Raw genomic sequence first — 57,671 nt, 5'->3', positions numbered from 1 at the left:
AATTTGTTGTATTTCTCGTGCTATTGGAAGCTGCCACAACAAGGAGAACCAGCGATTCATTCTGATGACTTAGCATTATTGGATGGGAATATAACGACTTTTGCAAGCAAGAATAGCGACGATGTCACTATTCTTGAGATAGTAGATGTTGAATGATGATTTTCTAGGCGGATTTAGCCTTATAGGTCGCTTGATACAATCAGCAGCAATTCAGCCCGACGATTACATGCCTTTCCACCACTGGTTAAATTTGAGCAAGTTGGGTTGTACTCACCGTAGCCACGAGTAAACACTGACTGTTTGCTCACGTTGTTACGGAGCAATTGCTGTTCGACAGCTTTAGCTCGTTTTTCAGATAAGCGGTCATTAAACCCAGCATTACCAGTACTATCTGTATGCCCATCGATAATCACATCAATATTTGGCTGAGAACGTAAGAATTGAGCCATTGTTTGTAGCCATTGAGCAGACTGCGCTGACACACTTGAAGAGCCAGTATGAAACTTCACGCTATCAGTCAGTTTAATCACTAAGTGATTTCCTGGCATTACTTCATAGCTCACGTTGTTTTGAACCAGAAAGTTCTGTAATACATCGTATTCTGTCACTGTTGTGCGCATTCGAGTGTTGCCTTGAACCTCGGTAGCGACAGGTGCTGGTCCATAACCCCATTCTGGATGAATTACATCGTGTGCATTTTTAGGGGCAACATCTAACAGATTATCTTGCAACAATGACGATGTTTCCATGCTGCTACAGCCAGCCATTAACAACAATATGGGCCATACTAAATATTTCATCATTTCACCACTCACTTCTACTATCTACTGTTGTTGCTATCGGCAACACGCCTTTGTTCTTTAACAGATAATAGAAAAAAATGGCGTGTTGCGCTCAAATTCTTCTCATAGTGCGATTTTAGAAACAATTAGCTATTTAAATTAATGCAACAGGAGTGTTTTTGTGACGCACATACAGGTAAAATCAACCGTAACAAATATGCAATTTCACGTTTTTTAGAGATCTCATTATGAAAAAACTCATCACTCTGTTCATCGTCGCTGTAACCACAGTGCTAGTTGGTTGTTCAGACAACAACGTTCCTAAAGAAGGTGAGCAATATCAGAAGCTCGCTGCAAACCTATCTACATTCAGACTGCCACAAGTTACAGAAGTCTTTTCGCTTAATTGTGGTCACTGTCGTCAAATGGAAAATGAATTACCAGAACTTGAAGAACTGACTGGTAAGAAGATTGGTAAAGTCCACGTTACCTTTAATGAAAGTGCACAAATTGGCGCAATGATTTACTACGCGGCTGAAATGCAAATTGGTACTGCACCAGATCACGCTATGATGAATGAGCTATTTGCAGCATCTCAAATGGGTGATGGCGCAACATTAGCACAGAAGAAACAAGCTATTGATGAGGCGTTTCAAAGCCGCGGCTTAACTAGTCCTTATAATTTTACTGAGAAGCAACAAAATCAACTTTTCCAAGCAATGAATCTTGCGGATGAAATCACCACTACTGGTAATATTTCTTCTGTACCAACATTCATTGTTAATGGTAAATACCTAGTGATTACCTCTGGCCATCAAGATGCACAAGGTATTGCTGACACGATTAATTTCTTGTTAAAAAAATAGATTCAATGGATAGATACTATGACTAAGTTTGTTTTCCCTATTATCATTTTTGTTCTCGCAGGTTTCTTTATTTACCGCACCTGGACAAACCACAAAGCTGCTGATGTAAATTTCAGCCAAGGCCAAGAGTTTTTACTTGAAAATGGTAAAAATGAAGGTGTGATTACTACCGAAAGTGGCCTGCAGTATCAATACCTTGAGAAAGGTGATGGTACAGTTCACCCTATCGCAAAGAGCCGCGTTAAGGTGCATTACCACGGTACATTAATCGATGGTAGTGTGTTTGATAGTTCAGTTGATCGCGGTGAGCCAATCAGTTTTGCTCTAAACCAAGTCATCAAAGGCTGGCAAGAGGGTCTAACTTACATGGTTGTCGGCGACAAGGTTCGTTTATTTATTCCAAGCAATCTTGCTTACGGCAAAGGCGGTTCTGGTCCGATTCCACCAGCATCTACATTGATCTTTGATGTTGAGCTTCTTGATATTCAATAAGCTATCAAATTTAGAATAGAAAAAACCCGCTCATTTGCGGGTTTATTTTTATATCAAACAAATGGCGCTATCTCCATTTTACAATTAGCCTAAGCATATTTGGGGATAGACTGAATGAATTTTATTCTTTGTGTTTATCTTGAATGTACTTTTGGCTGACATCTACGACGGCAACACCATTAACAAAACTACGCCCAAGCAAAATAGGGAAAGTAAGATGAGTTCTATCTGCTAAGGTAAATTCTGTTTGAGCTTTGTAATCGCCCATCTGTAACCAAGCAACAACCACAGCTCGTCGTTGCGTACCCTCTGCACTTGATTGACGAATTTTAACCCAGCGCTCTACTGGTAGTTCGATCTCATCACTGTTGATGCCATCATGCTCAATCTTGAACTTAACCCAATCTTCCCCGTCACGCTCAAATGGCTGAATATCTACTGCACTGACGGAAGATGTGGTTGCGCCCGTATCGACTCGGGCTTTAAAACTCTCTTTAAGGCCTGGGATATAAACCCACTCTTGTTCACCCAAAATTAGCTTACCATCTGATGTGGTTTTCGCTTTCATGACAACTTCGGCTTTCGTTGTCTCTACCTTTTCTTTTGTGACATTGTCACTGGAACTAGCCTCTGAAACTACTGCGGTTTGTGCAGTAGTGTTTGGATCCGTTTTCGGTGATGTATTTGTCGCTACATCACATGCCATTAAACCAAAAGACGACAATAACAATAACGCGATCTTTGTTCTATTTTTCATTCGCTTCCCCCATCAGCTGAATAAAATCTCGGACTTAAATACAAAAAGCCCGTCAATGACGGGCCTTCTATTTACGTTTAAGATACTTTTATAATGGCATCTGCAACGTACGGAATATCTTTTTCCGAGAGACCTGCAATATTAATTCGACCATCCCCCACTCCGTAAATGCCATATTGTTCACGAAGTTGCGTCATTTGGTCTTGACTAAAGCCTAGCACAGTAAACATGCCCTTGTGGCTTTCGATAAAATCGAATTGTGTCGTATTGTGGTTATTTCTCAACTCATTACATAAGGTTTGACGAAGGTTTAACAAACGTTGCTGCATTTCGCTCAACTCTTGTTTCCAAATTGACGTTAAGCCTTGATCTGAGAGGATAGTTTTAACCAAAGCTGCACCATGATCCGGTGGCATGGTATAGGTAGCGCGAGCAAGTGTGAGTAATTTGCCTTTCGCATTATCAACATCGCGCTGGGATTTACCTACGACAACCGCTGCACCTGTGCGCTCGCGATATAGGCCAAAGTTTTTAGAACATGACGTCGTGATCAACATTTCTTCTACACGTTCCGCCATGTAGCGTAAACCTTGCACATCTTGCTCAAGGCCATCACCAAAACCTTGATAAGCCACATCGACAAACGGCGTGAAACCGTTTTTTTGGGCGAGTTCAGTAATCGCTTGCCATGCAGAAAAATCGATATCCGCCCCCGTTGGATTATGACAACACCCATGAAGTAGCACCACATCGTTGGGCCCAGCTTGAGAAAGGTCAGATAACATTTTTTCCGCATCAACTTGCTTGGTGACGGGAGAAAAATAATGGTAATACCTAACTTTCAAGCCAGCCGCTTCCATCACTGGTTTATGGTTAACATAACTTGGATTTGAAATCCAAACCGTCGTATCCGGCTGAGCTACTTTCATTAAATCGCCGAGCATACGCAAAGCGCCACTTGCTCCGGGCGTTTGAATCGCAGCAACACGATCCGTTGCAGAGGTACCCTCAAGCAACAAATTGATCATGCACTGATTGAATTCTTCACAGCCAGCTAAGCCAACATATGATTTAGTTTTTTGCGTTGAAACCACAACATCTTGCGCCTGTTGTATTGCGCGCATAATCGGAGTTTCGCCTGCACTATTGCGGTATACGCCAATCCCAAGATCGACCTTTTCTTTGCGCATATCATTACGATATGCCACTGAAAGAGAGAGGATAGGATCTAAAACTGGTGTTGGTAGTTGAGAGAACATGAAAGTCACAACCCTTTGAAATTCAAGTATGACTTGTAACTTAACATTAACTTTCGAATTTAAAAAACAGTTTTTATACTCAAATTACGCTATGTCGGTAAAGCGATGAATAATTTGATTTGAACTGCCACGCCATTCTAAGTTGAGATCTCTCTTCTCTTGTACAAATTTACCATCTATTAGAACGTCGATTAGCTCAACTACTGCTTTTTGGTCAGCATCAAGTTCTGCTAAGGTGTAGCCTGTCCACATCCAAATATCTTTCCCCGGACACTCATTACGAACGCGCTTAACCAATCGAAGTATATCCGCTACATTCGCAGGATGCAGAGGATCACCACCAGATAGCGATAAGCCACGGCGTTTGATTCGAGTATCATTTAAATCTGAGATGATTTGGTCTTCAGCTTCCTGCGTAAAATAGACACCAGAATCCAAACGTTGAGTTGACTGGTTGTAGCAACCACGACACTGATGAATACACCCAGATACAAATAGGGTGCAGCGCGTGCCGGGTCCATTAACCACATCGATTGGATAATATTGGTGAAAATTCATAACATCTTGCCTATCTATTTTTTGACACTTTAAATGCAAATCAACCTGATAGAATCAGGTTGATTTGGTTATTCTCAATAAACGTTTGTTTTTACAGGTGCTTAACGCGACGTTTAACTTCTTCTTGTTTACCAAAGTTAAACGGACGTGCATCTGGGCTTCCAAGGTAGCCACACACACGACGTGTCACTGACACTTTAGTTGAGTCGTGGTTACCACAACTCGGGCAAGTAAAGCCTTTACTTGTACAATCAAACTCACCGTTGTAGCCACATTCGTAGCACTCATCAATCGGTGTATTAGTACCGTAGTAAGGCACTCGGGTATAGCTATAATCCCAAACGTTTTCTAGTGCTTCAATATTACGCTGCATATTCGGGAATTCACCGTAACAAATGAAACCACCACTTGAGATTTCAGGGTATGGCATCTCAAAATCAATCTTATCGTACGGGTTTACTTTCTTCTCTACATCAAGGTGGAAGCTGTTGGTGTAATAACCTTTGTCAGTTACACCTTCAATCACACCGAATTCTTTTGTATCGATACGGCAGAAACGGCTACATAAGTTTTCACTTGGCGTACCATATAAGCTGAAGCCATAACCGGTTTCATCAGTCCACTGATTAACAGTGTCTTTCATGTACTTGATAATGTTCAGTGCTTTTTCACGTAATTCAGAATCGTCATAAACGTGATTGTCTTTGCCGAAAAGTGCCATCATGGTTTCATGAACGCCGATGTAGCCTAAGGAAATCGACGCGCGACCATTTTTAAAGATGTCTGCAATAGAATCATCCGCTTTCAGGCGAACACCACATGCCCCTTCCATATACAGGATTGGTGCAACCCGTGCTTTCACATTTTCAAGACGAGAAATGCGTGTTTCTAATGCTTTACGAGCAAGCTTAAGTTTTTCATCAAGCAACTCATAGAATTTGGTTTCACTGCCTTGAGCACGAATCGCAATACGAGGTAGATTCAAGCTAACAACACCAAGGTTATTACGACCTTCATGGATCAGTTCGCCGTTCTCTTCGTAAGTGCCAAGGAAACTACGACAACCCATTGGCGTTTTAAATGAACCCGTGATTTCAACGACTTTGTCGTAGTTCAATACATCTGGGTACATACGCTTAGAAGCACACTCTAGAGCAAGCTTTTTAATATCGTAGTTTGGATCTTCCGCTTTATGGTTTAAACCATCTTTAATGCCAAACACCAATTTTGGGAATACCGCAGTTTTGCGATTCTTACCCAGGCCAGCAATACGATTTTTAAGGATAGATTGCTGAATCAAACGAGATGCCCAGCTAGTTCCTAAACCAAAACCAAAAGTAACAAACGGCGTTTGACCATTCGCGGTATGCAGAGTATTTACTTCATACTCTAACGATTGGAATGCGTCATAACACTCTTTCTCTGTACGTGAGATAGCGAATGCTTCAGGGTTAGGGATATCCCATTCTTTCGCAATTTCCATGTGCTTGTTATAGCTAGTCATAACATACGGCTCTAACACTTCATCAATACGGTTGATGGTCGTGCCGCCATAGATGTGGCTCGCTACTTGGGCAATAATCTGCGCTGTTACTGCGGTTGCTGTAGAAATTGACTTTGGTGTGTCGATTTCTGCATTACCCATTTTAAAACCATGCGTCAACATACCTTTTAAGTCGATAAGCATGCAGTTAAACATTGGGAAAAATGGTGCGTAGTCTAAATCGTGATAGTGAATGTCGCCAACATCATGTGCTTGAACAACGTCACGAGGCAAAATGTGCGTTTTTGCATAGTGCTTAGCGACGATACCAGCAAGAAGGTCACGTTGAGTTGGGATTACCTTGCCATCTTTGTTCGCATTTTCGTTAATCAGATCAAGGTTACTTTCTTCAATCAAACCTTCGATTTCACGTGTTAAAGCACTTTGTTTTTCACGTGCGATATCACGGTCATGACGGTACTCGATGTATGAACGTGCTAGTGCTTTATAAGGCCCTTGCATCAGTTCATTTTCGACGAGGTCTTGGATTTCGTGGATGTGAACTTCATCGTGATCTTTAAGCTGTAACTCTACCGCAAGAGCAACATTTAGCGCGTAAATAGCCGTGTCTGGATCTTTATGATCCATCGCCGCTTCTACTGCTGATTGAATGCGATCTCTATTAAACGGAGCTCTCGAGCCGTCGCGCTTGATTACGATTGGTTTCACTTTTTCTCCTTACCCAGACATACTCACAGACTTATCCACAAATACACTATATAGGGCTAATTGTTATTCGACTAACACAATATGTTGTGGCGTATTTAACGAGAAGCACCACTTAAAAACATTGATTTGGATCAATAAAAGCAAGCTACAGCACAAGAACAAGTCGATCTTATTGCTGCCGATCCCATATAAAAAGAAATCGATGCAAATTGCAAAATTGCATTAATTTTTCTTGCTTTTTGACGAGGTCTTGTAGGATAAAGGCTCGATATCATTGCAAGGAAAATTCGCTATGGAACGCAAAAAAATTCGCCTCATTTCTCTCTTTTCTTGCCTGCTTATTTCTCCAGCAGGTTTTGCCGACACATCGATTAAATTTTCCACATGGAACATTGAGTGGTTAACGAATGACCCAATAAAGTCGATCAAAAGCACCCAAAGAGAGGAAAAAGATTTTGCCGCTCTCGCTAACCATTTCTCTACAATGAAAAGTGATGTGCTCGCGTTTCAAGAAGTCGATAGTGAACAAGCGATTGAAAAGCTAGTAGGCAATGACTATCACATTTATTTGTCTGACCGCGCTAATCGAAGTTATCAACGCAATCAGTTTGACGATATTAATCAATATACGGGATTTGCTATCGACAAAAATATCCCTGTATTAGACAAGCCAGACATTAAACTCGACAAAAGTCCCGGGAGCAAACTTCGCTTTGGCACCTACGTTATCTTGTACCCTGACTCAGACTCCCCCATTCACGCCCTTTCTATCCACTTGAAAGCACGTTGCAGTGGCAAGTATAAAAACAATCGTCACTGCCAAACTTTAAAACAGCAAGGTATTCAACTTAACCAATGGATTTTGGAGCGAGAGCAACAACAGCAACCTTACATCATCTTGGGCGATTTCAATCACAACCTTGCCTATCGTAATGACTGGTTATGGAATGATGTGACCGAGGGAACTCAAGCGGTATTGTTAACTGAAAGCACCAACGCGAGCTGTAAAGTTCGTTCTAACAAGAATCCGAACAAAACCCACCAGTTTCGTTCATTGATCGACCACATTATTACTAGTGATTTGCTGCTTAGCCACAACACAGTCCAAAATAGCTTCAACACTGCTGATGTATTGAACTTTCAGATGAGTGACCATTGCCCGATTAGCACTGACATTGACACGTCTAATCTTTACGGTAAGTAAATAAAGAAATAATGAGGAGCGAGGAAATATATAGATGAGAGATTGGGATTGAGATTGGACTTACCCCAATGTAGATTATAGTGGTCGACTAAAAGACACGGTAATCTCTCATAATGACACTCCCGATAGGCTCACTATCACTAAAGATGACGTTCTAATCGTCAGCCAGTCGAATAGTGAGCCCTAAAGAGTAGAAGAGAACTTAAGAGGTAATATCTAAAGACGTTGGCTTTTTGTTTTGCAATACCGCCTTTGTAATTAATGATGTAGCGAGCATAGAAACAATAAATAATACAATGCCTATATTACCAAATGATAAGCTACTCACAGCCGGCCCTGGGCAAACACCAGCAATTCCCCACCCTAGACCAAAAATACTTGCGCCAAAAATTAACGAAGTATCAATATTCTGTTTCGATGGGATACAAAGTGCCTCACCGGTTATTGCATTATTCTTAGGACGGATAAGGAAAAAATAACTTGGCATAAACACAGCAAGTGCTCCGCCCATCACAAACGCTAAGCTTGGGTCCCATGCACCTGTTACATCCAAAAATCCGATTACTTTTTCGGGACTGATCATGCCTGAAACGGCCATACCTGTCCCAAACAACAAACCACTGGTTAAGGCGATAAGATAGAAACCGATACGATTCATTGAAACATCCTCCCTAAATAATGTGTTGGCGTACATAAACCGTCAAAACGGCTACGAACATAAAAACACACGTGGCAACAATAGAACGTTTTGATAAGCGCCCAATACCGCATATACCATGCCCGCTTGTACATCCATTACCTAAACGTGTACCTACGCCAACCAAGGCGCCTGCGGCTATGTAACCAATTAACGAAGTATTACTCATGTCAGGTAACGGAATATCAAACAGATTAACGCCTAATGCACCACCAGCAATCATCCCTATGACAAACAGCCAACGCCAAACATAGTCGCCTTTTTCTGAAGACAACAAACCGGTGAGGATACCGCTAATGCCCGCGATTTTTCCGTTAAACAAAAGTAATAACGTCGCTGATACACCCAGTAACATCCCGCCCAATAAAGACTCCCAAGGAATCATCCCTAACATATTCACCTCGTCGTTAATTTAGCTGCACACGTCATTCATGAAGTTACAGCATTGTGCTACGTTCGAGCCCTCTCTATCACATACTTTACTTGTGTTTCAGTATGCTCAGGGGCATTTGGGTTACCGCTTACCTGCGGATTTCTTAACTATCTACGATTGTTTATCGCAACAAAAAACACTGTGCAGACTACCAATTAAAACTTGGACGCGCGGATCCGCCAATGAATAAAACACTTGCTGTGATGCTTTGCGAGCAGCTATCAAGTTGTGCTTTCTCAACACGGTTAAATGCTGGGAAAATGCAGATTGGCTTAATGTCGACGCTTGCAAAAGCTCGCCGACACCCACTTCTCCCTGTGTTAATTGGCACAGCACCATTAACCTTTCTGGGTGGGCCATTACTTTAAGCAATTCAGCGGCTTCTATTGTTCTATCTTGCATTTCTGACATGCTTAGTGGCTGTGTACTCATGACTCACTCCGATATTAACTGTGACATAAATGTTACTAGAGAGATTAAATTAGTCAATACTAATTTAGGATTGTAAAAATTAGTAAAATTAATATTAGACTTTTCTAAATTACACCTTTATGATTTTGAAACTGGATCTTTCATCGATAGATTCGAATGGAACAATAGCTAGCAAGTGGGTCGACATCACTAACGAAAAAACATCAATATGAGATGCTCTGTTTTGTCTAGGGATAAACGAACAACAGAAGCTATATAGATATATCAATAATGGAGAAACCAATGACTAAGATAGTAATTATTGGCGGTGTTGCAGGTGGAGCGTCAGCTGCAGCTCGCGCGAGACGTTTAAGTGAAGATGCTGAAATTGTCATGTTTGAGCGAGGCCCGTTTGTCTCTTTTGCAAATTGCGGCTTGCCTTACCATATTGGTGGTGACATTCAAGATCGCGACAAACTTCTGCTGCAAACTCCAGAAAGCTTCTTAGCACGGTTTAATGTTGATGTTCGAGTCATGAGTGAAGTCGTTCAAATTAACCGCCAAGATAAGTCTGTTACAGTTAAAAACTTAATCGACGGCAGTAAATACACTGAACAATACGATTTTTTACTCCTTAGCCCGGGTGCAGCGCCCATTGTTCCTCCTATCGCAGGTATCAATAACCCTCTAACGCATTCTCTACGCAATATCCCTGACATGGATAACATTATCCAAACCATCAAAACTAACGATGTTAAACATGCAACGGTTGTAGGTGGGGGATTTATTGGTTTAGAAATGATGGAAGCGTTTCATCAATTAGGGATCAAAACCACACTGCTTGAATTAGCAGACCAAGTAATGACACCTGTTGATCGCGAAATGGCTGGATTTGCTCACGAAGAGATTCGCTCTCATGGTATTGATTTAAGACTCAACACAGCATTAAGCGCAGTCGAGTACTTACCAAATACAAACGCACTCACTCTGTCATTGAGCACTGGGGAATTGCTGCATACTGATCTATTGATCATGGCTATCGGTGTTCGCCCAGAAACCAAGCTTGCACAAGAAGCAGGACTACAAATTGGTCAATTAGGCGGCATTTACACCAACGAGTTTATGCAAACCAGTGACGAATCTATTTATGCAGTTGGTGACGCCATTGAAGAAGCTGACTTCCTAACAGGTAAGCCAACACTTGTACCACTAGCGGGTCCCGCAAACCGACAAGGTCGTATGGCAGCAGACAATATGTTTGGCCGTTCAGAACGTTACCAAGGTACTCAAGGTACCGCGATATGCAAAATTTTTGACCTCGCCATTGCATCGACAGGCAAAAACGAAAAACAGCTAAAGGCTGATGGCGTTAGCTACGAAAAAGTATACGTCCACACCGCTAGCCACGCGAGCTACTACCCAGGTGCAGAAACCGTTTCATTCAAAATGCTATTTGATCCGGTAACAGGTAAAATTTACGGCGCTCAAGCAGCCGGTAAAGACGGAATCGATAAACGTATCGACATCATGGCTGTGGCACAACGCGCTGGTATGACCGTGGAACAGCTGCAACATTTAGAGCTGACGTATGCTCCACCATTTGGTAGCGCTAAAGATGTAATCAACCAAGCGGCATTTGTTGCAAACAACATAATCAAAGGTGATTTAACTCCGATCCATTTCGATGACATCGATACACTGAATGACAACCAATTGCTCTTAGACGTGCGTAACCCTGGTGAGCTTGAAAATGGTGGTTTCATCGAGGGAACAATCAATATCCCAGTTGATCAACTTCGTCATCGAATGAATGAGCTACCAAAAGACAAAGAAATTGTTATTTACTGTCAAGTCGGGTTACGCGGTAACGTAGCGTACCGTCAATTGATCAACAATGGCTACAAAGCGAGAAACTTGATTGGCGGTTTTAGAACTTACACATTTGCCAAAGTTTAATCATTAACAGCAACTCAGGTAGTAACACTGGGTTGCAAATTCGGTTTATTCACTGCCTATGAATGTTGGGGACCGGTTGGTCCCCTTTTTTATAGCGTTAATTTCTTATGCCATCGCTTTGTTAGTTCGATATTGGTCAAACACAAACAACAAAATCACGATCATCACAAAAGGTAGCACGTAAATATTTAGCTTCTCCCAACCGATAGTCGCTTCTAACCAACCCGACAGTAACGCAGTGACCGTTACACAGCTAAATACAAAAAACTCGTTAAACGCTTGAGCCTTTGAACGATTATGCACCTGATAAGATTGACTAAATAATCCTGTTGCCGCAATGAACATGAAGTTCCACCCCACCCCCAGCAAAACTAATGCGATTGTGAAATGCCAAATCGACTGTCCATGGATATTAATGAGTACACACAAAACAAATAAACACCCACCGGCTAAGATCATTAAACGGGCACCAAACCTTTCAATCAACTTACCAGTAAAAAATGCGGGAACAAACATTCCGAGAACATGCCATTCAATAACACCAGCCGCTTTATCGAAATTAAACCCACATCCAATCATAGCAAGAGGCGTCGCTGTCATTAATATATTCATTACTGCATAAGCGACCATTGCAGCAAACACGGCTAACATAAAATTAGGTGCTTTGATGATATCTTTTAATGGATCAGATTTTGTTGCCACATTCCCAGCAACAACCGATGGAAACCGAATCGTTTGCAATAACAAAAGAGCGAGAGCATTCAATGCTATTAACGACATGAATGCACCAACATAAGAAGTGTCACCAAACCATTGTTGAGAGTAAATCGCTAGATTGGGTCCAAGCAACGCAGCCAGAACACCACCAGCCATTGAAATCGATATTGCTCGATGACGAGCACTTTCATCACAAAGCTCTATTGCCGCAAAGCGATATAAAGTGCCAAATCCAATACCAATTCCCAGCAGGAAAGTTCCAAAACAAAATAATTTGAAATCACCTTGGCTTAACGCATAGGTAGAAAGCGAAGCTCCCGAAATTCCGACAACATTGCCGATACTAAACCCTTTTTTCCTACCAATCTTTCCCATTATCATTGATGCTGGAATCGTTGCGCACATCAACCCAAGAAACTGCAAAGCCACCGGGAGCGTAATTAAGCTATCCCTTGGAGCAATATCTTCTCCAACTAACCCAATAACGGAAATCAATAAGATGTTTCCCGTCATGAGAAGCGCTTGGCAAAGGGATAGCAGCCAAACATTTATATTCAATTCAATGCCTCTTGAACCGCCGCTTGTGCATGAATTTCGGTGGTATCAAAAACAGGAACATCACAGTCTTCATTCTTAACTAACAAGCCAATCTCAGTACAACCTAGAATCACTCCCTCAACACCTTGTTCCGCGAGATCCGCGATGATGGTGCAATAATCATCTTTCGATTGAGAAGTGATGATACCTTGGACTAACTCTTTATAAATGATGTCGTGAACTAATTGACGTTGCACACCATTGGGTACCACGACTTCAATGCCAAACTTCTCCGTTAAACGACGCTTATAAAAGTCTTGCTCCATTGTAAATGCAGTACCTAAAAGGCCTACCTTAGAAATACCTTGGTCGACCAAACGTTGTCCGGTTGCATCTGCAATATGAACTAATGGAATGTCGACCGAGGCTTCAACTTGCTCAGCGACCTTATGCATAGTGTTAGTCGCGATAATCATAAAGTCAGCACCTGCACGTTGGAGTGATTGTGCAGCCTCAATTAAGATCACCGCTGTTTCGTCCCATTTCCCCTGATGCTGTAACTTTTCAATTTCAGCAAAATCGACACTGTTAAGAATAATCTTCGCTGAATGCAAACCACCAAGTTGGTGTTTTATACCGAGATTTAATAGCTGATAGTATGTCGTTGTCGATTCCCAACTCATTCCGCCGATAACACCAATTGTTTTCATAATCCGTCTCTTTAAAATTGCGTCCAATATGCTCTCGAGTGATATCGCTATAACCAGTTAACTTAATTTCCCAAAAGCCTGCTAGGTGCTTATCGTAAATACTAATGTCACGATTAACAGAGTGAGGATAACTTCGATCGCGAATACAACACTAAATCAAAACTACTTTATAAATACAAATATAATTTGATGAATCGACAAATTAAATTCAAAAAAAACCCTGAATTAACAGGGCTTTTTACGTTATGACTCTTTTACTTCTGCATCTTCTATAGGAAGAACCTGCTTTACATATATCCCAGGAGCATTCCTTAAGATTGGAAATTCTTCATTTCCTTGCGTATAGGGTTCAATACGTTCAGATGGTGAAGATCCAAGTAACCACTGATGCCAATGCGGCCACCATGATCCCTCTTGATGCGAAGCATTGTTGAGCCAATCTTCAGCGTTATCGTCCAACGCCTCATTGACCCAGAACCCATATTTGTTTTTAGCCGGATGATTCACAATACCCGCAATATGACCCGATTCCCCAAGAACAAACGTTTTGTTACCACCGACATTCAAAGCTCCGCGGTAGGTTCCTTGCCACAAAGCAATGTGATCTTCTTTGGCTGAAATAAAGTAGCTAGGAACTTTAATTTTATCGAGATCGATCCAAACGCCACCGATTTTAACGCCTTTATCTTGAACTAGCTTATTTTCAAGATACAGCTGACGTAACATAAAGTTATGACACGGTGCAGTAACGTTAGTGCTATCACTATTCCAATAGAGCATATCAAAATCGACTGGGCTCTTACCTTTCAGGTAATTATCGACATAGTAATTCCAATACAAGCTATTTTCACGTAAGAGGCTGAATGTCACGCTCAATGAGCGACCATCCATGAAACCACGAGCGTTATTCTGAGCCTCGATAGCATCGATAATGGTATCGTTGATATAGGCTCCAACTTCTCCCGGTTGAGAGAAATCAAGTAGCGTGGTAAAGAATGTGGCACTCTTGATGCGTTTTTTCATACGCTTCGCTGCATAGTACGACAAAGTACATGCTAAGACTGTCCCGCCAATACAGTAACCAGCGGCATCAATTTGAGACTCACCGGTAATGGACTCAATTGCAGTCACCGCTTTAGCAACGCCTTCCGTTACATAATCACCAAATTCAACATCACGTTGAGCTTCGCTCGGATTTCTCCAAGAAATCAAAAATACGGTTTGGCCTTGTTCTAACAACCAACGAACCATAGAGTTCTTTTCACGAAGATCTAAGATATAGTATTTGTTAACAAATGGAGGAACGATGAGAAGTGGTGTCTTGTGAACGGTCTCTGTTAGCGGACGATATTGAATCAATTCAAATAATTCATTTTGATACACCACATCGCCCGGTGTATTCGCCACATCTTCACCCACTCTAAACGCATTATTGTTAGTCATGCGTATCTTCAAGATATCAGCGCTTGAATCAAGATCCTCTCTTAATTGTTCTAACCCTGACAATAGGTTCTCACCATTTTGTTCTAAGGTAAGTTTAAGAAGTTCTGGGTTAGTTGCGATGAAGTTACTTGGTGAGAGAGCGTTGATAGCTTGACGAGAAAAGAAGCTCAAACGTTCTTTGCTCTTTTCATCTAGCCCGTCGACACTATTAATTGTCTCTAGATAAGTTTTACTAAACAACAAATAAGACTGTTTAATAAAATTGTAGAATGCATCGTTTTGCCAACCTTCATTGCTAAAACGTTTATCACCTTTGTCTGCTTCTACAAGAGATTCAGTATTGCCACTTAGGGCAACACTTTGCCAAATAGCGAGCTGCTGCTGCCACCATTCGGTTTGTACCTTAAGTAGGGACGCAGGCTGATTTGCTGCACTTTCAAATAACTTAGCAGTGTCTTCTAAGCTCACTTCTTGCATTGCCTTATTCAAAGGAGAATTTGCGGCTGCCCTGTTTAGTTCTAGATCTTCCCACCACTTTTGATTGGTTTCTTGGAGCTTGACAAGGTAGTCCGAAAAGAAGTGTTGATACATAATGTGACTCCTGTTTTCGGAAAAAATGCCGCCCTAAGGCGGCAAAGTAGACAACGTTACGCAGGAGTCACTGTTTTTAGATTGTCTGATGTCATTTGGTCGACATCATCCTTAAACTCTTTTGCAATCGCTTGAAGCTTATTACTGTCATCCATCATCTGCTGAGACAGTTTGTTCAGAACGTTAAGCTGTTGACCATTAAACGCAGTTAAAGATACGACGTCCTTTACTTCGCCCGCTGCTTTCATTTGCGTTAGGCCCATTTCACTATAAGTACGAATGGCATTAAGCTGAAGCTCCGTCATCACTTCAACATTTTTAGTCACTAACTTGTTGAATTTAACGTATGGTTCTAATGTTTTTTCAGTTTGATCTGTGAAGCCTTTAAAAAAATCCGTGTACATAATGTTTCTCCTAAGTGTGAAGCTGATTAATTTGATTTGATTGCTTTAACAACAACTGCTGTTCCCATACCGCCACCCACACATAGTGATGCGACGCCATATTGATTACCACGACGGTTCAACTCGTGAATAAGCGAAACAATAATTCGGTTGCCCGATGCGCCTAGTGGGTGTCCTAGTGCAATCGCGCCTCCATTAACATTGGCTTTGTCTAATATAGAGTTCACTGGCACATCATGCTGCTCTGCCAGTTGATGGACCACTCCGAGCGCTTGTGCGGCAAATGCTTCGTTTAATTCATATAAATCGATGTCTTGAGTAGTAAGATCGGCTTTTTCTAAAGCTTGTGTCACTGCTTTAACCGGACCTAGCCCCATAACCTTTGGATCAATACCTGTTTGTGCGTAACTTGTTAGTTCCGCAATTGGTGTTAAGCCAAATTCAGCAACGGCACTTTCGCTGGCTAAAATAATAGCGCTAGCTCCATCGTTAATCCCCGATGCATTACCTGCCGTCACCGTGCCTTCTTTATCAAAAGCCGGTCTCAGTTTTTGCAGACTGCTCAGTGTCGCGTTGTTTTTTGGGTACTCGTCGGTATCAAATGAAATAGTTTCACGACGTACTTTAATATCGATAGCTACGATCTCATTTATAAAGCGTCCTGCCTCAATTGCAGCAATCGCTTTTCTTTGGCTAGATAAAGCAAATTCGTCTTGTACTTCTCGATCTAAACCGACTTCCTTCGCGATATTTTCCGCAGTAACACCCATGTGGTAGTGATTAAATACATCGGTAAGACCGTCTGTAATCAACAAGTCAGACAAATTCATATTGCCCATTCTATGACCGTCACGAACATTGCTTGGTACGATAAATGGTATCTGTGACATCACTTCAACCCCAGCAGCCACAACGACTTTTGCATCTCCGGATTTAATATGACTCGCGGCATCCATCACGGTTTTCATACCACTACCACACACCATATTTAATGTATAAGCAGGGACGCTTTCATCGATTCCTGCGAGCATCGCTGCCTGACGGCCAATACCCATGCCCTGACCTGCACTAATCACATTCCCCACGATAACTTCATCAATGATCTTAGGATCAACGCCACCGGAAAGTAGTGCTCCCTCAATCGCCTTCGCTCCTAAGATTCCAGCCGAACTATTTTTTAATGAGCCACCAAAAGCTCCAATTGCGGTACGCTTAGCCGCAACTATAAATATTTTTTCCATAATGCCCCCAAGCCTTTAGTGCATGTATAAGCCGCCGTTGACATTCAACGTTTCACCTGTGATGTAAGCCCCACCATCACCAACCAAAAATGAAACCGCTTTGGCAATTTCCTCGGGTTTAGCTAAGCGCTTTAAGGGAATCGACGATTTTATCGACTCAAGCACTTCTGGTTTCATCTCTTCAACCATTGGGGTTGCAGTATAACCTGGTGCGATAACATTTACGGTTACGCCACTACGAGCACCCTCTGCTGCAAGTGCTTTTGAAAAACCAATCATTCCAGCTTTGGCTGCACTATAATTCGCTTGTCCAAACTGACCTTTAAGGCCGTTAACGGATGAAATATTGACGACTCGACCATCTCCCTTTTCGCACATAGCGGCAAATAGAGGTTGTGTGACATTAAACAAGCTGTTTAAGTTGGTTTGAAGCACATCGTCCCAAGACTGATAAGTCATTTTTTTGAACATGCCATCACGAGTAATACCAGCATTGTTAATAACAACGTCAATCGTCCCTTCTTGCTCTAGCAAATTTCCCAAACGTTTTGCGCATTGCTCAGTGTCTGTTACGTCTAACTCAAACAAATGCACTTGATCTTTATTGAAATTATTCTCATTAAACCAATCTAGTGCACATTGATGATTGCCAGTAAAATACGTTGCAATCACACGATATCCATCAGCGACCAACTGAGATGAAATAGCAGAGCCAATTCCTCCTTTTGACCCTGTTATTAAAGCAACTTTATTCATTAGCAGACTCCATTCTCATACACAAATTAAACTTAAAGGTTTTCCACAGGCAGTTAACTATTTATATTTTCATCGATAAGGTAATTATAAAAAACAACCACAAACTTTGTGCCTATATATTACTCAACCGTAAACACTATATTTTTTTGTTCAATGGATTTTTAGTAATTAGCCTCTAATATTGATCGTGATCTCACTTAACATGAAATGTAACAAAAAGGTTAACCAATTAAATAAGTCATTGATTTTACATTAATTTATGAATTTAAAGTTTAAACACTAAAACTCATAACCTCCTGTTTATTATAGTTTTCATGGTAATTTGTGAGCGCACTCAAAGTAAAATATAAAATCTTACCTCCATCAACCTTGCCACTATGTAGCAACAATCGATATTCCACATGCATAATCAAATGTACTTTAGTTAAATTAATAATATTTAAATTATCAACAAAAAGTTATGCACTCATATAATTATTAAATTTTCCACCAACAAATTTACGTTTTATGTACATACTAAAGTATGAATATTACATATAGAGAAAGTTAATATTACCGTTTCTTTAAATCATCCATGTAAGATATTTATAACAAGACAAATAACATACAAAACAAAAATCAATTCAACAAAGCAATTAACTACTTTCATTCAATTGATTACGTTGAGTATTGAAATAATAATCAAAATTCCATCCCAAACATCGTTGATTTGTAGGATGTAAAAAGTATCCCCCCGAACGTAGAGGCTCCATAGCCGCAACAGACCTATTTTGTGAATTTGGGTAGTAAGAAAAATCAGGCATACTATTAGTGACAACTTACATGATTACCCCTGCACTAATAAGGATCTAAGTCAAGCAACGCCTAATATTGGTTTAAGTGCATCTATCATTCAATGATCAAAGCCACGAAAGCACTCGTTTCCTGACCGGTCCTCTCAGTAAACGAACATTTAATTGAACAATGTTTTATTGCATGTCATGATGAACTTAGTCAATACAACACCATACTAAATAGGAAAAACAATGCACCAAAACTATACGACAACACTTAAAGCTCTTGCTTTACTCTATAGTGCTGTGTTCATTTTTAGTGCTATAGATCCATTCTCTCGAGCTGTTTGGGTCGCGGAAGTTATCCCAGCGATCGCTATCTTGAGCGGAGTTTTTCTAATCTCTCGTCATTATCGATTTAGTAAAACAAGTTATTGCCTAATGTTCATCTGGTTATGCTTACACACGATTGGCGCAAAATATACGTTTGCTGAAGTGCCATTTGATTGGTTTAACAATCTATTTGATTCAAATAGAAATCATTTTGATCGCGTCGCACACTTCTCAATCGGCTTGTTTGCCTATCCAATAGCTGAGTACTTGGTTAACAGAAACCTAGCGAAGCCCTTTATAGCATTACCTTATGCTCTATTTGCCATCATGGCGCTAGCGGCAGGTTATGAAATCGTCGAATGGTGGTACGCAGCGATCGCTGGTGGAGAAGAAGGAATCGCCTTTTTAGGATCTCAAGGCGATATTTGGGACGCGCAAAAAGATATGCTAATGGATACACTTGGAGCACTGACCGCACTCTTTATTTTTGTAACTCAACGTCGCGTATTTTCATTTAGCCAAGCCAAGTAAGGATTAAATCCCTCTTTAAACGGAATTTGCACAATTTGTGGAGTCTCATAAACATGATGTTCAACAATTAATTGTTCTAAAGCCGGATAACAGCGACGTGTAGTTTTTATGATAAGTAGAACCTCATCATCAGAGCACACCTCGCCTTTCCAAACGTAGTGACTATTAATCGCTAACGTTTGTATGCATGCTGCTAGTTGTTGCTGCAATACTTCATTAATCAATTTGTCGCGATTTTCAGGCAAATTTGTCGTCGTTAAGACAATACAATAAGGGGAACTCATTATTTACCTCCCTCCGAATCCATACATAATCAAAACAAAGTATGCATCGATGTCACGGATACGCCAAGAGAGAAATTCTTAGGGGAGAGAGTCCGCTAGCCGCAACAAACTCAATTTTATGAGATTAATCGCAACACTTAATGAAATTATGAAACAACCCGTATCAAGTAAAGTCTTATGACTAAAATCCATTGATTGAGTAGGGATTAAGAATTAGTCTTATTATATAAAAATAATATTACTAATTTATCCTTAAAAAATAACTACATACACTGTATCTTCTCATTGCTGCCGGAGAAATAATGAATAATAACAATACACTAAATAGTAACGGTCTGTGCTGCCCTTTATGTGGAAATCAGGAATATCTTATCTCTGACTCCAACAAAATGCTTTGTGGTGGATGCGGTACGTTCTTTGATGATTTAAAGCAAGTCGTTAAAGCTCTGCCAAGTACGCAAATGAACCAAACATATATTCACTGTAATAATTCACTACTCACGAATTGAGTTTATAAATATTCGATTGCTTGAGTTAAGTTACTAATGCGAATTGCATCTCCGTTACTCTGCTGAGTGTAAGAGCCGATTAGCTGTAAGGTCCTTACACCAGCTCGCAATCCTGCTTCTACACCTTTAGGTGTATCGTCAATATACAAGCACTCACGTAGAGAATACCCCATATTCATCGCACTATATTGAATCAAATCGGGTTCAGGTTTCCAACTATTGGCTTCAAAGGCTGAATATACTTTACCATTGAAATACTTAATCAGGCCCGTGAGCTTTAGAGACTCTTCAATCTTATCTTTAGGTCCGTTTGATGCAATACAATAATCAATCCCATTTTCTTCCAGATAACTAAGTAAACCTATAGCACCGTTCATCGGTGTTAATTTCTCACAAAACAACTCTTCAAGCTTATTACGATATAACGGTTCAAGTTCATCAATTGATGCATTTAGGCCAATTCGCTGACAGGTTGCTAAGAGAATATCCGCAAGTTTACCTCCCTCAAAGTGCGCCATAGCTTCTTCTTGACTCATTGACATGCCATAAAGCGATATAACAAAACACAAAGCTTCACAACATAATATTTCGCTATCAATAAGGGTGCCATCACAATCAAATATAACGCAATTAACTTTGGAGTGATTCATACTGTGCTCTCTAATGCTACTGGTTATCTCATCATATTCGGCATTCGAATTACATGCATGACATAGTTAACAGTTTGATAATTATACGTTGCACTAATTTTAAATAATTCTATTTGTATCACTCTCTGAATTATTAATGCATTTATTAAGAATGCGTTTTATCTGGATAAACTCCCCTTATCACTACAAAACTAGAAATGTGTTTTAAAAATAATTGAGTCAAGTCTGGATCGAATTGTCTCCCTTGCTGATCTCTTAGGAAGTCAATCACATCATCAAGAGGCCATGCTTCTTTGTAACAACGTACGCTGAGCAAAGCATCAAATACATCCACAATAGCGGTGATTCGAGAAAAAATATGAATTTCATTCCCTTTCTTACCTAATGGGTACCCCTTTCCATCCCATCTTTCATGATGTTCGTAAGCGATCGTTGCCGCAATTTTAAATACGTCTCCCTTACTAGAATTTAATAATTTATAGCCAAAATCCGTGTGTTTTTGCATTACCTCCCACTCTTGAGCGTTCAATTTTCCGGGTTTATCGAGTATTGATTCAGGGACTGCTATTTTACCGACATCATGCATAGGACTAATGATCTCTAATAACTCAATCTCCCGATGAGTTAGTCCTTTCAACCTTGCGAGATGAGCTGATAACTTAGCAACCCGACGAACGTGGTTTCCAGTTTCGCCAGAGCGTGTTTCTATCGCATCCCCTAAGACAACAATCATATCTTTTTGGGTTTTCAACGTCCGTTTTTGTAATTGGACGATACGCTTATTCTTCTTATTCAGCTCTCTTCGTTGTTTCAGTGTTATAGCTTGAGTCACAATCACCGTGAAAAGGCTCATAATCAGAACAAATACAATCGAGAGCAATTGCCAGTTATCTTCGAATACATTTTTGGGGTTATTTAATATGATCGTATCTTTCATCAAACGAGTATGTGGTATTTGAAATCGTTCTAACGCATTAAAATCAACAACTGGACGACTGAATTCTCTCTGTTCTGTATAAGGTTTAAAGTTCAGTGACAGAAACTTGTCCAATGATTGCATCATCTGTATTCCAAGTTCTTTCGAGCTATTGACATACCCTCCCATCACTCCGCCACTAATATAGAACTCCCAAAAAACAAAAACAGGTGCCGCACTCTCACGAGCGACTTTATACGCAATATCTCGATAACTGTGGTAATAACCAGCTGCCAGATCTGTATTATAATGAGTCAGAATAATCGCATCATTTTTATCAATACCCGCTAAGAATTGCGTCGCTTCTTGAAGAGATAGGTCTCTTAATTCGACGATACTAACCTTTTTATTACGTGAAAACGCTTCAAATGCAGTATTTCTTACCAGCTCCGAGGTTGAGCTTCTATCCGCCAAGTAATAGAGAGTATTTAAGTTGGGTTGCAATGTTTCGATGAGATCTAGGGTCTGCTTAATATTATCTTTTTCATAAATAATATGGCTTCGATTAGAGACACTAGATAGGTCAGCAAACGGATCATTAATGCCAGCGGCAATAATTGGAAGATCATAGAAAGGGTTACCAGGCCAATTTTTAACCAAATTTAACGCGTTATCGTCAGTGATAAGAACAGCATCAAATCGATAGTTCTTATACTTCGCTTCAAAGTATCGGATAAATAATCGTAGATAATCAGGTTGATAAACCCGTTTAGTATCAAGATATTCGATGGAGAGCTTGATAGGCGCTTGAGCATTGGCTATGCCAAGATTAATACCTTGCTGAAACTCATCAGTCCATGGGTAAGAAGCGCTATATGAATGAATGACTAAGATATTCTTAGTCGATTCATTCGATGCGTGAACCTGTGTGGTGTTAAGCAGAAGAGCGATGATAAATAATGCACGAACAATCACGGTTTATCATAATCTTATATCATATTTCGAAGTCAAAATATTAACAGATATGATACCGGTTGATATTCGGAAACATTATTTTTCTCGATAAATATCACTGTAATCAATGTCACTATCACGTGTTTTTTGCACCAGTGCACTGATAAATGCACTCTCTAACACTTCAAATTTTTCTGAACTAAAGCTTAAATCAGAAATCAACAACTCTTTACCTGATGTTGTCACAATGGCCGCAGCTATCGCCTCGCCACCACTAAACGCCAAATATAAATCACAAGGCGCTGAATAGATAATCTGAGACAAGAATTCGACGACAAGGCTCTGATCAGCTTGATTGTCCCATTGTTTTGCTTGAAGTAACGAGAAAGCGACCGTGAGGCGATGAAAATCAACTAAGTAAACATCATCTAAATTCAGTGGCTGATGTTCAATGACATCAGTGCCAATCTGACAGTATGTTTTTTCCGCTAACTTTTGTTTATATAGCTCGCGACCAGCGAGGCTTTCTGGAGTTGGAAACTCAACATTAACATGTTGAAAAAGCCACTGATTTTTTAACTCTGCGATTGCTGGTTTAGGCTGCAGCATGGGGAAAACCTATATATTCTCTATTACCGTGAGCTTATCACGAAAGTGGTATCACACAAGTTTTATCACTATCTCTTTATAATCGCTATATGTAAACCTCGCAGTGCTTCATCTAATCTTTGTGTAAATCAACGGCTAAGGTCCACTTGTGACGAAATTCAGTATACTATTCTAGCAACGAACACAACTCTAGGAACCACCAATGATTAAAAAAATACTCTTTGTGTCAGCACTTACCTTGGGATTAAGCGCTTGTGATAGCCGTGAAGTCGGCGATGTTAGCCTTGGTATGTTTACCATGAAAGACATCAAAATTGGTCACCTTAAAGATGACGTAGTGACCGGTGTAACTTGCCATATTGCTTCTATCGAAGCAGACTTAAGCTTATCTGATCCAAGCGATAGTTCGATCTCATGTCGTCAGACTGGCGAAATCACCCCGGAGATGATTGCAAAGATCGATAAAAGTAAATCTGGTGAAGTGGTGTTTAAACAGTCCAAAAGCATTTTCTTTAAAACCATGAAAGTAAGACGTATCTACGATCCAGAAAACCAGACCCTACTTTATCTTTCATACACAACTAAAGAAACGGACGGAAGCTTCAAGCACAGCTTGTCAACGGTTCCACTGTGGGGAACGAAAGCATACACAGAACCAACTGTTACCCCATAAGTAAAGAATATCGTTCCGTGAAAGCGCACCGCTATAAATACACGCTGCTATAAACATTAGTATCTCAACGGCGTGCTTTCATTTCTCACTAAAATAAATGTTAACTTTTCAATGAGCGTCTTATCTTTTGGTGGTCTACAAACGGCTCTATACGAGCTTGGTGTTCCATTTTATTTGACTACTAAAATCGGGGCATAGAAGAGTACAAATTTTAAACATGGAACTGTGATGCGTTTTAACGAGTCCACCTCTCTTCATTATTTACGCTAATCTGTTGAGAAAACAGGCTAAAAAAAGACCATTTATCTACCTTTCGCACATAGCCATGAAAATAAGATGAAAGCTAATTTCTGATAATGTGATATAATTCAGAAAATTTCCAACTCCTTTTAAACGATGAAGTTTCCTGGTCAGCGTAAATCTAAGCACTATTTTCCTACTCACGCTCGCGATCCGCTCGCGAACCAACTACAGCAAGTACCTAAGCTATACCGCCCTATTGTGGTCGGTGTCGGTCAAACGATTGTTGATATCGAAGCTCGCGTTGATGATGCGTTCTTAGCAAAATACGAACTCAGCAAAGGACACTCCCTTGTTCTAGAAGAAGCGAAAGCAGACGAGCTTTACGTCGAACTAGTTGAACGTGGCTTAATCACACATCAATACCCTGGCGATACTATTGGCAATACGCTGCACAACTATTCTGTGTTGGCGGATAGCAAATCAGTATTATTAGGCGTGATGTCTAAGAATATCGAAGTGGGTTCATTTGCCTACCGCTATCTGTGCCGTACTTCTTCACGTATGAACCTCAATCACTTACAAGTGGTTGAGGGCCCTATTGGTCGTTGTTACACCTTGATTACTCAAGATGGCGAACGTACATTCGCAATTAACGAAGGCCACATGAATAAACTGCGTGCAGAAAGCATCCCTGAAGATGTGTTTGATAAAGCATCAGCATTGGTGGTTTCATCATACCTTATGCGTGGCAAGCCTGAAGATCCGATGCCTCAAGCCGTTAACCGAGCTATTGAAATCGCTAAAGCGAAGAACGTACCTGTTGTTTTAACGCTTGGGACTAAATGGGTGATTGAAGGCAATGCTGAGTGGTGGCAACAATACATCAAAGATCATGTCACTGTAGTTGCAATGAATGAAGAAGAAGGCCAAGCATTAACTGGCTTTAGCGACCCATTGCAAGCAGCCGATAAAGCCCTAGATTGGGTTGATCTTGTCTTGTGTACAGCTGGTCCGAATGGCCTTTACATGGCGGGTTATACTGACGAAGAAGCGAAACGTGAAACCGAGCTTCCGATGTTGGATGGAAACATTACTGATTTTAACAAGTTTGAATTCAGCCGTGCGATGCGTAAGAGTGAATGTGCGAATCCGGAGAAAATCTATTCTCACATTGGTCCATACCTTGGTGGTCCATTAGAGATCAAAAACACTAACGGTGCAGGTGATGCTGCATTATCTGCTCTATTGCATGATATGGCAGCGAATAGTTTCCATTTAGTCAATGTACCATCATCATCAAAACACGATCAAAGTTACTTAACATACTCATCCCTTTCACAGATATGTAAGTACGCTAACCGAGTAAGCTACGAAGTGCTGACACAGCATTCACCGCGCTTGGGGCGTGCATTACCAGAACGTGAAGACAGCTTAGAAGAAGCGTACTGGGATCGATAGATACCAACAAAAAACCCTCCAAGAGAGGGTTTTTTTATATCTATACTTTTATGCACAGAGAGAAGTATTGTTTTAATAACAAGCTATGATTGACAAAGCGATACTAAGAAAGCTCATATTCTGTCTAAGTAATATTTACTTTGTGCTACTTACTAAGTAATAAGTCTCTATCGATACTAACAAACTGATTAGCGCTATCAATCAAGCCTTGGCTCGTTAAGCGGTTCACACCATAAACTACCACTTTCTTATTGTACTTTTCTCGCAGACGTTCCACTAATAGTTGAAAATCACCGTCTCCTGAAACAAGAACAATAGTGTCGACTTCAGGGGCGATTTCTATAGCATCTAAGGTGATGCCAACATCCCAGTCCCCTTTTGCACTACCATCTCGACGTTGAATGTATGGCTTGAGCATTACATTAAAGCCGATACCTCGAAGAATGTGATGAAATTGACGTTGCTTAGGATCTTGACTGGCTATCGCATACGCTTTTGCCGAAACCACATTTTTACCCTGAGTTGCGACATACCAAAATTGGTTGTAATCAAAATTTGACTGATAAGCGTCACGACAAGTGTAGTAAACATTCTGTACATCAACTAACAATGCAATTTTTTCTAGATCGGCAGACATAAATACGTTCATAAGATATCAAAAACGCTACCCTAGGTGATTTAGGTTTAAAGTACAACTCATTCTTTACGCTCTTAAAAGATCACCGTCTCAGCTCGGTAGTGCCTATTTGATTAGAAGTGGCTGATAAGACGTTCAAACCAAGTTACTTCGCCAAAAGCAATCAAGTCATAGATGGTGAAAAATATCACACAGATAACGGCTAGTTTAATCAATCTTTTTAAAATAAACATATTGGTTTCCAATAAAATAGTACCACTTAGTGTACTCCAATCTCGGCTATTCAAACAGTCGTAGCAAAGGATTAAACCCGTAAAGTAACAGCCACGGTATGGGTGCAGTAAAGTATTCTGCTATTCACTATCTAATCAACCTCAAATGAAACTCAAGCTATCTTAAAATAGAATTTTCATTATAAAAAAAGCCCTTTCCAAACGGAAAGGGCTTCGACATATTTCCCAAAAATATGAGTAGATTTTTATAGCAGCTCTACTGACTGTTGCGCGATAACCCACTCTTCATTCGTAGGGATTACCAACGCTTTCGCATTCAATAGTTCAGAAGTTGCGATCACACCAGCGTTACCGAAGCGAGCGTCTTCATTACCTTTTTCGTCTTCAACGAAACCTAGTAGGCTTAGGTTGCGTAAGATTTCACGACGAATTGGTAGAGAGTTCTCACCGATACCACCAGTAAAGATGATTGCATCTAAACTATTAAGCGGAATTAAGTATGAACCGATGTATTTAGCTACACGGTACGTGAACACTTCAAATGCTAGTTTCGCACCTTCATGTCCATTTTCCATTGCGTCTAATACGCCGCGAGCGTCAGACGTTAGGCCGGAAACACCTAGGAAACCAGATTTTTTGTTCAATGTTTCGAACACTTGCTCTTGGCTCCAACCTTTCTTCAAAAGAAACTCAATGATACCTGGGTCTAGGTCACCACAACGAGTACCCATCATTAAGCCTGAAAGTGGCGTAAAGCCCATTGAAGTATCGACAGATTCACCGTTTGAAATTGCACATACAGATGCGCCGTTACCTAGGTGAACAGAGATAAAGCTTGATTCTTCTACTGGTTTGTTCAACATTTTCGCAGCTTCACGGCTAACGAAGTAGTGACTAGTACCGTGGAAACCGTAACGACGAATGCCGTATTCAGAATACAATTCACTTGCAATAGCACCAGTAAATGCTTTTTGAGGCATTGTTTGGTGGAACGCAGTATCAAAAACAGCGAATTGAGGAAGGCTTGGGAAAGCAAGCATTGCAGCTTGAACACCCAATGCACCAGCAGGGTTATGAAGTGGTGCTAAATCCGCTAGGCTTTCAATTTCAGCCAGAACTTCGTCATCGATACGTACGGTTGATGTGAACTTCTCACCACCGTGTACGATGCGATGGCCTACCGCTACAAGATCGTTAGTAAAACCAAGTGTTTCAATCAATGCAACGATGCGATTGATCGCATGTTGATGATGGTTGTCCGGTTCAGTAATGGCTTCTTCTGTTTTTTCGCCATTATACTTCCAGCAAATCACCGCTTCTGGGAGGCCAAAGCACTCACCCAGACCGCTAACAATGGCTTCGCCAGTAGCAGAATCTAGTACAGCAAATTTTAGAGATGAACTACCTGAGTTAATCACCAGAACAAACGAGTTCGACATGTAATATGTATCCTGTTTCAGACTAATGTGTGGAGCATTTAGGGTATTTTGTTATCTGCTGCCATTATTCAATATTTTTTGAATCTTTCAACTTTCTTTTAATTTTTATTTCAATACAAACGATTGTTTGTTGATCTAAGACAAGTTCAATATTTATTCATGGCTAGAAATAAATCAGTTTATCGCTACTTGGATGCTCATTTTTGTACATGATCGCCTGACTCAAATTTAGTTGAATGATCAATAACTAAAAAAAACCGCCATAAAATATGGCGGTCAGAAAATTTTAAGCGAGATCTATCGACTAAAATTGATACGCAGCTGAAAGTTTGAAGTTTCGTCCTGGGTCGTAATCATCAGCTATTGTTCCACGACGCGTTGCACCCGTTGTCGATGCATGTGAAATGTAAGCCTCATCAAAAATGTTATCGATTCCGAATGTCACAACCAAATCCTCTGCTTGACGGGGGATCCATTGAGCATAAATATTGTGCGTATTATAGCCCTCTTTTATCGGTGTCCCAGCAACAATATTTTCTTCATCAAGTACGACTATCGATGTCCAACCAAAAATCGTATCTAAGCTGTCTGACTGGTAATCTAAGGTTAGTGCAATGCTATCGCCTAAGTCAGTACTGTGATTTGTTGAACTGCCGGTGATAGGCTCGCCAGTGGACTTATTTCGATTATCTGAGCGAGAGTAAGAGAATTTAGAGCTAAAAGCCTCATAAGCGTAGGTCGTGCTGAATTCAAAACCTTGATATTCCACCTCCCCCTCGTTATAAATTAAGTAGCTTTGTGTCGCAGCTTGGTATGCCTCTGCAATGTAGTCATCGATCGTTGTTTCAAACGCTGTCAGAGTTAAACCTAAGTAGTGCTGATCCAACTGTCGAGAAAAACGAACTCCAGCTTGAGTATTTCTGCCTGATTCAGCCTTAATATCATCAGCTAAGAAAGTACCATCTTGGTAACGAATGAACGATTCTAATAATTCAGGCCCTTTGAAAAGGGTTCTTGTGCTCGCGAATATAGTCCAGTCATGGGCAACCGTCCATTCACCTGAAATTGCCCATGTTATATCATCGAAGTCATGAGTACCTGTTGTCGCTTTTCGCTTATAGTTGTCATAGCGAAGTCCCGCCGTTAGCAATAAGTCAGAACTTATAACCCATTGATTTTCAATGAACACGGCTGTCGATATCGCATTTTCATCGGTGTAAGCATCCGACACGTACGTGCTTGCACTGTTCTTATCCATATAGTCAAGACCATACGTTAAACGATGAGAAAATGACGCGATATCAAAATCTGACTGAAATTGAACATTCAAGCCGCTGTTTTTATTTTCAGCGCTGTTAGTACCAATACGGTCCGCAGGCCAGCGTCCGGTCACGGTTGATTCATCGCGTGTCAATCTGGTTTTGGTTGAATACAAGGTCGCTTTACCATGAGTATTTTCACCAAAATATTGATACGACAGAGTGAGTGTATCTCGGTCATAATCCGTCGGTATTAGATCAGCATCCGATATTTGCTGATTTGCGTTACCGGACCAATCTGGACGAGGATTATAATCACCACTGTCACGATACAAATCATAACCTACTTCAAACCGGTGTTCTTTTGAGGGCTCAAACCCAACTTTACCAAAAATATTATAGATATCGCCCTCTACGCCAAACGTTTCTACGCCATTTCCATCTTCGAAGTTTCCGCGCTGGACAAGATGCCCGTATACAATTGCATCCAGTTTTTCCGTTGGCATCGCATATAGAGTTAAAGAACCTTGCTGACTATCATTAGATGCGTAGCCAGCAAATACACGAGCCCCAAATTGTTCTGAACCACGAACCAAGTCTTTACCATCTTTTGTTTCAAAGTAAACCGAACCACCGAGCCCACTTTGGGTTACAGAGTTGTTCCCTACCTCGATATCTACCTGTTTTAATATGTCGGGATTTAAGGTTAAGTTGCCAATATGATGAAACATATTGGCGTGCTGGGAAGCGCCATCAAGCCTAATATCTAAATCCGTTTCCCCTATACCTCGAATATTAATTCGCTGATTGACTGAGTGAGTACCGCCTACATCTACGCCAGGAATATCACGAAGTAAGTCAGACATGTGGTCGGGTTGCTTTAGTGACATATCATTCGCCCCTACGGATTCAGAGCTACTCGATACTTTCGTTCCCCACACCACGATCTCATCGAAGTAACTATTTTCTTCCGCATACACCCAGTTAGTGAGTGCGAAGCTGATTGCTGTAGCAAGAACCCCTTTACTCGTCGCATATGTCACTTTTTCCATTACTTAGTCCTTTAAATCTAAATGATAACAATTCGCAAACATGATAGTTTTCATTAATATCGACATAAAGGTCAGTGAGTTATGCAAAAATGCCTAACTGTTATGAGGAACAACCAGATGAGACAGGTAAGTCAAATTAACAACACTCAATGTAAAGTTATGGTGACAACAAAAGTGGCTAATAGTGAAAAACAACTGATCGTTGAGTCGTTCAAGCAGCCGAAAGCAGTTCTAGTTGAGGGGACGTTTATGTCGTATCAATCAGATAATGGTTGGGGGTTACATGGAGGAAGTAGCCGTGAACTGGTAAATTCTAACGTCGTATCAACTGCACCAATCTCAGTAATTTTTACGATCCTACTCCAAGGCGATCTATCTTTTGGCTATGACGATTTAACGTTCGATCTTTCTTCTGAAAAAAATTCTCACGTTGTCGCAGTGAATTTAGCTCGTCCTGCGAATTTTCGTCGCGCGTTGTTTAAAAATAACCAAGTGACCAAACTCAACATCATGCTGAAATACGATTGGCTGCACTCTCGAATGAGTCACAATTGTTATGCAAAAGCGTTTGTCAACAGACACAAAAACTTTACCCATTTTGCAGCATCACCAGAAATAGTCACCCTCACCCGACAATTGCTCAAAAGTGGCGAACCAACGACGCTGTTAGAAACATTAACTCTCGAAGCGTTAAGCCACCAACTCATTAATACACTTTTTAAACAGCTCGAAAATGAGACGATTCAGACTTTACCAAACGATGAGGAATTTGCTAACGCAGCGGCTGTAGAGGATATAATCAGTTTCATAGAGACACATTTAGAAGAGAATTTATCGAACGATGACATCGCTCTAGAATTTTCAATGAGCCCGACCAATCTTCAGCGAAAGTTTAAGCAACATTTAGGGATTACGTTAAAAAGTTACGTACGAGGCAGACGACTCGATATCGCAAAGCATCATCTAGAGCAGAAATTAGTCAGTGTTACTCAAGCTGCATATGACGCAGGCTACGCACATCCTGCAAACTTCACCATCGCGTTTAAGAAGAAATTTGGCTACCCTCCAACACAAACAACAACGCAAGCACAATCTCTTCGTTAAAACGGTAAAGTGAGATAAAATCACTGTTAGTTTTATAGTAGGAGTACTCTAATGAACATTGGAGAAGTTGCTCAAATCACTGGGTTATCAAGCAAATCTATTCGCCTCTATGAAGATAAAGGCATTATTTCAGCGCCTCATCGAAGCGCCTCCGGTTACCGTGAATACTCATCACAGCATTTGCAAGAACTCAATCTCGTCTCGCGAGCAAAAAATGCGGGCTTTTCACTGGTTGAGTGCCGTGAGTTTGTCGAACTCGCCCATAATCCAGCGAGAAAAAGTAGTGAAGTGAAAGCGAAAACAGAGCAAAAACTCAGTGAAATTGCGCTAAAAATAAAAGAGTTAAAAGAGATAGAAAAGCAGTTAAAAAGTTGGATTTCTGCCTGCCCTGGGGATGGCAATAGTCAATGCCCAATCATTGAAGATTTGACCAAATAAACTCGAGTTTAAAAGTTATATCCAAAAAGAGGCGCCCTATCTTAGGCGCCTCTTTTAAGTATGGTATCCAGTCAAACCTAGTAATCACACCTAGTAGTAGGTGCACATACGCTTACCATCGCGTTCAATGATGTTAAATGGGGTTTCGTAAATACTTTCCAGCACATCAGACTGAATCACTGATTCCACATCTCCCTGCGCCACAACCTTGCCTTTCTTCAACGCAATAATCTTATCGGAGTAACAAGAAGCAAAGTTAATATCATGAATAACCACAACTACCGCTTTATGCATTTCATGGGCTAAACGACGTACATTACGCATAATTTGCAGCGAGTGTTTGATATCGAGGTTGTTTAATGGTTCATCCAAAAATACGTAGTCGGTATCTTGAGCAATTACCATCGCAATGAAAGCCAATTGACGCTGTCCGCCACTTAACTCATCTAAGTACTTATTTTGAATTTCCGTAAGATCTAAGTATTCAATCGCTTGGTTAATAACAAGATGATCATCATCCGTTAAGTTACCTTGACTATAAGGGAAGCGACCGAAAGAAATCATTTCACGTACGGTGAAACGCATGGTTATAGAGTTCGCTTGACGCAAGACCGCTAAGTGGCGCGCAAGATCTTTGGTATCCCAATCAGCGATTTCACGACAGTCAATATGCACTGTGCCTGCGTCTTTCGAAACCAAGCGGCTCGCCATCGAAAGCAAGGTACTTTTTCCTGCACCATTAGGACCGATGATCGACGTCACTTTGCCTTTTTCAAATTCTGCACTGGCATCTTCAACCACGGCAGATTGACCGAATCTTTTGGTCAGACTTTTTAGTTTAATCATATCGTTCCTAAACAATCTTGTTACGTAGCAGCATTGATAAAAAGTAAATGCCACCAATAAAGTTAATGACAACGCTCAACGTAGTCGAAAAAGCAAACAAGTTTTCTACTATCCACTGCCCTGCTAACAGAGACGATACGGAAAGAAGGGAGACAGCAAAAAGCAGTACTTTGTGTTGGTATGAACGGAACATTTCACGAGCCAAATTAGTCACCAATAAGCCAAAGAACATTATCGGCCCAACCAGAGCTGTAGAGATTGCAATCAACATTGCAGAGAGTACTAGTACCGTCAAGGTGACTCGTTTAACATCAATACCCAAACTGGTCGCATTATCTTTGTCTAACCAAAAAACATCCAACACTCGGTTCATTCTAAAAAGCAAATAGCTGACTAACAGTAAAAGTGGCGTACATAGGTAAACAAGTTCAACGTTGACGTTATTAAAGCTGGCAAACATCGCCGCTTGAACCGAATCAAAATCATTCGGGTCCATCAACATAATCAAAAACGAAGATACGCTACCAAATAGTTGCCCTAATATGACGCCTAACAGCAACAACACCATTAAATTTTGTTTTGCACTTTTGAAGTAGAAACTAAATAACAACAGCGAGAACGCCATCATTACGATGACTGAAAGTGAGAAGTTATAATAAGCATTCAGAGCAAAAGAGCTGAATGCCCCAAAAACAACCACAACCAATACTTGAGTAAACATGTACAGGGCATCGAAACCCATGATGCTAGGGGTCAAAATGCGATTATTGGTTATAGTTTGAAACGCTAACGCTGATTGGCCAATGGCAATACCTGCAATAATCATTGCCAAAACTTTCGGGACTCGGCGGGATAAAAAGTATTGGTAATTATCCGCAGTAAGACCAAGGCCAATAAATAGACCAGAAAATAGCAGCGCAATGATCGCAAGAACTAGCAGTTTAGATTTATCCTGCATTGCGTTGTCCTCGCAAGATAAAGAAGATAAATACCGCACCACCAAGCATGCTAATGATCATAGAAATAGGGATCTCATACGGGAAGATAATGACACGTCCAACTAAGTCACAGCAAAGTACAATCAGTGCACCTAAAATGGCTGTGATCGGGATATTTTTACGCAGGTTATCGCCGAAATAATGGCTAACAATGTTTGGCACAATCAAACCAAGAAATGGTAATTGCCCCACAATCATCACGACACTCGCTGACATAATAGAAACGAGAATGACACCAATCACTAGAACTTGTTGATAGTTAAGCCCCAAGTTAGTAGCAAAATCTTTACCCAAGCCTACTGCAGAAATACGTGTGGCGTAGAGATATCCGACAATGGCTACCGGAATGGCAATATAAAGCAATTCATAGTCACCTTGCAGCAAGTTAGCAAAGTTCGCGACTGCCCAACCGGATAGGTTTTGCAAGGCATCGTATTTATAAGCGACAAATGTAGCTAACGAATCAACAACATTACCAAAAATGATCCCGATTAAAGGGACAAAAATAGCGTTCTTAAATTGTACACGGTTGATAAATTGGACAAATAATAAGGTTCCCAACATAGAAACGAGGAAGATAAGCCAAATTTGTTGACCGTCCCCAAACAAAACTAGGCTTAATACATAGCCTAACATTGCACATTCTATCGTTCCTGATGTCGATGGAGAGGCAAATCTGTTTTGACTAATTTGTTGCATGATTAAGCCAGCAATACTCAACCCAGCACCGGCAAGAAGCACCGCAACCAAACGAGGTAAGCGACTGGTAAACATAAGATGCCAACTCGCAGCGTCACCCGCCAACAACGCCGTCAGCGTGAGTTCACCCACTCCAACAAATAATGAACACACTGCCAATATAAACAGCGTGATGGATAGCTTATTCAAAACGAACCTCTGAGAACTAAAACACCCAAGCGGTTTCATCGCTCGGGTGTTATCTATTATTGTTATTTTTTTAACTACATATTCACTGACGTTTTCACATCTTGAATCATCTGCTCTGTCGCTTGAATGCCTGAAATAGACAAATACCAAGCATTGATATCTAAATAAACAATTCGATTATTTTTAAACGCAGACGTCGCTTGAACTAGCTCGTTATCAAATTCGCGCTTAGTATTGCTCGTGCCTTTATTAATTAGCTTATCTTTATCGATGATCAACAGTGTTTCTGGGTTAGCTTCACGAATAAATTCGTAAGAAATCAAATCACCATGTTTGCTTTCGCTGATACCATCAACGGTTTGATTGAAGCCGAAGTCTTTATAAATCGCAGAGAATCGAGATTGTGAACCAAACGTTGTCACGTTACCGCCCGCACTCATCACTGTCAGTGCATCGTTATTGGTTTCTTTATTGTGTTGGCTAATCGCTTTAAACTGGGCATCTAGCTGCTCAATTTTTTGTTCAACAAAATCTTGTTTTTCAAATATTTTTGCCAGATTACGCCATTGCTCTTGAGTACTTGGCCAGTACCCTTTATTCGCATCTGCAGCGTAAACAATAGTTGGTGCAATCTTATTTAATTCATCATATTGAGTGATAGCACGTGAACCGATAATAATAAGATCCGGTTTTTGGGTGTAGATCGTTTCAAAGTCAGGTTCCGACAAGCTACCAGCAACGACGAAATTGCCGTCACGATATTTAGAAAGGTAATCTGGAAACTGACTCACAGTGGAAATAGCAACAGGGGAAATGCCGAATGTTTCTACGGTATCGAGTGCGCCCAAACCTAAAACAACAACACGCTCTGGGTTGGTTTCTACTTTTGTTGTGCCTTTAGCATGGTTGATTTCAACCATCTCTGCGTTTGCGCCAAAAGTGACCGCTCCTGCCAATAGTGCAACTGTTGATATTTTCATGTTTCCACTCCTTAATGATGAATGCAATGCATTATCATTTAGGTTTGCATCAAAGTCATCTCGTCTTTACATTTTTTACCTTTGTAAAGAATTAGAAGATCTAACGAAAAACATAAAAAAAAGGAGGCATAGCCTCCTTTTATATAATGAAATTCAATTTCTAGTAAAACTAGCTACAGACGTAATTAGAAGAAAGCGATTGATGAACGACCGTTTTTGTCTTTACTATTCGAAACGTTATCGTCTTTTGACACCACGTTCTCTACGCTATTACTCTTTTTCGACGTAGAGCCTTTATTCTTCGAGCTTGGTGCAGATGAGTCGCGTGGTTCAGCTTTCGCACTTAACTTATCGTTGCTACTTTTTTTGGCATTACCTTTCTTCGTGTTCTCTTTCGGTGTATTGCCTTTTTTAGCATTACCTTGTTTCGCATCGGTTTGTTTACCACCGCTTGCTTTGCCATTCTTCGCTTTGTTTTTCTTATTGCTGTTTGTAACAGGTTGAGAATTCACATCAGCTTTAGGCTTTGACTCTTCTGGTTCAGTCACTGGCGCATCACACACAACGACGTAATATTCTTGATTGAATTCGAAAAAATCACCGTCATACATTTTACGACGCTTACGGGTTTCTAGTTCACCATTAACAGCGACATAACCTTCCGAGATCAGGTGCTTTGCTTCACCACCACCACCGACAAGGTTAGCAATTTTAAATACTTTATACAGCTCAATAGGCTGACATGAGACATCAATACCAATTGCCTCAATCTCTATTTCTTCGCCTTGCTCTTCCCATTCACCGTCGGTTTGATAATCGCTCATTGTGTTACCCGTAAAATAAAACGCCGAGTCTAGCGTTTTATTGCCCGCACAGCAATTGACTTCAACATTCCAGCCAACGCTACAACGTAACTAGCTAATTAAAAGATGGTCGTTTTGAGATTTCCTCAAACCAAAGCCTAATAGCTTCATAATCCTCTAATACCTCGATTTTTAGCCCATTAATGCAGAAGCCGATAAAAAGAAAAGCGGTTATATCCACAATAGTAAAAGCATTACCCGCAACAAAATCATGCTGACTCAATTGCTTTTCAAGAACAGGCAAAAACTCATTCACTCGTTTTTTTGATTCATGTCCCCACTCTTCAACACAATGCTCACGGTCTGCGTAAAAACCCGTAATGTTACGGAATGCTTGAAACGCGGTGTACAACCCTTGAAATTCAACGACTCGATGCCACATTTCAACCTCCGCTTTCGCTAAAGGGTTCGCGCCAAACAAATGAAGGTCATTGGGATATGACGCATCAAAGTAACGGCAAATCGCCACACTTTCACACAATGTCTCTCCAGTTGCTAACTCGAGCATCGGTACTTTTCCATTAACAGAGCGAGCCAAAAACTCATCCGTTAGATTATCTCCCTCGCGAACATTAATCTCGACTCGTGGCACTTCTACGCCCAACTCTTTTAAGAAAATAGAAACTCGACGACAACTTGGTGTAGCGCCAGTTTGATATAACTTCATTCAGTCTCTTCCTTTATGTTTATGCTGCACAATGTAAAATTCCAAGCAACTAACAGCATCACTCTCTCTAAACCAATGTACTCAGCCGAAGTTTTCACTCTTTTTAAGCCAATATCCATTGCTTAGATTAATCAACTTACGCAATTTTTAACATTTTGATTACACTTACTGTATAGCAAAATTCATCACTAATAAATTTGAGGTTCGTAGCAAGATGACTGCTCACATCAAACTTTCTTAGTAGAGAATGTCACGCGAAGACGTTTTACCCTGATTTTGAACAGGCAAAATAGCATGACATTTATCGATGAACCGCATTCGCATTTGCTTATAGAGCATTTGCCGTCAAAAGGAGCTTGATATGAATGTTCAGGCCTTGCCCATGCATCGTTTTATTGATCATATGGGCAACCCTATCTGTCCACTTCCATCGTGGGCTGAACCTAGCATACTACAACGCTTTTATCAGGATATGGTGCTCACCCGCACCTATGACAATAAAGCTGTTGCATTGCAAAGAACCGGGAAATTGGGTACCTACCCATCACATTTAGGTGCTGAAGCAATTGGCGTCGCTACAGGGCACGCACTGCGCCAATCCGATGTGTTTATTCCCTATTATCGAGATATGCCCGCTATGTGGGTTCGTGGCATCAATATGGAGAATAATCTCCAATATTGGGGAGGCGATGAAAGAGGAAGCGATTTTTCTTTCCGCGGCGAGTCAGAATCAACCCCTTGCCATGATCTCCCCTTTTGCGTTCCTATTGCGACCCAATGTACTCATGCCGTTGGTGTTGCATCGGCATTAAAAATCAAAGGTAATCACCAAGCGGCGTTAGTCACCTGTGGTGATGGTGCGACATCCAAAGGGGATTTTCTAGAATCCATTAACTGTGCGGGTGCTTGGAATATTCCCTTGGTGTTTCTGGTCAACAATAACCAATGGGCGATATCGGTCCCGCGTCGATTACAATGCGCCGCAGAGTTTCTCTCAGAAAAAGCTAAAGGTGCTGGCATACCGGGGGTTACCGTTGACGGCAATGATGTCATCGCTATGCATGACGCTATAATTACGGCCCTCGAACGAGCCCGTCATGGGAAAGGTGCTACCTTGATAGAAGCGGTAAGTTATCGACTCAGCGACCACACTACCGCTGATGATGCTACGCGTTATCGCAGTAAAGATGAATTGGATGAAGCATGGGAATATGAACCTATTTATCGCTTACGCAATTATCTTATTCGCGAATCGCTATGGGATGATGAACGTGAACAGGCGTGGTTAAAAGAATGCAAAATTCTCGTCGAAAAAGCGGTTAACAACTATTTAAACCTCGAACCTCAAGCACCTGAGTCTGCGTTTGATTTTCTCTATGAAAAGTTATGTGACGAGTTGCAACCACAACGCGATCACATCATCAATAAAGCAATGCGCATGCAAGGAGGCAAGCATGGCTGAGATGACTCTAGTCGAGGCAGTTAACCTCGCGTTACACCATGAAATGATGCAAGACGATAACGTCGTCGTCCTAGGTGAAGATGTGGGTGATAATGGAGGCGTCTTTCGGGCCACCGTTGGGTTAAAAGAAAAATTTGGTTTTAAACGTGTTATCGATTCTCCTTTAGCTGAAGCGTTAATTGGCGGTGTCGCTGTTGGAATGGCGACTCAAGGGATAAGACCTGTGGCCGAATTCCAGTTCCAGGGCTTTGTTTTCCCAGCCATGGAACATCTTATCTGTCACGCAGCCCGCATGCGTAATCGAACTCGGGGTCGTCTGGCTTGTCCTGCGGTATTTCGAGCACCATTTGGCGGAGGAATTCACGCTCCAGAACATCATTCTGAAAGTATCGAGGCCATTTTTGCTCACATACCTGGCTTTAAAGTTGTGATTCCCTCCTCCCCTCAGCGCGCTTATGGCTTGCTCCTAGCATCTATTCGCAGTAACGATCCCGTGATGTTTTTTGAACCAAAACGTATCTATCGAACCGTCAAATCTGACGTTATCGATAATGGACAGGCGCTACCACTAGATTGCTGTTTCACGCTTCGAAAAGGGCGAGATCTGACCCTAGTTACATGGGGTGCCTGCGTGGTTGAATCATTGCAAGCTGCCCATACGTTATCAAAACAAGGTATTGAAGTGGAAGTGATCGACTTAGCCAGTATCAAACCTATCGATATGAATACCATCTTACAGTCTCTGGAAAAAACTGGACGTCTGTTGGTCGTCCATGAAGCGAGTAAGTCCTGTGGGGTGGGTTCAGAAATCATCGCTCGAACCGCTGAAAAAGCGATGTGCCTTTTAAAAGCACCGCCGAAACGAGTGACCGGCATGGATACCATCATGCCCTATTACCGCAATGAAGATTACTTCTTAATAGAAGAACAAGATATCGTACTCGCAGCACGGGAACTGGTGGAGGGTTGGAAATGAGATCATTTACACTGCCTGATCTAGGCGAAGGTCTGGCTGATTCAGAAATTGTCGAATGGCATATTAACGTTGGTGATGCGGTTGAAGTAGACCAAATCGTCCTTACCGTCGAAACAGCAAAAGCCGTTGTCGAAGTCCCAGCCCCCTATAGCGGAAAGATCGTCAGCCGCCATGGCAATGAAGGCGATGTCATCAATATTGGTAGCTTATTGCTGGAAATAGAAGAATCGAACACCAGCGACCTCCCGAATGAACCGCAAAAGCAAAAACAAGATGCCGCCACCGTCGTTGGGAATGTTTCGCAGAAAAACCATCAAGTCAATGTCGATGATTTCTGGATAGGAGGTCAACATAACGAATCAACCGAACATGTTGTGACTGCACTGCCCTCTGCACGTTTACTCGCCCAACGATTAGGGATCGACCTAAACAGAATTGAAGGCTCAGGCTTAAATGGTTTGGTGATAGATAGTGATATTTACAAAGCTGCCGATAAGCAAACCCCAGGAACTGAGGTTTTAAAAGGGGCTCGCCGAAGTATGGTCGAAGCAATGGCGACCTCCCATCAACACGTTGCGGCAGTTACCATTACCGAAGAAGCATTACTGGCAAAATGGTCTGCTGGGGAAGATATTTCTGTTCGTTTAATTCAAGCGATTGTTCATGCTTGTCAAACTGAGCCAGCTCTTAATGCGTGGTTTGATGCAGACACAATGACACGATGTCTACACAGTACCGTAAATATTGGTGTAGCTGTTGACAGTCGTCACGGCTTATATGTACCCGTATTACGACATGCCAATGAGTTTAAACCGCAAGAGGTTCGTCAATGGTTAAGTTCAACAGTACAAGGGATCCGTGAGCGCAAAATTGGACGAGAGCAGTTGCAACACGCGACAATTACGCTTTCTAATTTTGGGGCAATTGCGGGCATTTACGCAACCCCAGTGGTTTCTCCACCTCAGGTGGCGATTGTCGGTGCTGGACGAATTATTGACAAAGTTATCGTCAGAAATGAACGAGTTTATAATGCTAAAGCAATGCCGTTATCCATCACTTTTGACCATAGAGCGTGTACTGGTGGAGAAGCAGCAAGATTTGTTCGGGCATTGGTTCAACATCTTGAAAAACCGACGCACTAAGCCAATAAACCGCAATATTATTGTCGTGCTGAGATAATGTTAGATATTGATGAGGTTAACGAGTCATAACACGAGACTCGTTAACCTTTTTAAGCAGCGTGATACATCACGAAAGAATCTATTAAGATTTCTTCAGCCACACATCAGAACTTTCTTGCGTTTTTTTCTTACGCTTTTTCTTACCTGTACCCGCTGGTTTAGCGACAGGTTTATTTGCTGCTAACATCGCTTCGGTGATGGTAGTGTCGACTTCAAAGCCTTCGATCTCTTCTCTTTCCAATCGGATCTTGTTCTTCTTCTCGATCACTTTAAAGTGATGGTAATCTTCATAGTCGATCAACGATAAAGCTAAACCCACTTCACCAGCACGACCACTACGACCAATACGGTGCATATAATCTGACGGACTTCTTGGCAAATCGAAGTTAATCACGACAGGTAATTTATCAATATCGATACCACGTGCAGCAATATCTGTTGCGATAAGAACATCAAGAACGCCAGACTTAAAGTCTGCAAGTACGCGAGTTCGCATCCCTTGGCTTTGATCGCCATGGAATACTTCGACTGAAATACCACGTTTATATAGCTTATCCGCAAGGTGCTCACAGCTATTTTTTGCGTTCACGAAGATCAACGCTTGTCGCCATTGATGCTGTTTGATCAAGTGCGCCAATACGGCGGTTTTTTCGCCTTTATTAACAGTAAATACACGCTGAACCAAAGTACTTGCCTCAGTACTTTGCAATTGCACTTCAACCGGGTTTTTAAGCAGCTCCTGCGTCAGCTCTTGTACTTGCTCAGGGAACGTTGCCGAGAATAATAGTGTTTGTTTGTGCTTTGGTAATAACGCCAAAATCTCATTAAGCTCTTCGGTAAAACCAAGGCTTAACATGCGATCCGCTTCATCCAGTACTAGGGTTTTTACTTTATCAAGTTTGATAGCATTGCTTGAAATCAGATCAAGTAGTCGACCCGGTGTCGCTACCAGGATATCGGTACCACCACGCAAGGCAAGCATCTGAGTATTAGCTGATACACCACCGAACACCGCAACCGTTTTAATTGCCCCGTTAAAATGTACGGCATAAGACTTAATACTATCTGCAACTTGCTTCGCCAACTCACGCGTAGGCACTAAAATAAGACCTGAAACGTAATTGCCTCTTGTCCCTGTATTGTTCGATTGCTGTTCAAATAACTGTTGTAGTAAAGGCAATGCGAAAGCCGCCGTTTTACCAGAACCTGTATTTGCTCCAGCAATTAAATCGTGACCGGCTAATACACTCGGAATGACTTGTGCTTGGATTGGCGTAGGTTGCTGATATTCAAGTTCTGCTAATCGAGCGATCAGCGGTTGAATCAGGTGAAGTTGGGTAAAGTTGGCTGGCGATGTGGCTGTAGTCATTAAAATAAAAAGCTCAATCTAAAAGAATTGTGATCATTTTACCGCATTTAACCCCCGTTAAGTAGAGTAATGATAAATCTAATACTCGACAGCCTTTCTGGTGCCAATAGTTGTCGATTTACCCCCAACCGATTGTTACAACAAATAAGTACACTTTATGAACAAGCATTTAAATGATTTATATGTTTAAAATCATGTAATTGTTTAATTATGTAATTAATTGTTGCTTGGTTTTATTCTTGGTGATATTTATCGCTATAGTTTAGGCTATGCGTGGAATAAAGAATGGAAGCAGAGCAATTAGAAGTACTCAATTTCATTAGCCAATACCCCCCTTTTGATGACTTACCCGAAGAACACCTGAAAAACATTGCCATGAATGCGGAGGTTGCTTACTTTCGAGAAGGTAGTGACATTCTCAAATTTGGTGACACCATTCGTGATCTTTACCTAGTACGCAGTGGGGTTGTTGAGATCTATCGCCGTAAAGGTGAACTCTACAACCGCATTGACGCGGGTGGCCTGTTTGGTCAAATGGGGTTACTGATGAACAATCGTGTTCGTATGCCTGCGAAGGCGATTGAAGATACTTTGGTATATTGCATTCCCGAAAACATTTTCAATGAACTCTGTGATGAGTTTGAAAACTTTGCGGACTTTATGGAGCTTGAAGATAGCGCCCGTCTGCGTACCGCTGTTTCAAATCACGCTGATGGAAACGACTTCACCACAGCCAAAGCTCGAAAAATTTTAAACCGAGAACCTATTACTTTACTGTCAACGGCAACGATTCAAGAAGCTGCCATTTTGATGGCAGAAGAAAATATCACTGCCCTGTTAATTGTACGACCGCCTGAAGAGATCACTGAAGAAGACGATGATCAGCTGTTAGGAATTCTAACAGACCGAGATCTCTGTATTCGCGTATTAGCCCAAGGCGTCGACATTAATCTGATGGTGAGCGAAGTAATGACCGTAGATGTGGTCTCTTTAGATTACAACGCCTACGTGTTCGAAGCGATGCTGACCATGCTGCGCTACAACGTTCACCACCTACCAATCCTAAAAGATAAAAAACCGATTGGTGTGATCGGAATGACCGATATCGTGCGCTATGAATCTCAAAATAGCCTACTATTGGTGAGTTCTATCTTCCAACAAACCACCGTCACCGATCTCAAACTGGTCGCTGGACAAGTCAAAGACTGCTTTGTTCGCATGGTCAGTGAAGATGCCAATGCACATATGATTGGCCGCGCTATGTCTGTAATAGGGAGTAGCTTCAAACAACGTTTAGCTGAGTTAGCGGAACAAGAACTTGGTCCCGCTCCAATTCCTTATTGTTTATTAGCGATGGGCTCAATGGCCCGTGATGAACAGTTAATTGTTACCGATCAAGATAACGCGTTGATCCTTGATAATAGCTATGACGTTGATGAGCATGGTGAGTATTTTGAAGCATTTTCAAAATTCATCTGTGATGGCTTAGATGAGTGTGGTTATACCTATTGCACTGGCGATATCATGATGACTAATCCAAAATGGCGCAAGACTCGCTCAGAATGGGAGGAATGCTTTGCCAATTGGATTGATAACCCGACTCCAGAAAGACTATTACACAGCAGCATTTTCTTCGATTTGCTTGGTGTACATGGGCGAGTGAAATGGGCTGAACACCTCAGCAGCTTTATTGTGAGACGTGCAAAGAAAAATAATCGCTTTCTAGCCTGTATGGCCTATAACGCTATCTTACGTACTCCCCCGCTCGGTTTCTTTAAAGATTTCGTCATGGAACAAGATGGGCGCCACAGAAACTCCATCAACTTAAAACGTCGCGGTACTGCCCCATTAGCTGATCTCGTGCGGGTACATGCTTTAGCTATAGGTTCTCGTTCACAGAATTCGTTTGACCGATTGGACGACATCAATAATGCCGGAATTTTACCAAAAGGTCGCGGGATGGACTTAAAAGACGCGATGGAATTAATCTACATGGTACGCATTCGCCATCAAGCGTTAGACATTGAAAATGGCGACGATCCAGACAACAACATCGAACCAGAACATATGTCTGACTTTGAACGTCGTAACCTTAAAGCTGCGTTTCAAATTTTGAGTAACGCACAAAACTACATTAAGTTTCGTTATCAGAGAAGTGGCAAATGATGAGACTATTTCAAAGTCAGCAGAAAGATCTGCCGTTGCTAAATACTTCCTCCACGCCCGATTGGCCGAGTCTATTTAGGACTCTGGCAGAAACTAGCAAGGACTCCAGACTCAAGCGTTATTATTCTGCGCCTATACCTGCGGCAGAAACACCACTTAAAGATGTCGAGTTTGTTTCGATGGACTTTGAGACTACGGGTTTGAACGCACAAGAAGATGCCATTTTAACCATCGGCCTTGTCCCATTTACACTTCAACGCATTCAATGTAGTGGTTCTGCACACTGGGTTGTGAATCCAAATCGCGAATTAAATGAAGAGTCAGTGGTTATACATGGCATTACCGATTCTGAAGTAAAAAGCGCACCTCAACTCGAAGATATCTTAGATCAAATATTGAATGCGATAGCAGGAAAAATTGTGGTCGTTCACTACAAAAATATTGAACGTCAATTCTTCAATAACACACTACTTGAGCGCATTGGTGAGGGCATTCAATTTCCAGTTATTGACACTTTAGACATTGAATATGCGATTCAATTGCGGCAATGTACTGGCTTTCGAAATTGGTTGAAAGGGAAAAAGCCGGGGTCAGTGCGCTTAGGCCAAGCAAGAACTCGATACAAATTGCCTATTTATCAGCCTCACCACGCACTAACAGATGCGTTGGCGACCGCTGAACTGTTACAAGCACAGTTACAATATTACTCAAATCCCAATGTGTCTTTATCGACATTTTGGCAGTAACCATTAACAACCTGTTTGCATAACAACCAAAAAACGACAAAAAACCACTTAAATTGATGCAATAAAATACTGATTTAGCACGATAAATTTAACTAATCGTCATGATAATAAAATGCAATGTGTTATCAGTATGTTTATCGTTAAGATAAGTAATAGAGTAAAATATCTAAATTCTATTAAATATTGATATTTGCTGTATTAAAAGTGTTGCGAAAATGCGGTTACTTTTTATACACGTCAAATGATATTTATATAGCCACGTATTTGATAAGGAGACAATTCGTGAGCACCGATAATGACAACAATGGCGGGATTCAACGTCCCGACGGTAAAGTAAACGCGATCGACACTGATTATCAAATTGGTCAAGACAACGTTGCTTTAAAAGTAGGCCCTTTTGGCCTTGATATTCATAACCGTGTTTTTGCAATCTCTGGTCTATCGATCATTTTGTTCGTCGTATTAACACTGACTTTTAGAGAACAAGTAGAACCTTTTTTTGCTGGTCTTCGCGGATGGTTATTATCTAACTTAGACTGGTTTTTCCTTTTATCTGGCAACGTTTTTGTTGTTGTATGTTTAGTTCTTATTGTTACACCGCTCGGCCGTGTAAGAATTGGCGGAACTGAAGCGACACCTGACTACAGCTATGCCGGTTGGTTAGCGATGCTGTTTGCTGCGGGTATGGGTATCGGCTTGGTATTCTTTGGAGTATCAGAGCCAATGTCTCATTTCAGTGCGGCATTGGGCGGAGTTTCCGTCGAAGGTGGTGTACGTACTGACTGGGCACCATTAGGTGCAGCTGTCGGCGATACCGAAGCCGCATCAGCACTTGGTATGGCAGCAACGATTTATCACTGGGCACTTCACCCGTGGTCAATTTACGCGTTGCTTGCTCTTGGTCTAGCAATTTTCTCTTTCAATAAAGGGCTTCCGCTAACCATCCGCTCGATCTTCTACCCACTATTTGGTGAGCGTGTTTGGGGTTGGGTTGGTGATGTGATCGATACATTGGCTGTTGTCTCCACAGTCTTTGGTCTTGCTACCTCTCTAGGCTATGGTGCATCGCAAGCGGCTACCGGCTTGAACTTCCTATTCGGTATCCCGATGACAGAAACAACTCAAGTTGTTCTTATCATTGGTATTACAGCACTAGCATTAGTGTCTGTAGTTGCTGGCTTAGACAGTGGTGTAAAACGTCTATCTGAAATTAACATGGGCATCGCTGCTCTGTTACTGTTATTCGTTATCGTTGCGGGTCCAACACTAGCTATCTTTACTGGATTTTTTGATAACATTGGCGCTTACCTATCGAATATCACTTCCCTATCGGTTCCATTTGGTCGTGAAGACGTTAACTTCTCACAAGGTTGGACTGCGTTTTACTGGGCATGGTGGATTTCATGGTCACCATTCGTGGGTATGTTCATCGCTCGTGTTTCTCGTGGTCGCTCTGTTCGTGAGTTCATTGTCTGTGTTATTTTGATCCCATCAACAGTATGTGTACTTTGGATGACGGCGTTTGGTGGTAATGCTATCAGCCAATACGTAAATGACGGCTACCAAGCGGTATTTAATGCTGAACTGCCTTTGAAACTGTTTGCGATGCTTGATGTTATGCCTATGGCTGAAATTACATCACTTGTGGGAATTGTGTTAGTTGTTGTGTTCTTTATCACATCTGCTGACTCTGGTTCATTGGTTATCGACACTATCGCTGCAGGCGGTAAAGTTGATGCACCAACACCGCAACGTGTGTTCTGGTGTACGTTCGAAGGTTTAGTTGCGATTGCGCTAATGCTAGGCGGTGGCCTTGCTGCAGCTCAAGCGATGGCAGTAACTACTGGCTTACCATTTACCATCGTACTGTTGGTCGCAACAGTTTCCTTGATTAAAGGACTAATGGACGAACCTCGTCCATCAGCTAAGTCGAACAAAAAAGCAAAAGCCTAACGTTTTGTTTTAACTCTAAGTATCTAACGGCATGCACTCGCATGCCGTTTTTTGTTTCTGCTAAATAAATTCCATATAACCAACCCACAGTCGCCCTACAAAAGCTTGCCTCTCTATTTGTTCTTTTTTACACCCGTCTTATGAGTATAAAAACTTGATTACGCTATACTTATACCTGAGTAGCTTTAAGATTCGGCATCGAAAATGGAGAGTAATAATGAGTGAAACGCATGAATGCATGGAATTTGATGTTGTTATCGTTGGCGCTGGTCCAGCAGGTTTATCTGCTGCATGCCAATTGGCGCTTCTTGATCAAACTAGAGACGCTAACGACAATGCAAGAACTCCACTATCGATTTGTGTGATCGAAAAAGGTGCTGAGGTTGGCTCGCATATTCTTTCCGGCGCGGTTTTTGATCCAACCTCGCTCAATGAACTCTTTCCTGATTGGAAATCGCAAAACGCCCCACTTAATACACCCGTTTCGAATGAACAGCTCACTTATCTCACCACTCATTTAAATCATATTACGATCCCCGATTGGCTGACGCCTAAGCCCATGACTAATCATCCAGATTCCGGAAACTATCTTATAAGTCTAGCTGAATTATGTCGTTGGTTAGCAACACAAGCCGAAGGACTAGGCGTTGATATCTTTGCCGGTTTTTCTGCGGCAACCATTAACTATGATGAGCAAGGTGCGGTAACCGGTGTCACCACGACGGATATGGGTCGCAATAAACACGGAGAAGCTAAAGCAAACTTTGAACCCGGAGTAGAGTTAAAAGCAAAATATACGTTATTCGCTGAGGGGTGCCGTGGTCACCTTGGCAAGCAATTAATCAAACAATTTCAATTGGATAAAAACTCTCAGCCCCAGCACTATGCTCTTGGCATTAAAGAAATTTGGCAACTTCCCCCTGATCATCCAAAGCATGAGGCTGGAAAAATTATTCACTCAACTGGTTGGCCGTTGCATCAAACCCAATCCACTGGGGGCGGCTTTCTCTACCATTTAAAAGATCACCAAATCGCTGTTGGTCTGATTACAGACCTTAACTACCGCCATCCCTATCTTAGCCCCTTTGAAGAGTTCCAAAGACTGAAACATCACCCAGTATTCAGTCAATATTTAGAACATGGTGAGCGCATCGCTTACGGAGCTCGCTCACTAGCCAAAGGCGGCTTATCTTCTTTACCCAAACAACAATTTAAGGGAGGTATCTTAATCGGTTGCGATGCGGGCACTCTGAATGGCTTAAAAATCAAAGGATGTCATACCGCTATGAAATCAGGCATGCTAGCGGCAGAAGCGGTATTTAATGAACTAAAGCAAGGACGTGCTAATTCTGAACCCGATTACCAATCTCTTTTTGAACCATCTTGGCTATATCAAGAACTGTATGAAGCGCGTAACTTTAATGCTGCGATTCATAAAACTGGCATGCTGTTCGGTTCAGCTCTTACATATTTCGAACACAATGTATGGTTACCATTGTTTAAGCACCCAGTCCCTTGGACGATCAAAGATTCTCAAGCAGACTTTCTGAGTTTACAGTCGATCAAGAACGTCGAACCCATCGATTATCCAAAAGCCGACGGAATACTCAGCTTTGATAAACTGTCTTCAGTTTATTTATCCCACACCCAACATGAAGAAGATCAGCCCTGTCACCTTGTTCTCACCGATCAGAGTATTCCTATCAATATTAACTTACCCGACTACGGCGAACCAAGTCAGCACTTTTGTCCAGCAGGCGTCTATGAAATATTAACGTTCGATGGTCAAGAAAAATTACAGATAAATGCCGCTAACTGTTTACATTGCAAAGCATGTGATATTAAAGATCCATCGCAAAACATTGTTTGGCAAGCCCCTGAGGGCGGTGGCGGTCCAAGATATACCAATATGTAAGTGTGGTGTTAAAGCTCAGTCATCCGGTACCCATCATGATATCGCCGTGACTTTCGATGAAAGGGAAAATCGTGATTAGATTTTCCCCATCAATTCAGATAGTTATAAGGTTTAGCAAACGTACAGACCAAAAAAGTGTTTAAATTTGCAATGAAATGAAAATTATTCCGGTCTATTTGTGATGTAACGCCGTATAACCATTCATTGCTGCATTAAATGATAAGAGCAAAACGCACCTAATCGCTCCCCTATCCAGCGAATAATGACGATAGGAACCGCAGTAATTTAGGCATATTGGAAGGTGCAAACAATGATAAACGACATAGGATGTAATTTTATGAATAAGTTAATCAGTACGTTAGCAATCACGACTTCAGTCTTAAGCTTTTCTGCCACATCGGCTTATCTACAAGAAGTCGACCATACCACTATTGATGGCCGTCAATACGACTCCATCGCAGGAGCTTTCCAAGAGAGCCGTGCAACTGTTGCAAAACTAGAGGGGATGACACCACGCCAGCTTGAAATAGCTCTCGATGATCATCAATGGAACAACCGAGTGAGTTCAAGCTTCCAAGTCGTGGATGTGAAAGGCCATGTAAAAGAAGTTTGGGATAAACGAGGCGAAATGCTTTACCAACCTGTGACCACAGTCGTCTACACTTATCGTTATAATGACAGCGAACGCCGATAGTCGAGTTAACCATTATTTTGCCATGAATCATTCACCTAAACGGTTCATGCTTACCTTTACTACCGACAAGGCCACATGTTACCTATAGTTAACAAGCATAATAAAGGCCATCATCTCATTTGATGATGGCCTTATCTTTTATTTTATGGGTTTACTGTTCCTATAACTACCTTACCTATCACTTTGTTATCACGATGAATTCAAGCAACGTAATGTGGCATATCACAAGCGTAACCCGCCATCTAATTCAAGGACTCTGCCTGTATAATAATCACTTTCGAAAATGAATTTTACTGCATGTGCGATTTCGTCGGCTTGAGCTATACGTCCTAATGGGACCATATTTTCGAGGCGTGCAATGGCTTCTGGTTTCATCTGATCAGTCATCGCTGTTTTCACCACACCGGGAGCTATCGCCGCTGCTCGAATTCCATATCGCCCCAATTCTTTTGCCCAACAGGTAGCTAAAGATGCGACTCCTGCTTTTGATGCAGAATAATTAGATTGCCCCATATTGCCCGCTCGAGACACACTGGAAATATTAATGATCACGCCTTTGCGTTTTGTCTCAATCATTTTCAACGCTGCTTCCCGGCCACATAAGAATGTACCCGTTAGATTAACACTAATGACTGAATTGAATTGAGCGAGCGACATCTTACTCACTTCTTCACCTTTGACTTTAACTAACATGGCATCTCTAAGAATACCGGCGTTATTCACTAATCCATCTAATTGACCGAGGTCGCGCACTATAGCGTCAAAAGTTTGCTCCACCTGTTGTTCATCAGTTACATCCATTGGATAGAGGTAAACTCTCGCTTGTGATGCCGCACATAAAGCTTGGGTCTCTTCTAATGATCTTGAATCCAAATCTAATAACGCTAGGGACGCGCCTGCTTTAGCAAGCTCAATAGCCATTGTTTGACCCAATCCCCCACCAGCTCCTGTTATTGCGATTACGCTACCGTTCATATCCATATCACTATTCCTTTTCGTTTCACTGATTTCTCTTGGCCTATTTTGACCCTGATGGCCAATAAAAGACGCATTATTATCCGCAGGCTAGATGGTTACATAATCCATTTGCACTAAGTATCTATCCATAAAGTATGCATCTACATCGAGTGCTGAAATAGGGCATTGATGGCCGTAGTTTAAGTCAGTCACTTACGGCTAAGATGGCGAACATTATTTGATAAACCGGCCAGTGGATGATTATCTCGTGTCCACAATGACGTAAATAACGTATCAATAATGCTTTCATCGACACTGGACACTGAACCGAACATCCATTCTGGCTGATTATCTTTATCAATTAACCGAGAACGGACTCCCTCTTGAAATTCACCTAATAGTGCACAGCGCACCGAGAGAGATAGCTCAACTCGAAAACAATCCGCTAAAGAAAAATCGTGGCATTGCGTAATTTGACGGTAGCAAATGTACGCAGAAATAGGACTACCGCCAGTCAGACTCTTTTTAGCTTGCTCTAACCACGCCTCATCCCCTTTAATTTCTTGGATATTTCGACAGATCGAAGTCAAGTCCTCACCATGACAAGCAGATTGAATTTGCGAAAGATAAGGTAATAATTGCGAATCAGGGCGTTGAGAAACGGCTTCATAAGACAAAGTTTCTAGTAAATCAGAAACAATATCGCAACTATCAACGTCATTGTTCCAATCACTCACTTGCAGTTGTTCTAATACCGTTGATCTGTGCTCTCGTAACAATAGATAATCACTCAGGGTCAAATCAAGCGCATCACTAGCGTTAACAGGCGTTGCGGTAAGACCAAGAAACAAACCAATACCCGGTGGCAGTTGATTTAAAAAGTAGGTGCCTCCAACATCAGGGTAAAGGCCGATATGGATTTCCGGCATAGCAAGACGTGAATGAGGCGTCACTACGCGATGACTGGTCCCAGCAAATAAGCCTAGACCACCTCCCATCACAATCCTATCTCCCCAGCCAATAATAGGCTTCTGATAAGTGTGAATTAAATAATCACATTGATATTCTGTGGTAAAAAAATCGGTAAAGAATGCCCGACTCTCTTGTGGATCTCGTTCGTTCATGACGTGATACATGGTGCGAACATCGCCACCTGCGCAAAATGCTTTTTCGCCAGCTCCCTGTAAAAAGACACACACAATTGATTCATCGTCCTGCCATTCCAGCAACTTATCCATTAATTGACTCAACATATTAAATGTCAGTGCATTCAGTGAGCTGGTATTGTCTAAGGTCGCTATACCGATTTGGTGTTTGTTATCACTACAACCAAGTTGCTGAAACGTCACCTGATCCATTAAGTCACCTCCATTCTGGTCTACTAAATTTTGGTTTACTTACTGCGTCAACGCGTGGTGTCTATTCCTCAAGGTGCATCAGTTGGTTTGGTCAATAACCTATCGAATAATTAATCTACCGAAAAAAAGTTCTACTGAAGAAAAGTTCTATCGAAAAAAGTTCTGTCGGATAAATACTGATATCCCTGAGTCTTAGTAAGCATAGCAGCCAGATTGACGTTAACGTTAAACAACACGGTTTACTCTGTCTAAGATCTTGATTTAACGAATGAAATAAAACCAAACTTTAAGTAATTGGAGTACTGACGATGATAAACCGACCTGTGACAGGGTCACTAACATTAAGATTTTGAAAGAGGAGAAGTAGATATAGAGAGGGAAGAGTTAACTACCCAAGCAACTCAAGATCACTTGGGTATGGTATCAAGTAGTAAAGAATTTCGACTTAGCTAAAAGTCTCAACATACAAAGCTTCAACTTTATCGCGAGCCCATTGGGTTTTACGCAGAAACTTCAATGACGACTTGATTGACGGGTCGCTAGAAAAACAGTTTACACGGATCTGTTGATGTAGACCTTTCCAACCATAATGCTCAACCAAGCGTGTTAAGATTTTTTCTAACGATAAACCGTGTAAGGGGTTATTCGGTTGTTCATTACTCATTTAAATGTTTCCTAGTGCAGTGTGCTTTGACGGTGCCACGTTTGACGTTATGACTTATAAGGCTAAAACAAAAGGACTCGACAAAAATGTTCGCCCCGAACATCAAGCGCAAGTTCAATCAATCCGCCTAATATCGTGGCTTTGAATAAGACCCGCAACGATATCACAACTCTTAATAATAGGCAGAATAAAATGGTGGCAAGTTATCGTTTATCTTTTGCTAAATAATAAACACCATTTATTAGTGAATGGCATTCTGTTAAGGTTTAACAAAAATAGAACAGATGTAAGGAATAACATGGCATTACCCCTTCTATGGCTCGGCTACGCTGCTGCCGTCGCAACTTCATCCGCGGTGACCGCTTGGGCCTGTGGTGCATTTGATGATGAAAAAGATTCGAAAGCATACAAAAACGGACATCGTGATGGACATAACTCTGCGACCGCCGACATGAAAGCGGATGTTGATGCCGCTAACGAAAACATGCACAACATGAAAAGTAAGCTTGATGACTTACATACCTATTTTAACTATTCAGTTGCCTTGATGGCGATTGGAGTAACAGCAGCACAATTACGAGATGGCACGGTCAAAGACAAAGAATATAAAGAGATTCTCTCGTTTGTGAATGGTCTTAGTGCAGTGAGACTTCCTAGTGAAATCGTAGTCACTATGCGAACAATTAGAGAAAACCCACCAGGAGCAAATGTCGCTTTCGACGCTGCAAAAGAATGTCAGGTAGATATAGATCTCGCTCTTGAACTCATTGACATCATCATCACAATGCATGGTAACCCAACTCAGCCTCAACAAGCTTTTCGTATGGCTTTTTTACAAAACTGCCAGCATACAAGTCAACAATCTGAGGTGGCATAATGAGCAAGCTATTACGAGAAAGGCAAGCTCGCCTTCAAGCGGCTAAATCTCTTATTTCCCCTGTCACTGATCAACAGCATATCGATGAATTACTCAGCGTTGACTCATCAAATCAGTCGATTCTGATCCCCGAATTTCAACTTGCCACGCCTGATGAAAGTGCAGCAGAACGTATACTTGACGATCTAGAGCAACAATTTGCTCGAAACAATCTTAACACGCTGATTGAAAATGCTCGTCAGCAAGTCATTAGTTCTGTCGTTCCACTAGGCATTGGCCGAAAACTGGCGGAACATGACCAATTGGGCGGCAATGTTGACACCACACATAATGTTCGCAACGAAATCTACGCCACTGAGGTGGCCCAGCAACGTTATGAAGATCGTGAGGCCTACGATAATCGTCGCTATCACAATGAACACGATAATTATAACCACCACCAACGTGAGGGAGCTAAGCAAGTAAAAGAAGGACGCTTAGTCGACGAGTCAACTGGCACAATATTCAAAACCAACGATAAGGGTAAAACCGATAAGAACCTCGACCATGTAGTGTCATCTCACGAAGTACACAACGACCGAGCTGCCAACCTTGCTGGTATTGATACAGCCGATCTCGCCAACAAAGATGAGAACCTTAAGTTCATTAATGCATCAGTTAATAAAACTAAATCTGATGACACGCTTGACCAATATTTAAGTCAACGCTCTGATCGCATCGAAAGTAAAAAGAAACGTATCCAACAGCTAGAATCTCAATCTAACCTATCGGAACAGCAACAAAACGAACTTAAAAATGCCAAAAATTATGTAGAAAAGCAGCAGGCAGTCGATGAAGAGCGATTCAAAAAACTAGACCAAGACGCTCGTAAAGCCATTAATAGTGATGTTGATAAGGCGTACTATAAGTCAAAAGAGTTCATGACGAACTCCGCAGTGTCTGTGGGAAAAAACGGTTTAAAGATGGGACTCTCTGCAGCATTTGGCTTATTACTGAGTAACTTTTTTAACAATCTCTTCGATGAAGTCATCGATTGCTACCAAAATGGCAAGGAAAGTGATTCTCTCATCCAAGAATTAACGATTCGCTTTAAACGTATCGTCCAAAAAGCAAAAGAAGATTGGAAGCCTGTAGCGAAAGCGTTTGCCGTAGGTTGTGTATCTGGATTTCTCAGCGAAATCACGACCATACTGATCAATATGTTTGCCACAACATCAAAACGAATTGTTACCTGCCTACGCGAAGGTGGGCTATCACTGCTACGAGCGATACAGTTTGCTCTATTTCCACCTGCTGGTATCAGCGCGCAACAAGCCACCCATGAAGCATCTAAAATACTTTGTACAGGCTTAGTTATTACTGGAGGAATCTTACTCGATGAAGTGATTGAAAAACTCATCGTTACTGCTACACCCTTTTTAACCCCAATTGCTAACCTAGCCTCTGGCATTGTTTCCTCTGCGTTGGTTGCTATCGTTTCATGCCTTGCGGTATACCTTATCGACAAAGCAGATCTCATCGGGGCGATGCGTGAAAAGAGAACCGAGTTTATCCGCGACGAACTCGATAGCGGATTGAAACAATCTCTCGCTACCAACAAACAATTAACAGAGGTTAAGTTGCCATGTTAGCGGGTGCACTCTATCCTATTATTGTTCTTATTGTTATGTGGGCAGAAGTAATTTTTAGTCTACTAACTGGTGAAACGATCGTTTGGTATGAATGGACCATTGTTGCCATTTTTACGGTTTTATCTGGCGGTTATCTCATTTACACCCTTAAACGGGAATAAACCGATTACCTCTCGCCAGAGATATCTATACTCAATTACAATACCTAGCTTACTGACTGTAATAGTCATAGTGAGTTAGGTCTTTTTAGGAGCGGTATTTGAACTCTCTTTCGCAATTTGAACCACTGTTTTTAGACTTCATCCATGCTGAGATGACGCAAGATTTAGCTCATGATATCAATCATGTTTTACGGGTTGTAGCGAGTGCAAAAGCCTTATGCGTTCAAGAGCAAGCACTACCACAAGTCGTCATTCCTGCCGCCTTTTTACATGACTGTTTTAGTTTCGAAAAAAATCATCCAAATAAAAGTCAAAGTTCAGTGGTTGCAGCAGACAAAGCAATACAATTTCTTAAACAGATCAACTATCCCAGTGAATATCATGATGGCATCCATCACGCTATTGTCGCGCACAGCTTTAGTGCCAATGTCACACCAAGAACGCTAGAAGCAAAGATAGTTCAAGATGCAGATAGACTTGACGCCTTAGGCGCAATTGGCATCGCGCGTTGTTTACAGGTAAGCGTTAAGCTGGATCGCCCTCTCTATTACGCCGAGGATCCATTTTGCCAACAGCGAACGCCAAATGATGGTGAGTACACTATCGATCATTTCTATACCAAGTTGTTTTTACTCGCCGAACGCATGAATACGCAATCAGCAAAGGTAGAGGCAACAAAGCGTACGGATTTTATGCGTGAATACCTTATGCAATTGAACCATGAAATCCACTACAATAATCCACTAAAATAATGGCTAGTCGACGTTTAACCCAATACCGGATATTATCCTAATGGTCTGCATGGTTAGGAACTGTATGCAAGGAAACTCTATGCTAAGGAACTGCATGTTAAAGAATACGATGTTCATTCGTTCGCTTTTTATGATAATTGTAAGTGCTTTGCTTGCCGCTTGTACTGCACCACTCAATGTCACGACTAATCAAAGCCAGCCTATAGAAATAAGAATAGATCCTCAGTTTGATTCAAGTGACTGTCGTTATTTAGGTGAGGTGACTGGCAGTGAGGGGCACTGGTACAGCTACCTTTTTTACACCAATGACACCATGATGAAAGGCGCAATGAACGATCTAAAAAATAATGCCGCTCGCGTTAATGCCGACACTGTTTATATGATAGCCCCCCAAGATTTCACAACGTCATTTAGTCTGCTAGGAATAGCTTATCGCTGTAAATGACCCAGAGAAATAATAGCCATTCTACAAAAATTAATGGCCATAAATAAACGGCCATTCTTCACTCGCTTAGTCATTAGCTTTTAGTTTCAAGATAGCGCGACAAGCTCTTTAGTGTATTCGTGACTAGGTTGATTAAATAAGGTTTGTGTTTCACCCTGCTCGACAATTTCACCTTGGCGCATAACAATCGTATAGTGGCATAAAGATCGCACCACATTTAAATCATGACTAATAAACAAATAAGTGAGATGGTGGCGGGCTTGAAGTTCTTTTAGTAACTCCAATATCTGAGCTTGTACTGTTCTATCTAAGGATGACGTAGGTTCATCCAGTAAAATAAACTGTGGCTTAAGAACCAATGCCCTTGCGATGGCAATGCGTTGACGCTGACCACCAGAAAACTCGTTCGGATAACGATGGCGAGTCTCAGGATCTAAATCGACTTCACGCATTCCAGCGACAATACGCTGATCAATTTCATCTTCAGTCAATTGAGAATGGACGCGTAATCCCTCACCAATCACTTGTGCAACCGACATCCGTGGATTTAGTGCTGAAAATGGGTCTTGGAAAACAACCTGCATTTTACTGCGATAAGGCAATAGCGCCTTACGGTCTAAACCTTGTAGTTCATTTCCCTCAAAAGCAATGGACCCCTCTGAATTCACTAACTTCAAAATCGCCATTCCAGTGGTTGATTTACCTGAACCACTCTCGCCAACCAATCCAATAGAATGGCCTCGTTTAAGAGTAAAGCCCATATTAGTGACCGCTTTCACATGAGAAACGACTCGTTTAAATATGCCCCCCGTAATGGGAAACCATACTTTCAACTGCTCAACGGTCAACAAACTAGGAGCATCGCTATCAACTACAACTGGTAAGCCTTTAGGGTCAGAATCTATCAATTGTCGAGTGTAAGGGTGTGAGGGACGATTGAAGATAACTTCCGTCGAATCCACCTCGACAAGTTGTCCTTGTTGCATCACAGCAACTCTGTC

General features: G+C 41.4%; 55 protein-coding genes (1 of these 55 cut by a window edge). 23 read left to right on the top strand and 32 right to left on the bottom strand.

All coding sequences use genetic code 11. The features are described 5' to 3' along the window. Nucleotides 1-179: 179 nt before the first annotated feature. Complete coding sequence (locus DZ860_RS01865; protein ID WP_120029532.1) at nucleotides 180-800, bottom strand: OmpA family protein; 621 nt, start codon at nucleotides 798-800, stop codon at nucleotides 180-182. A 230-nt stretch (nucleotides 801-1,030) separates the two neighbouring features. Here DZ860_RS01865 and DZ860_RS01860 point away from each other — a divergent pair, with 230 nt between their 5' ends. Further along, complete coding sequence (locus tag DZ860_RS01860) at nucleotides 1,031-1,648, top strand: thioredoxin domain-containing protein (protein ID WP_120029209.1); 618 nt, start codon at nucleotides 1,031-1,033, stop codon at nucleotides 1,646-1,648. 18 nt (nucleotides 1,649-1,666) lie between these two features. Continuing rightward, on the top strand, nucleotides 1,667-2,140 hold the full coding sequence (gene bamJ, locus DZ860_RS01855) for a BamJ family beta-barrel-assembly machinery protein (protein ID WP_120029208.1): 474 nt from the start codon (nucleotides 1,667-1,669) through the stop codon (nucleotides 2,138-2,140). A 121-nt stretch (nucleotides 2,141-2,261) separates the two neighbouring features. On the opposite strand, the gene DZ860_RS01850 is transcribed toward bamJ, so the two are convergent. From DZ860_RS01850 to nrdD, 4 genes are all read right to left on the bottom strand, one after another. Continuing rightward, nucleotides 2,262-2,897: an ATP-dependent zinc protease family protein gene (locus DZ860_RS01850; protein WP_120029207.1), complete on the bottom strand. Its 636-nt coding sequence runs from the start codon at nucleotides 2,895-2,897 to the stop codon at nucleotides 2,262-2,264. A gap of 77 nt (nucleotides 2,898-2,974) precedes the next feature. Continuing rightward, nucleotides 2,975-4,156 (bottom strand): amino acid aminotransferase, encoded by a 1,182-nt coding sequence (locus tag DZ860_RS01845; RefSeq protein ID WP_120029206.1) that lies wholly within the window; start codon nucleotides 4,154-4,156, stop codon nucleotides 2,975-2,977. 84 nt (nucleotides 4,157-4,240) lie between these two features. Beyond that, nucleotides 4,241-4,714, bottom strand: a complete 474-nt coding sequence (gene nrdG / locus DZ860_RS01840) for an anaerobic ribonucleoside-triphosphate reductase-activating protein (protein WP_120029205.1) — start codon at nucleotides 4,712-4,714, stop codon at nucleotides 4,241-4,243. 91 nt (nucleotides 4,715-4,805) lie between these two features. Beyond that, nucleotides 4,806-6,926 carry an anaerobic ribonucleoside-triphosphate reductase gene (nrdD, locus tag DZ860_RS01835; protein ID WP_120029204.1) on the bottom strand — a complete coding sequence of 707 codons (2,121 nt, stop codon included), beginning with the start codon at nucleotides 6,924-6,926 and terminating at the stop codon, nucleotides 4,806-4,808. 292 nt (nucleotides 6,927-7,218) lie between these two features. Here nrdD and DZ860_RS01830 point away from each other — a divergent pair, with 292 nt between their 5' ends. Continuing rightward, a complete protein-coding gene (locus DZ860_RS01830; RefSeq protein WP_120029203.1) occupies nucleotides 7,219-8,130 on the top strand; it encodes an endonuclease/exonuclease/phosphatase family protein in 912 nt (303 codons plus the stop codon). Between the two features lie 202 nt (nucleotides 8,131-8,332). Here the strand turns inward: DZ860_RS01830 and DZ860_RS01825 are convergent, their stop codons facing one another. The 3 genes from DZ860_RS01825 to DZ860_RS01815 form a co-directional block, all read right to left on the bottom strand. Further along, nucleotides 8,333-8,788 (bottom strand): YeeE/YedE family protein, encoded by a 456-nt coding sequence (locus tag DZ860_RS01825; RefSeq protein ID WP_120029202.1) that lies wholly within the window; start codon nucleotides 8,786-8,788, stop codon nucleotides 8,333-8,335. A gap of 13 nt (nucleotides 8,789-8,801) precedes the next feature. Next, nucleotides 8,802-9,221: a YeeE/YedE family protein gene (locus DZ860_RS01820; protein WP_120029201.1), complete on the bottom strand. Its 420-nt coding sequence runs from the start codon at nucleotides 9,219-9,221 to the stop codon at nucleotides 8,802-8,804. Nucleotides 9,222-9,371: 150 nt separating this feature from the next. Next, nucleotides 9,372-9,692, bottom strand: a complete 321-nt coding sequence (locus DZ860_RS01815; RefSeq protein ID WP_120029200.1) for an ArsR/SmtB family transcription factor — start codon at nucleotides 9,690-9,692, stop codon at nucleotides 9,372-9,374. 282 nt (nucleotides 9,693-9,974) lie between these two features. Between DZ860_RS01815 and DZ860_RS01810 the strand changes: the two genes are divergently transcribed. After that, complete coding sequence (locus tag DZ860_RS01810; RefSeq protein WP_120029199.1) at nucleotides 9,975-11,627, top strand: FAD-dependent oxidoreductase; 1,653 nt, start codon at nucleotides 9,975-9,977, stop codon at nucleotides 11,625-11,627. Nucleotides 11,628-11,732: 105 nt separating this feature from the next. Here DZ860_RS01810 and DZ860_RS01805 read toward each other — a convergent pair whose 3' ends face one another. The 6 genes from DZ860_RS01805 to DZ860_RS01780 form a co-directional block, all read right to left on the bottom strand. After that, nucleotides 11,733-12,902, bottom strand: coding sequence for an MFS transporter (locus tag DZ860_RS01805; protein ID WP_120029198.1), 1,170 nt, complete (start codon nucleotides 12,900-12,902; stop codon nucleotides 11,733-11,735). Further along, the gene (locus tag DZ860_RS01800; RefSeq protein WP_120029197.1) at nucleotides 12,899-13,591 is read right to left on the bottom strand and encodes an aspartate/glutamate racemase family protein; all 693 of its coding nucleotides are present in this window, start codon (nucleotides 13,589-13,591) and stop codon (nucleotides 12,899-12,901) included. The genes DZ860_RS01805 and DZ860_RS01800 overlap by 4 nt, the downstream gene beginning before the upstream one ends. A gap of 243 nt (nucleotides 13,592-13,834) precedes the next feature. After that, the gene (gene phaC / locus DZ860_RS01795; RefSeq protein ID WP_120029196.1) at nucleotides 13,835-15,625 is read right to left on the bottom strand and encodes a class I poly(R)-hydroxyalkanoic acid synthase; all 1,791 of its coding nucleotides are present in this window, start codon (nucleotides 15,623-15,625) and stop codon (nucleotides 13,835-13,837) included. 56 nt (nucleotides 15,626-15,681) lie between these two features. Next, nucleotides 15,682-16,029, bottom strand: a complete 348-nt coding sequence (locus DZ860_RS01790; RefSeq protein ID WP_120029195.1) for a phasin family protein — start codon at nucleotides 16,027-16,029, stop codon at nucleotides 15,682-15,684. A 26-nt stretch (nucleotides 16,030-16,055) separates the two neighbouring features. Then, complete coding sequence (locus tag DZ860_RS01785; RefSeq protein ID WP_120029194.1) at nucleotides 16,056-17,270, bottom strand: acetyl-CoA C-acetyltransferase; 1,215 nt, start codon at nucleotides 17,268-17,270, stop codon at nucleotides 16,056-16,058. 15 nt (nucleotides 17,271-17,285) lie between these two features. Continuing rightward, on the bottom strand, nucleotides 17,286-18,026 hold the full coding sequence (locus DZ860_RS01780; RefSeq protein ID WP_120029193.1) for an SDR family oxidoreductase: 741 nt from the start codon (nucleotides 18,024-18,026) through the stop codon (nucleotides 17,286-17,288). 1,025 nt (nucleotides 18,027-19,051) lie between these two features. On the opposite strand from DZ860_RS01780, the gene DZ860_RS01775 reads away from it, so the two are divergent. Continuing rightward, complete coding sequence (locus tag DZ860_RS01775) at nucleotides 19,052-19,663, top strand: DUF2238 domain-containing protein (protein ID WP_120029192.1); 612 nt, start codon at nucleotides 19,052-19,054, stop codon at nucleotides 19,661-19,663. Here DZ860_RS01775 and cutA read toward each other — a convergent pair. Then, nucleotides 19,627-19,947 carry a divalent-cation tolerance protein CutA gene (cutA, locus tag DZ860_RS01770; RefSeq protein ID WP_120029191.1) on the bottom strand — a complete coding sequence of 107 codons (321 nt, stop codon included), beginning with the start codon at nucleotides 19,945-19,947 and terminating at the stop codon, nucleotides 19,627-19,629. The two genes, DZ860_RS01775 and cutA, sit on opposite strands and share 37 nt — an antisense overlap. 302 nt (nucleotides 19,948-20,249) lie before the next feature. Here cutA and DZ860_RS24280 point away from each other — a divergent pair, with 302 nt between their 5' ends. Beyond that, complete coding sequence (locus tag DZ860_RS24280; RefSeq protein ID WP_133305429.1) at nucleotides 20,250-20,456, top strand: hypothetical protein; 207 nt, start codon at nucleotides 20,250-20,252, stop codon at nucleotides 20,454-20,456. A gap of 2 nt (nucleotides 20,457-20,458) precedes the next feature. Here DZ860_RS24280 and DZ860_RS01765 read toward each other — a convergent pair whose 3' ends face one another. The 3 genes from DZ860_RS01765 to DZ860_RS01755 all read right to left on the bottom strand — a co-directional run bounded on the left by DZ860_RS01765 (nucleotide 20,459) and on the right by DZ860_RS01755 (nucleotide 23,585). Then, a complete protein-coding gene (locus DZ860_RS01765; protein ID WP_120029190.1) occupies nucleotides 20,459-21,106 on the bottom strand; it encodes an HAD-IA family hydrolase in 648 nt (215 codons plus the stop codon). Between the two features lie 145 nt (nucleotides 21,107-21,251). Then, nucleotides 21,252-22,997, bottom strand: a complete 1,746-nt coding sequence (locus DZ860_RS01760) for an HD domain-containing phosphohydrolase (RefSeq protein ID WP_120029189.1) — start codon at nucleotides 22,995-22,997, stop codon at nucleotides 21,252-21,254. A 75-nt stretch (nucleotides 22,998-23,072) separates the two neighbouring features. After that, nucleotides 23,073-23,585 (bottom strand): flavodoxin, encoded by a 513-nt coding sequence (locus DZ860_RS01755; protein ID WP_120029188.1) that lies wholly within the window; start codon nucleotides 23,583-23,585, stop codon nucleotides 23,073-23,075. A 202-nt stretch (nucleotides 23,586-23,787) separates the two neighbouring features. Between DZ860_RS01755 and DZ860_RS01750 the strand changes: the two genes are divergently transcribed. Continuing rightward, entirely contained in the window at nucleotides 23,788-24,258 is a 471-nt protein-coding gene (locus DZ860_RS01750; RefSeq protein WP_120029187.1) for a CreA family protein, read from the top strand. A 396-nt stretch (nucleotides 24,259-24,654) separates the two neighbouring features. Next, the gene (locus tag DZ860_RS01745) at nucleotides 24,655-25,959 is read left to right on the top strand and encodes an inosine/guanosine kinase (RefSeq protein ID WP_120029186.1); all 1,305 of its coding nucleotides are present in this window, start codon (nucleotides 24,655-24,657) and stop codon (nucleotides 25,957-25,959) included. A gap of 145 nt (nucleotides 25,960-26,104) precedes the next feature. Here the strand turns inward: DZ860_RS01745 and DZ860_RS01740 are convergent, their stop codons facing one another. The 3 genes from DZ860_RS01740 to DZ860_RS01730 all read right to left on the bottom strand — a co-directional run bounded on the left by DZ860_RS01740 (nucleotide 26,105) and on the right by DZ860_RS01730 (nucleotide 30,579). After that, nucleotides 26,105-26,608, bottom strand: coding sequence for a LabA-like NYN domain-containing protein (locus DZ860_RS01740; protein WP_439333090.1), 504 nt, complete (start codon nucleotides 26,606-26,608; stop codon nucleotides 26,105-26,107). A 466-nt stretch (nucleotides 26,609-27,074) separates the two neighbouring features. Further along, a complete protein-coding gene (locus tag DZ860_RS01735) occupies nucleotides 27,075-28,268 on the bottom strand; it encodes an acetate/propionate family kinase (protein WP_120029184.1) in 1,194 nt (397 codons plus the stop codon). Between the two features lie 304 nt (nucleotides 28,269-28,572). After that, nucleotides 28,573-30,579, bottom strand: a complete 2,007-nt coding sequence (locus tag DZ860_RS01730) for a TonB-dependent siderophore receptor (RefSeq protein ID WP_120029183.1) — start codon at nucleotides 30,577-30,579, stop codon at nucleotides 28,573-28,575. Nucleotides 30,580-30,696: 117 nt separating this feature from the next. Here DZ860_RS01730 and DZ860_RS01725 point away from each other — a divergent pair, with 117 nt between their 5' ends. After that, a complete protein-coding gene (locus tag DZ860_RS01725; RefSeq protein WP_165862829.1) occupies nucleotides 30,697-31,683 on the top strand; it encodes a helix-turn-helix domain-containing protein in 987 nt (328 codons plus the stop codon). A 51-nt stretch (nucleotides 31,684-31,734) separates the two neighbouring features. Continuing rightward, a complete protein-coding gene (gene cueR / locus DZ860_RS01720; RefSeq protein ID WP_120029181.1) occupies nucleotides 31,735-32,121 on the top strand; it encodes a Cu(I)-responsive transcriptional regulator in 387 nt (128 codons plus the stop codon). A 90-nt stretch (nucleotides 32,122-32,211) separates the two neighbouring features. On the opposite strand, the gene vctC is transcribed toward cueR, so the two are convergent. From vctC to DZ860_RS01690, 6 genes are all read right to left on the bottom strand, one after another. Beyond that, nucleotides 32,212-32,967 (bottom strand): iron chelate ABC transporter ATP-binding protein VctC, encoded by a 756-nt coding sequence (gene vctC, locus DZ860_RS01715; RefSeq protein ID WP_120029180.1) that lies wholly within the window; start codon nucleotides 32,965-32,967, stop codon nucleotides 32,212-32,214. 7 nt (nucleotides 32,968-32,974) lie between these two features. Continuing rightward, complete coding sequence (vctG, locus tag DZ860_RS01710; protein WP_120029179.1) at nucleotides 32,975-33,925, bottom strand: iron chelate uptake ABC transporter permease subunit VctG; 951 nt, start codon at nucleotides 33,923-33,925, stop codon at nucleotides 32,975-32,977. Then, nucleotides 33,915-34,853 (bottom strand): iron chelate uptake ABC transporter permease subunit VctD, encoded by a 939-nt coding sequence (gene vctD / locus DZ860_RS01705; RefSeq protein WP_120029178.1) that lies wholly within the window; start codon nucleotides 34,851-34,853, stop codon nucleotides 33,915-33,917. The genes vctG and vctD overlap by 11 nt, the downstream gene beginning before the upstream one ends. A 74-nt stretch (nucleotides 34,854-34,927) precedes the next feature. Further along, nucleotides 34,928-35,833, bottom strand: a complete 906-nt coding sequence (locus tag DZ860_RS01700) for a siderophore ABC transporter substrate-binding protein (protein WP_120029177.1) — start codon at nucleotides 35,831-35,833, stop codon at nucleotides 34,928-34,930. A 185-nt stretch (nucleotides 35,834-36,018) separates the two neighbouring features. Beyond that, nucleotides 36,019-36,657 carry an RNA-binding S4 domain-containing protein gene (locus tag DZ860_RS01695; RefSeq protein ID WP_120029176.1) on the bottom strand — a complete coding sequence of 213 codons (639 nt, stop codon included), beginning with the start codon at nucleotides 36,655-36,657 and terminating at the stop codon, nucleotides 36,019-36,021. 94 nt (nucleotides 36,658-36,751) lie between these two features. Then, nucleotides 36,752-37,363 carry a glutathione S-transferase family protein gene (locus DZ860_RS01690; protein WP_120029175.1) on the bottom strand — a complete coding sequence of 204 codons (612 nt, stop codon included), beginning with the start codon at nucleotides 37,361-37,363 and terminating at the stop codon, nucleotides 36,752-36,754. A gap of 361 nt (nucleotides 37,364-37,724) precedes the next feature. Here DZ860_RS01690 and pdhA point away from each other — a divergent pair, with 361 nt between their 5' ends. The 3 genes from pdhA to DZ860_RS01675 are packed head-to-tail and all read left to right on the top strand — an operon-like array spanning nucleotide 37,725 to nucleotide 40,943. Then, a complete protein-coding gene (gene pdhA / locus DZ860_RS01685; RefSeq protein WP_120029174.1) occupies nucleotides 37,725-38,825 on the top strand; it encodes a pyruvate dehydrogenase (acetyl-transferring) E1 component subunit alpha in 1,101 nt (366 codons plus the stop codon). Next, nucleotides 38,818-39,801, top strand: coding sequence for an alpha-ketoacid dehydrogenase subunit beta (locus DZ860_RS01680; RefSeq protein ID WP_120029173.1), 984 nt, complete (start codon nucleotides 38,818-38,820; stop codon nucleotides 39,799-39,801). The genes pdhA and DZ860_RS01680 overlap by 8 nt, the downstream gene beginning before the upstream one ends. After that, the gene (locus DZ860_RS01675; RefSeq protein ID WP_120029172.1) at nucleotides 39,798-40,943 is read left to right on the top strand and encodes a dihydrolipoamide acetyltransferase family protein; all 1,146 of its coding nucleotides are present in this window, start codon (nucleotides 39,798-39,800) and stop codon (nucleotides 40,941-40,943) included. The genes DZ860_RS01680 and DZ860_RS01675 overlap by 4 nt, the downstream gene beginning before the upstream one ends. 121 nt (nucleotides 40,944-41,064) lie before the next feature. Here the strand turns inward: DZ860_RS01675 and DZ860_RS01670 are convergent, their stop codons facing one another. Beyond that, nucleotides 41,065-42,351 (bottom strand): DEAD/DEAH box helicase, encoded by a 1,287-nt coding sequence (locus DZ860_RS01670; RefSeq protein ID WP_120029171.1) that lies wholly within the window; start codon nucleotides 42,349-42,351, stop codon nucleotides 41,065-41,067. 285 nt (nucleotides 42,352-42,636) lie between these two features. Between DZ860_RS01670 and DZ860_RS01665 the strand changes: the two genes are divergently transcribed. The 5 genes from DZ860_RS01665 to DZ860_RS01645 all read left to right on the top strand — a co-directional run bounded on the left by DZ860_RS01665 (nucleotide 42,637) and on the right by DZ860_RS01645 (nucleotide 49,825). After that, a complete protein-coding gene (locus DZ860_RS01665; protein WP_120029170.1) occupies nucleotides 42,637-44,517 on the top strand; it encodes a DUF294 nucleotidyltransferase-like domain-containing protein in 1,881 nt (626 codons plus the stop codon). Continuing rightward, nucleotides 44,517-45,263, top strand: a complete 747-nt coding sequence (locus DZ860_RS01660) for a 3'-5' exonuclease (RefSeq protein ID WP_439333093.1) — start codon at nucleotides 44,517-44,519, stop codon at nucleotides 45,261-45,263. Before DZ860_RS01665 ends, DZ860_RS01660 begins: the two co-directional genes overlap by 1 nt. A 282-nt stretch (nucleotides 45,264-45,545) precedes the next feature. Then, the gene (locus DZ860_RS01655; protein WP_120029168.1) at nucleotides 45,546-47,216 is read left to right on the top strand and encodes a BCCT family transporter; all 1,671 of its coding nucleotides are present in this window, start codon (nucleotides 45,546-45,548) and stop codon (nucleotides 47,214-47,216) included. Nucleotides 47,217-47,454: 238 nt separating this feature from the next. Further along, nucleotides 47,455-49,131 (top strand): electron transfer flavoprotein-ubiquinone oxidoreductase, encoded by a 1,677-nt coding sequence (locus DZ860_RS01650; protein ID WP_120029531.1) that lies wholly within the window; start codon nucleotides 47,455-47,457, stop codon nucleotides 49,129-49,131. Nucleotides 49,132-49,468: 337 nt separating this feature from the next. Then, nucleotides 49,469-49,825: a hypothetical protein gene (locus DZ860_RS01645; protein WP_120029167.1), complete on the top strand. Its 357-nt coding sequence runs from the start codon at nucleotides 49,469-49,471 to the stop codon at nucleotides 49,823-49,825. Nucleotides 49,826-50,047: 222 nt separating this feature from the next. On the opposite strand, the gene DZ860_RS01640 is transcribed toward DZ860_RS01645, so the two are convergent. From DZ860_RS01640 to DZ860_RS01630, 3 genes are all read right to left on the bottom strand, one after another. Then, nucleotides 50,048-50,806: an SDR family oxidoreductase gene (locus DZ860_RS01640; RefSeq protein ID WP_120029166.1), complete on the bottom strand. Its 759-nt coding sequence runs from the start codon at nucleotides 50,804-50,806 to the stop codon at nucleotides 50,048-50,050. Nucleotides 50,807-50,991: 185 nt separating this feature from the next. Then, complete coding sequence (locus tag DZ860_RS01635) at nucleotides 50,992-52,140, bottom strand: enoyl-CoA hydratase/isomerase family protein (protein ID WP_120029165.1); 1,149 nt, start codon at nucleotides 52,138-52,140, stop codon at nucleotides 50,992-50,994. A 445-nt stretch (nucleotides 52,141-52,585) separates the two neighbouring features. Next, the gene (locus tag DZ860_RS01630; protein WP_120029164.1) at nucleotides 52,586-52,804 is read right to left on the bottom strand and encodes a VF530 family protein; all 219 of its coding nucleotides are present in this window, start codon (nucleotides 52,802-52,804) and stop codon (nucleotides 52,586-52,588) included. A 298-nt stretch (nucleotides 52,805-53,102) separates the two neighbouring features. On the opposite strand from DZ860_RS01630, the gene DZ860_RS01625 reads away from it, so the two are divergent. From DZ860_RS01625 to DZ860_RS01610, 5 genes are all read left to right on the top strand, one after another. Beyond that, nucleotides 53,103-53,681 (top strand): hypothetical protein, encoded by a 579-nt coding sequence (locus DZ860_RS01625; RefSeq protein ID WP_120029163.1) that lies wholly within the window; start codon nucleotides 53,103-53,105, stop codon nucleotides 53,679-53,681. Then, entirely contained in the window at nucleotides 53,681-55,312 is a 1,632-nt protein-coding gene (locus DZ860_RS01620) for a hypothetical protein (RefSeq protein ID WP_120029162.1), read from the top strand. The genes DZ860_RS01625 and DZ860_RS01620 overlap by 1 nt, the downstream gene beginning before the upstream one ends. Continuing rightward, nucleotides 55,306-55,473 (top strand): hypothetical protein, encoded by a 168-nt coding sequence (locus DZ860_RS24360; protein ID WP_165862828.1) that lies wholly within the window; start codon nucleotides 55,306-55,308, stop codon nucleotides 55,471-55,473. Before DZ860_RS01620 ends, DZ860_RS24360 begins: the two co-directional genes overlap by 7 nt. Nucleotides 55,474-55,625: 152 nt before the next feature. Continuing rightward, nucleotides 55,626-56,225, top strand: a complete 600-nt coding sequence (locus tag DZ860_RS01615) for an HD domain-containing protein (RefSeq protein ID WP_120029530.1) — start codon at nucleotides 55,626-55,628, stop codon at nucleotides 56,223-56,225. A 94-nt stretch (nucleotides 56,226-56,319) separates the two neighbouring features. After that, the gene (locus tag DZ860_RS01610; protein ID WP_439333089.1) at nucleotides 56,320-56,670 is read left to right on the top strand and encodes a DUF4156 domain-containing protein; all 351 of its coding nucleotides are present in this window, start codon (nucleotides 56,320-56,322) and stop codon (nucleotides 56,668-56,670) included. An 86-nt stretch (nucleotides 56,671-56,756) separates the two neighbouring features. Here DZ860_RS01610 and DZ860_RS01605 read toward each other — a convergent pair whose 3' ends face one another. Further along, nucleotides 56,757-57,671, bottom strand: partial view of an ABC transporter ATP-binding protein gene (locus DZ860_RS01605; protein WP_120029161.1) — the 3' portion only. It continues 672 nt past the right edge of the window; only the last 915 of its 1,587 coding nucleotides appear in the window; the start codon falls outside the window, past its right edge; the stop codon is at nucleotides 56,757-56,759.

Origin of the sequence: Vibrio sinensis, from assembly GCF_003605645.1 — a bacterium.
GTDB lineage: Bacteria > Pseudomonadota > Gammaproteobacteria > Enterobacterales > Vibrionaceae > Vibrio > Vibrio sinensis.
Note: the sequence above shows the minus strand (reverse complement) of the source record. Positions and strands in the feature narration are given on the sequence as shown.

What these genes read in the sequence shown, in the direction of transcription:
- DZ860_RS24360 (WP_165862828.1), top strand. Translation starts at nt 55,306, where the DNA reads ATGTTAGCGGGTGCACTCTATCCTATTATTGTTCTTATTGTTATGTGG.
- DZ860_RS01850 (WP_120029207.1), bottom strand. Translation starts at nt 2,897, where the DNA reads ATGAAAAATAGAACAAAGATCGCGTTATTGTTATTGTCGTCTTTTGGT.
- DZ860_RS01695 (WP_120029176.1), bottom strand. Translation starts at nt 36,657, where the DNA reads ATGAGCGATTATCAAACCGACGGTGAATGGGAAGAGCAAGGCGAAGAA.
- DZ860_RS01745 (WP_120029186.1), top strand. Translation starts at nt 24,655, where the DNA reads ATGAAGTTTCCTGGTCAGCGTAAATCTAAGCACTATTTTCCTACTCAC.
- DZ860_RS01820 (WP_120029201.1), bottom strand. Translation starts at nt 9,221, where the DNA reads ATGTTAGGGATGATTCCTTGGGAGTCTTTATTGGGCGGGATGTTACTG.
- bamJ (WP_120029208.1), top strand. Translation starts at nt 1,667, where the DNA reads ATGACTAAGTTTGTTTTCCCTATTATCATTTTTGTTCTCGCAGGTTTC.
- DZ860_RS01645 (WP_120029167.1), top strand. Translation starts at nt 49,469, where the DNA reads ATGAATAAGTTAATCAGTACGTTAGCAATCACGACTTCAGTCTTAAGC.
- DZ860_RS01725 (WP_165862829.1), top strand. Translation starts at nt 30,697, where the DNA reads ATGAGACAGGTAAGTCAAATTAACAACACTCAATGTAAAGTTATGGTG.
- DZ860_RS01785 (WP_120029194.1), bottom strand. Translation starts at nt 17,270, where the DNA reads ATGGAAAAAATATTTATAGTTGCGGCTAAGCGTACCGCAATTGGAGCT.
- DZ860_RS01675 (WP_120029172.1), top strand. Translation starts at nt 39,798, where the DNA reads ATGAGATCATTTACACTGCCTGATCTAGGCGAAGGTCTGGCTGATTCA.
- DZ860_RS01625 (WP_120029163.1), top strand. Translation starts at nt 53,103, where the DNA reads ATGGCATTACCCCTTCTATGGCTCGGCTACGCTGCTGCCGTCGCAACT.
- DZ860_RS01740 (WP_439333090.1), bottom strand. Translation starts at nt 26,608, where the DNA reads ATGAACGTATTTATGTCTGCCGATCTAGAAAAAATTGCATTGTTAGTT.
- DZ860_RS01670 (WP_120029171.1), bottom strand. Translation starts at nt 42,351, where the DNA reads ATGACTACAGCCACATCGCCAGCCAACTTTACCCAACTTCACCTGATT.
- DZ860_RS01780 (WP_120029193.1), bottom strand. Translation starts at nt 18,026, where the DNA reads ATGAATAAAGTTGCTTTAATAACAGGGTCAAAAGGAGGAATTGGCTCT.
- DZ860_RS01640 (WP_120029166.1), bottom strand. Translation starts at nt 50,806, where the DNA reads ATGGATATGAACGGTAGCGTAATCGCAATAACAGGAGCTGGTGGGGGA.
- DZ860_RS01755 (WP_120029188.1), bottom strand. Translation starts at nt 23,585, where the DNA reads ATGCTGCAGCCTAAACCAGCAATCGCAGAGTTAAAAAATCAGTGGCTT.
- phaC (WP_120029196.1), bottom strand. Translation starts at nt 15,625, where the DNA reads ATGTATCAACACTTCTTTTCGGACTACCTTGTCAAGCTCCAAGAAACC.
- vctG (WP_120029179.1), bottom strand. Translation starts at nt 33,925, where the DNA reads ATGCAGGATAAATCTAAACTGCTAGTTCTTGCGATCATTGCGCTGCTA.
- DZ860_RS01735 (WP_120029184.1), bottom strand. Translation starts at nt 28,268, where the DNA reads ATGTCGAACTCGTTTGTTCTGGTGATTAACTCAGGTAGTTCATCTCTA.
- DZ860_RS01665 (WP_120029170.1), top strand. Translation starts at nt 42,637, where the DNA reads ATGGAAGCAGAGCAATTAGAAGTACTCAATTTCATTAGCCAATACCCC.
- pdhA (WP_120029174.1), top strand. Translation starts at nt 37,725, where the DNA reads ATGAATGTTCAGGCCTTGCCCATGCATCGTTTTATTGATCATATGGGC.
- DZ860_RS01610 (WP_439333089.1), top strand. Translation starts at nt 56,320, where the DNA reads ATGTTAAAGAATACGATGTTCATTCGTTCGCTTTTTATGATAATTGTA.
- DZ860_RS01815 (WP_120029200.1), bottom strand. Translation starts at nt 9,692, where the DNA reads ATGAGTACACAGCCACTAAGCATGTCAGAAATGCAAGATAGAACAATA.
- DZ860_RS01790 (WP_120029195.1), bottom strand. Translation starts at nt 16,029, where the DNA reads ATGTACACGGATTTTTTTAAAGGCTTCACAGATCAAACTGAAAAAACA.
- DZ860_RS01775 (WP_120029192.1), top strand. Translation starts at nt 19,052, where the DNA reads ATGCACCAAAACTATACGACAACACTTAAAGCTCTTGCTTTACTCTAT.
- cutA (WP_120029191.1), bottom strand. Translation starts at nt 19,947, where the DNA reads ATGAGTTCCCCTTATTGTATTGTCTTAACGACGACAAATTTGCCTGAA.
- DZ860_RS01700 (WP_120029177.1), bottom strand. Translation starts at nt 35,833, where the DNA reads ATGAAAATATCAACAGTTGCACTATTGGCAGGAGCGGTCACTTTTGGC.
- DZ860_RS01650 (WP_120029531.1), top strand. Translation starts at nt 47,455, where the DNA reads ATGGAATTTGATGTTGTTATCGTTGGCGCTGGTCCAGCAGGTTTATCT.
- DZ860_RS01865 (WP_120029532.1), bottom strand. Translation starts at nt 800, where the DNA reads ATGAAATATTTAGTATGGCCCATATTGTTGTTAATGGCTGGCTGTAGC.
- DZ860_RS01765 (WP_120029190.1), bottom strand. Translation starts at nt 21,106, where the DNA reads ATGAATCACTCCAAAGTTAATTGCGTTATATTTGATTGTGATGGCACC.
- DZ860_RS01615 (WP_120029530.1), top strand. Translation starts at nt 55,626, where the DNA reads ATGACGCAAGATTTAGCTCATGATATCAATCATGTTTTACGGGTTGTA.
- vctC (WP_120029180.1), bottom strand. Translation starts at nt 32,967, where the DNA reads ATGATTAAACTAAAAAGTCTGACCAAAAGATTCGGTCAATCTGCCGTG.
- DZ860_RS01660 (WP_439333093.1), top strand. Translation starts at nt 44,517, where the DNA reads ATGAGACTATTTCAAAGTCAGCAGAAAGATCTGCCGTTGCTAAATACT.
- DZ860_RS01690 (WP_120029175.1), bottom strand. Translation starts at nt 37,363, where the DNA reads ATGAAGTTATATCAAACTGGCGCTACACCAAGTTGTCGTCGAGTTTCT.
- DZ860_RS01810 (WP_120029199.1), top strand. Translation starts at nt 9,975, where the DNA reads ATGACTAAGATAGTAATTATTGGCGGTGTTGCAGGTGGAGCGTCAGCT.
- DZ860_RS01750 (WP_120029187.1), top strand. Translation starts at nt 23,788, where the DNA reads ATGATTAAAAAAATACTCTTTGTGTCAGCACTTACCTTGGGATTAAGC.
- nrdG (WP_120029205.1), bottom strand. Translation starts at nt 4,714, where the DNA reads ATGAATTTTCACCAATATTATCCAATCGATGTGGTTAATGGACCCGGC.
- DZ860_RS01630 (WP_120029164.1), bottom strand. Translation starts at nt 52,804, where the DNA reads ATGAGTAATGAACAACCGAATAACCCCTTACACGGTTTATCGTTAGAA.
- DZ860_RS01635 (WP_120029165.1), bottom strand. Translation starts at nt 52,140, where the DNA reads ATGGATCAGGTGACGTTTCAGCAACTTGGTTGTAGTGATAACAAACAC.
- DZ860_RS01680 (WP_120029173.1), top strand. Translation starts at nt 38,818, where the DNA reads ATGGCTGAGATGACTCTAGTCGAGGCAGTTAACCTCGCGTTACACCAT.
- DZ860_RS01800 (WP_120029197.1), bottom strand. Translation starts at nt 13,591, where the DNA reads ATGAAAACAATTGGTGTTATCGGCGGAATGAGTTGGGAATCGACAACG.
- cueR (WP_120029181.1), top strand. Translation starts at nt 31,735, where the DNA reads ATGAACATTGGAGAAGTTGCTCAAATCACTGGGTTATCAAGCAAATCT.
- DZ860_RS01730 (WP_120029183.1), bottom strand. Translation starts at nt 30,579, where the DNA reads ATGGAAAAAGTGACATATGCGACGAGTAAAGGGGTTCTTGCTACAGCA.
- DZ860_RS24280 (WP_133305429.1), top strand. Translation starts at nt 20,250, where the DNA reads ATGAATAATAACAATACACTAAATAGTAACGGTCTGTGCTGCCCTTTA.
- DZ860_RS01830 (WP_120029203.1), top strand. Translation starts at nt 7,219, where the DNA reads ATGGAACGCAAAAAAATTCGCCTCATTTCTCTCTTTTCTTGCCTGCTT.
- DZ860_RS01825 (WP_120029202.1), bottom strand. Translation starts at nt 8,788, where the DNA reads ATGAATCGTATCGGTTTCTATCTTATCGCCTTAACCAGTGGTTTGTTG.
- DZ860_RS01860 (WP_120029209.1), top strand. Translation starts at nt 1,031, where the DNA reads ATGAAAAAACTCATCACTCTGTTCATCGTCGCTGTAACCACAGTGCTA.
- DZ860_RS01620 (WP_120029162.1), top strand. Translation starts at nt 53,681, where the DNA reads ATGAGCAAGCTATTACGAGAAAGGCAAGCTCGCCTTCAAGCGGCTAAA.
- DZ860_RS01845 (WP_120029206.1), bottom strand. Translation starts at nt 4,156, where the DNA reads ATGTTCTCTCAACTACCAACACCAGTTTTAGATCCTATCCTCTCTCTT.